Source organism: Streptomyces sp. NPDC051740 (assembly GCF_044453165.1).
Lineage (GTDB): Bacteria > Actinomycetota > Actinomycetes > Streptomycetales > Streptomycetaceae > Streptomyces > Streptomyces atrovirens.
Genome location: NZ_JBITCL010000011.1, coordinates 54,769 through 109,224 on the forward strand (window position 1 = coordinate 54,769; position 54,456 = coordinate 109,224).

Sequence of the window (54,456 nt, forward strand, 5' to 3'; positions counted from 1 at the left end):
GCGCGGCACGGGCGGGCGAGGTGGCGCGGGAACTGCACTCCCGGCTGACGGCCGCGGGTCTGGAAGCGGTGCGTCCGGACGCCGCGGTCGTCTCCGTGCGCGCCCCTTCCCCGGAGCAGGCCGTGCGATGGGCGGCCGACTGCCGGGCGGCCGGTCTGTCCGTGGGCTGCTTCCGTCCTCCTTCCGTGCCCGACGGTGTCTCACGGCTCAGACTGACCGCCCGCGCGGACCTGTCCGGGGCGGAGATCGAACGCGCTGTACGGGTGATCGGCGAGACGCGGCCATGAGTCGGCGGGACACGGCCGTGCGTCGCCCGACGACGGACCGACCGGCCGGGTCGTCAGCCGACCGCGGTCACGAACTCCGTCCAGCTGACGGGGGAGAAGAGCAGCACGGGCCCGTCCGGGGCCTTGGAGTCGCGCACGGCGAGCAGTCCGGCCAGGGGGCCGGCGGCCGGCCGGGCCGTCTCCACGCAGTTGTTCGCCCCCGTGCTGTAGCTGCTGCGCAGCCACCTCACATCGCGCAGTGCGAGGTCGGAAGGGATGGTCCGAGGCGGTACGGGCATCGTGCCTCCTTACACGCCGGCGGCTGTGCCGGCGATGAAATCCAACGAGTCCTCGGGTGAAAGGGCGTGGATCGAGAGGGCGTCGAAGGCCTCCGAGTACACCCGGAGGTCTTCTTTCCGCTCCAGGTGGAGGCTACTCGTCAAGTGGTCGAGAACCACCACGTCCAGATCAGAAGTGCGCGAAAATGAAAAGATTACGAAAGGACCGGTCATGCCGATGTGCGCGCCGGCGCTGAACGGCAGGACCTGCAACCGCACCTGGGGCAGCCGGGCCGCCTCGACCAGCCGGTTGAGCTGGCGGGTCATCACACCGGGACCGCCGACCTCCCGGCGCAGCACCGCCTCGTCCAGGACCGCGCTGAGCTCCAGCGGCGGCGTCGCCCGCAGCACGTCCTGCCGGGCCAGCCGCACCTCCACCAGCGTGTCCAGCCGCTCCTCCGGCGCGTCCTCCAGGGCCGCCTCCGTCACGGCGCGCGCGTACTCCGGTGTCTGCAGCAGCCCCGGGATCACCGTGGTCTCCAGGGTGCGCATCGCGCTCGCCTGCGACTCCAGGCTGATGAAGTCCCGGTAGGTCGGCGGCAGTACGCCCCGGTAGGCGTGCCACCAGTGGTGCCGTCCGTCGCCGTCACCGGAGCCCGACAGCACCAGCAGCAGCTCCCGCAGCTGCGGGTCGGCCACGCCGTAGACGTCGAGCAGTAACCGCACGTCGGCCGGTTTCACCCCGCTCGTACCCGTCTCGATCCGGCTCACCTTCGACTGGTGCCAGCCCGCGAGGCGGGCCGCCTCACCGCTGGTGAGTCCCGCCGAGGTGCGCAGCGCGCGCAGTTCGGCGCCCAGTTTCCGGCGGCGCACCGCGGGACCGTGCTGCATGGACTTCTCCTTACTCCTTCCGGGTCGCCCGGATACGGTCTCCCGTCGCAGAGTTCACCGTTTTGAGCGACAGATATATGCACATCTTGGTGGATCGCCGTCCTGCGCCGTGCGGGGATGGCAGTCTGGCGACGAAGCACCAGTGCGGGACCGTACTCGAACCATCCGCTCCGTGTCGGACTGCGGTCCCGTGGGAAAGGGGCGACGTCGCCATGGCAGACCATCTGGAAGCATCCGTCACTCTGCCGAGCGATCCCGCCTCGGTCTCGGCCGCCCGTGCCCATGTGGTGGGCGCGCTGGAGGAATGGGGCATGCCGGCGGACGCGGAACTGTGCGACACCGTCCGGCTGATCGTCTCCGAACTCGCCACCAACGCGGTGCAGCACACGTTCGGGCAGTCGCCCACGTTCACCGTGGACGTCGTCCTGGTCCGTGACGAGCGGGTGCACATCGGTGTCACGGACAGCCACCCGCGGTTCCCCAAGCGGCTGCCCGCGGCGGTCCAGCAGGACAACGGCCGCGGGCTGGTCATCATCCGCTGGCTGACCGCGGAGTGTGGCGGCAGGCTCAGAATCCGCCCCACGCGCGAGGGTGGCAAGACCGTTTCGGTCGAACTCCCGTGGGCCGTCCGGGCCGCCGAGGCGGTCACGGCGGCGGGACAGCAGGAGCAGTAACCGGGCGGCGGTGCCCCGGGGCACCGCCGCCCGCCGCGGTCACCTCACCCGGCCGTACGAGACGCTGCGGGTCCAGATCTTCTGCAGGCGCACCACGTCCCCGGTCTTCGGGGCGTGCCAGATCTTGCCCTTACCCGCGTAGATGCCGACGTGGTAGACGTAGCCGCCCGAATGGAAGAACACCAGGTCTCCCGCCCTGCGGTTCCCGGCGGAGATGTGGCGCGTCTTGTTGTACTGCTGGGCGGCGGTGCGCGGCAGCTTCTTGCCCGCCTTCTTGAACGAGTACAGCGTCAGACCCGAGCAGTCGAACCTGTACGGTCCCGTGGCGCCCCACTTGTAGGGCGAGCCCTTCTTGGAGGCGGCGATGTTCAGCGCCTTGGTGGCCAGGCCCGCGGCGGCCGCCTCCGAGGCGGCGCCGGGGACCACGATCGAGCCGCCCACGGCGGCCAGGGTGAGGGCCGAGGCCGTGCCGGCCCGGGCGATGAGAGACGGGACACGATTGAGCGCAGTCATGCGCAACCCTTCGTCAGCCGCCTGTGAAGGATGACCTGTCGGATTCGGGCTGGCGAAGTGGCCCGGCCGCACATGTGCGGCTTCACCCCAAGGACTGCTCGGAACTGACGTCCCGGCGGCCCGTCGTGCCTGGGTCCTCCACTCCTGCCGATCCACTCCTGTCGACCGGTCATCCGGGCGGCGGCAGGACTCGGCGTCCGCCCGGATCGCCCCGCCGCGGCGGCGGGGTCTTGTCGTCAGTCAGGGATCTTGGCTCATGGCGCGATCGAAATCCCAACGGAACGTGGGGTTTGTGTTGTTACTCACCAATCACCCGTTCGGGTGGACGCCTCCGTGTTCGGGTCCTCGCCGAGGGCCGGGGGAGTCGCGGACCAGGGGTGGAGAGCACCGTTCCGTCCGTGCGGTACGCGCGCTGCGCAACTTCGGGCGCCCGAAAACAGCAGGTTCGTCTACGCCGGACGGGGGTACGCCGTTTGGTCCGTTTCAACCCCGGCCGGAGCGTACCGCCGGCCGGGGTCCGCGGGGGTCAACTGCCGGGGGCCGGCGGCAGTGTGACCCTGGCCGTGCGCCGTTCGCCGTCCAGCACGCGCAGGGCCCGGGCCAGCGTGCCGGAGTGCAGTTCGCTCTCGCCGCGCCGGTGCATCAGGGTCAGTGCGTCGCGCAGCGCGACGGCTTTGCCGACCAGCGCCTGAGCCGCGCGCAGTCCGCGGTAGGTGTCACCGCCCAGGGCCGGGTTGACCCGGCCGAGCAGGTCGACGGCCTCGAGGTAACGGTCGATCAACTCGGCCTCCGCGCGGGTCAGCGCGGGCAGCGGCGGCAGCTCCGGTGGCAGCATCCGCGGCTCACCTCGCGCCGGAGGCGGGGGACAGGCTCCTGCGGCCGGGCACGATCCGGTCCGCCAGGCCGTACTCCACCGCCGCCTGCGCGTCGAGGACCTTGTCCCGCTCGATGTCCGCCCGGACCTGCTCCGCGGTGCGGCCCGTGTGCCGGACCAGGATCTCCTCCATCCGCGACCGGATACGGGTCAACTCCTCGGCCCGGATCGCCAGATCGCTGGTCTGTCCCTCGACCGGCTCCGGGAGGGAGGGCTGGCGGAGCACCAGACGGGAACCGGGCAGCAGCAGCCGCTTGCCCGGGGTGCCGGCGGCCAGCAGCAGCGCGGCGGCACCCTCCGCCTGGCCCAGACAGATCGTCTGCACGTCGCAGGAGACGTAGCGCAGCGTGTCGTAGATCGCCGACATGGCGTGGAAGGAGCCGCCGGGGGAGTTGACGTAGAGCGAGATGTCCTGGTCGGGGGAGTGGTGCTCCAGGTACATGAACTGCGCCATCACGTCGTTCGCGGAGGTCTCGTCGACCTCTGTCCCGAGGATGACGATCCGCTCCTCGAGCAGCTTCGAGTAGGGGTCCGTCGTCCGGTTCCCCGATGCCGTGCGTTCGGTGAACTCGGGCAGGACGTGGCGGGCGGACGGTCGGGTCATGGGAGCCCCTCCTGTCTGGTTGTCTCTGTAAAAAATGTACAGGACGTACCTGACGTTATGATGGGTTCATGGCCTACGAGATTCCGGTTACCCAAGCCAGGGCTGAGCTCGCCGACCTCATCAACCGCGTGGTGTACGGCGGTGAGCGTGTCGTCGTGACCCGGCACGGAAAGCCCCTCGTCGCCCTCGTGTCCGCCGATGACCTGCGACGACTCGAAGAACTCAAGGAGGCGCCGGAGCCCGCCGAGGAGCAGGTGATCAGCACGGTGGCCGGCGTCCGCGAGGTCGCGTCCGCTCCCCGCGAACGGCAGCGCTTCGGCATCGCGGCGGAGCACCGGGGGACGGCCGGCTCGTAAGCCCGCACGGCGGAACCGTGCACCCCCGCCGTAGCGGACGGGGGTGCACGGTTCCGCCGTGCGGCCCGGGACCGGCCGTCGAGCGGCCCGCGGTCAGCCGACGGGGACGGGTTCGCGCTCGGACGCGGACCGCGCGCTCCCCGTACGCTCCTTCAGCGCGCCGCCGACCAGTACGGCGCCCAGGCCCAGCGCGGCCCACCAGGTCAGCGTCAGGGCGGATCCGGCCGCCCCCGCGCCGTCGAAGAAGGACACCGAGCGCAGCAGTGACACACTCGCCCCCGGCGGCAGCCATTGGCCGATCGCCCCGGCCGGCTCGGGCAGCATCTCCGGCGCCGAGGACGCCCCCGAGAAGGGGTTGCCGAGCAGCATGATCACAAAGCCGCCGAGCGCGATGCCCGCCTGTCCGATCAGCGCCGCGAGTCCGGCGACCGCCGTACCCATGGCCAGCGCGGCCAGCGCGAACGTACCGGCCACCGCCCACCAGTTCCCCGGAACGGCGTCCAGCCAGCTGTGCGCCAGTGCCGCGGCCACCATGCCGACCAGGGTGGCGGAACCGGCCAGCGCGGCCACCGCGCGGGCGCCGCGCAGCCCCAGCAGCGTCACCGCGACACCGGCGCCGATCCCGGCCAGGGCCAGTGGCAGCACGCTCGTGTTCAGGACCGCGCCGCGCGGATCCCCCTCGGCGGCGGGCACCACGTCCACGGTGGTGACCCGGCTGCCGGAGGCGGCGGCCTGCTGGGCCACCGCCTGCTGCAGCAGCTGGGCCACGGCCGGGCTCGCGGCGGACGCGGTGAGCAGTTTCGGTCCCTGCCCGGTGACGACGACCGCGCCGTACACCTCGCGGTCCTCGACCGCTTCCCGGGCGGCGGCCTCGTCGGCGTAGTGGTGGAGGTCGAAGGCGCCCTTCCGGTGCTCCAGCCGCTGTTCCACCGGTGCGGTCGCGGCGGTGGGGCCGGCCACACCGAGCGGCAGGTCGTGGGGTGCCGTACGGGCCGCGGGCCAGGCGAAGGCCCAGAGCGCCAGCGCCACCAGGGCGGGGATCAGCAGCGTCACGGCGACGACGCGACGGCGCGGTGACAGTGTCGAGAGGGACATGAGGGCTCCGGCGATCTGAAAGAAGGATCGTTCGTTTTAGGTGCACCGCCACCGTCCCGCTCCGCCCGCTCCTTGTCAAGAAGGAATGTTCGTTTTAGATTGCGGTCATGGCCCGCGTATCCCAGGAACACCTCGACGCCCGCCGCCGCCAGATCCTCGACGGCGCCGCGTCCTGCTTCGCCCGCAACGGCTTCCACGCCACCTCGATGCAGGACGTGCTCAAGGAGGCGGACCTCTCCGCGGGCGCCGTCTACCGGTACTTCCGGGGAAAGGACGAGCTGATCGCCGCGATCGTGACCGATGTGCTCGACACGGTGCGCGGCATCCTCGAACAGGCCGCCCAGGAGAGTCCGCCGCCCACCCCGGACGTGCTCGTCCCGAGGTCCCTGGCCCGGATGAGGGAGGAGCGGCCGGCCGCTCTGGACGACGGCGAGTGGATGTTCCCGCGGCTGATGATCCAGGTGTGGACGGAGACCACGCGCAGTCCCGAGCTGGCGGCCGTGCTGACCGAGGGGTACGACAACGTCCGCAGGGCCTGGGGGAGGGTCGTCGAGGGCTACCAGGACGCTGGCCTGTTGTCCGCCGACGCCGACACCGACGCTGTGGCGCGGGCGATGATCGCGCTGGTGCAGGGGTTCGCCACTCAGATGGCGCTCTTCGGGGGGATTTCCGAGCGGACGCTGGGGGAGGGGCTGCGGGCGCTGATGGCTGTGGGGCCTGTCCGGGCGGACACCTGACGAGTGGTCGCCCCCGCCGCCCGTTTCCATTCCCCGCCCCCCGGGGGCTGCGACCCCGGACCCCCCTTCGGCCTGAACGGCCTCGTCCTCAAACGCCGGACGGGCTGAGAACCCGGCCTCGCCCTACCAGCCCGACGGGCTGAGGGGCGTGTCCGATTGACGGAGTGTCAATATCCGGTTATCGGATTGGCAAAGAACGGTGGCGAACCCTGTTCTCGGCTGCCTCACAGCGGAGAGGATCCCCCCTGCCCATCGCAACGACGTACGGGGAGGCTCCACTTGAGGGACAGCAGACCGAAGAGGCGGGCGGCGGCGCTCGGTTCGGCCGGAGTGTTCGTCACGGCGACACTCATAGCCGGCGCCGTCGCGGCGCCCACGGCGAGCGCGACGGCGGACACCCACCACGGCAAGGACCGCGAGGCCAGGGGCGTGGCGATCGCCGCCGCCCGGGCCGCGGAGACCGGCATCGACTGGCAGGACTGCCCCGCCGACTGGAACCTGGCCAAGCCGATCCAGTGCGGCTGGGTCTCGGTACCGGTGGACTACGCCGAGCCGTACGGCAAGCAGATCAAGCTCGCCGTCGACCGCATCGGCAACACCGGCACCGAGGGCGAACGCCAGGGCGCGCTCCTGTACAACCCGGGCGGTCCCGGCGGTTCCGGTCTGCGCTTCCCGGCCCGGGTCACCGCCAAGAACCCGGTCTGGGCCAACACGGCCGAGGCGTACGACTTCGTGGGCTTCGACCCGCGCGGCGTCGGCAAGTCCGCGCCCGTCTCCTGCGTCGACCCGCAGGAGTTCGTCAAGGCGCCCAAGATGGACCCGGTGCCCCGCTCCGAGGCCGACAAGCGGGCCCAGCGCAAGCTCGCCCGCGAGTACGCCGAGGGCTGTCACGAGCGCAGCGGCGAGATGCTGCCGCACATGACCACGCCGAACACCGCGCGCGACCTCGACGTCATCCGCGCCGCCCTCGGTGAGCGGAAGCTCAACTTCCTCGGCGTCTCCTACGGCACCTACCTCGGCGCCGTCTACGCCACCCTCTTCCCGGGCCACGTCCGCCGCATGGTCGTCGACAGCGTCGTCAACCCCTCCCGCGAGAAGATCTGGTACCAGGCCAACCTGGACCAGGACGTCGCCTTCGAGGGCCGCTGGAAGGACTGGCAGGACTGGGTCGCGAAGAACGACGCGACCTACCACCTCGGAGACACCCGCGCCGAGGTCCAGGAGCAGTGGCTCGAACTGCGCGCCACCGCCGAGAAGAGCCCCCTCGGCGGCGTCGTCGGCCCGGCCGAGCTGATCTCCTTCTTCCAGAGCGCCCCGTACTACGACTCCGCGTGGGCGCCCACGGCGGCCGTCTTCAGCCAGTACGTCGCCGGCGACACCCAGGCGCTCGTCGACGCGGCCTCCCCCGACCTCTCCGACACGGCGGGCAACGCGGCCTCGGAGAACGGCAACGCCGTCTACACGGCCGTGGAGTGCACCGACGCCAAGTGGCCCACCAATTGGCGCGAGTGGGACCGCGACAACACCCGGCTGCACCGGGACCACCCCTTCATGACCTGGGCCAACGCCTGGATGAACCTGCCCTGCGCCACCTGGCCGGTCAAGCAGCGGACGCCCGTGGACGTCAAGTCCGGCAAGGGACTGCCGCCGGTGCTGATCGTCCAGTCAGAGCGCGACGCGGCCACCCCGTACGAGGGCGCCGTCGAACTGCACCAGCGGCTCAAGGGCTCCCGCCTCATCACCGAGCGGGACGCCGGATCCCACGGCGTCACCGGCCTGGTCAACTCCTGCGTCAACGACCGGGTGGACACCTACCTGCTCACCGGCGAGCTGGACCGCTCCGACGTGACCTGCGCACCGCACGCCACACCGAAGCCGTAACACCCACGCCGTACGACACGAGGGGCGGCCGGAACGCTCCGGCCGCCCCTCACCCCTATGCGCGCAAGGCTCAGCGCAGCGGCATGCGCGGGAAGCGGCGCCTGTCCTCCGCCCTGCGCTCGGCTTCCTCCGCCTTGGCGACGGCCGCGTACTGGTCGACGTACTCCTGCTCGGACAGGGTGAGGATGGCGTACATGAGTTCGTCGGTGGCGGCGCGCAGGACCGCCTTCTCGTTCTCCATCCCCGCGTAGCGCGAGAAGTCCAGTGGCTTGCCGAAACGGATCACCACCGGGTGGATCCGGGGGATCTTCCTGCCGGGCGGCTGGGCCTCGAACGTGCCGATCATCGCGCAGGGGACCACCGGGACGCCCGCCTTGAGGGCCATCACCGCGACGCCGACCTTGCCCTTGTAGAGGCGGCCGTCGTGCGAGCGCGTGCCCTCCGGGTAGATGCCGAGCAGTTCCCCCTTCCTCAGCACCCCGAGGCCCTCCCGGATGGCGGCCTGCCCGGCCTCCTTCCCGGAGCGGTCGACGGGGATCTGTCCCGCGCTGCGGAAGAAGAACGCCGTCAGCCGGCCCTTGAGGCCGGGGCCGGTGAAGTACTCGGCCTTGGCGAGGAAGGTGATGCGCCGTTTGAGCACGGCCGGCATCAGGAAGTGGTCCGAGAACGACAGGTGGTTCCCCGCGACGATGGCGGCGCCGGACGACGGCACATGCTCCAGACCCTCTATTCGCGGCCGGAAGACCAGACGCAGCAGCGGACCCAGCAGCACGTACTTGAGCAGGTAGTAGAACAAGGACACGCTCCTCGACTCCGGCGGACGGGCGGTGCCGCCGCATCCCGGCAGGCCATCCGGCACGTCGTGGAGGGCCAGTCTAGGCGCGGGCGGTGCGGCCCGGCACCAGGTTCGACGCGACCGGAGGGCACCCCGCCGGACGGCCCGCCGAGTAGGCTCGGACGCATGCGGATCTCCGTCTCCTCCGACATGGACGAACCCGTGGCCCGCGCCCTCCTCGCCGAACTCCGCGAGCGCGGCCACGAGGTACGCGCGCACGGCGCCCTGAACCCCGGGGACGACTCGCAGTGGGCCGTCTGCTCCGAGGCGGCGGCCCGTGAGGTCGCCGTCGGCACCGCCGACCAGGCGGTGGTGTGCTGCTGGACCGGCACCGGCGCCTCGATCGCCGCGAACAAGGTGCCCGGCGTCCGGGCAGCCCTGTGCACGGACGCCTACACGGCGGACGGCGCGCGCCGCTGGAACGACGCCAACGTGCTGGCGATCGGCCTGCGGCTGACGTCCGGGCCGCTGCTGACGGAGATCCTCGACGCCTGGTTCGCCGGCGCGCCCAGCGACGACCCGGAGGACCGGCGCAACGTGGAACACACCGTACGCCTCGACCGGGAGCGCACCGGCGCCTGACCCGTACCCGCCTACAGCCGTACGACGACCGGCGCCGTGTCGTCGGTGGCGCCGCCCGGCGGCAGCGGCTCCAGCGGCACGATGTCCGCGAGCGTCGCGGGATCCCGCGTCCGGTGCCGGCGCAGGGCCTCGGCGAGCCGCAGCAGCCCCGTGCCGATGTCCTCCCGGCGTCGTTCGGTCAGCCCGTCGGTGCAGAGCACCAGGGTCGCCCCCGATTCGAACCCGGTCGCCGCCTCCGGCCGGGGCGTCGAGCGGCGGGTCGGTGGCCCGGTCGGGGAACTCCACGCGTCCGTCGCGATGGAGCAGCACGGGCGGCGGACGGCCGGCGCCGCTGTAGGTGACGGGGTGCCGGTCGAAGTCGATGAAGGCCGTCACCGCGGTCGCGGACTCGGCGCCGTCCACCACATGGGCGTAGCGGCCCACCACGGCCTCGCGGGGACGCCCGGTCCCGCCGACGAACGCCTAGTCGACGTCCGCGTACACCAGGTCCGGGGTCAGCGGCGCCACCACGCGGGACAGGGCCTGGTGGACCGCCGCGTGGTCGATCGACGCCTCCGCCATGGGCCCTCGCCTCATTCCGGCGGCGCGGTCAGTGACTGCTCCGCCCAGATGATCTTCCCGTCGGGAACGAACCGGGTGCCCCACCGCTGGGCGAGCTGCGAGACCAGCAGCAGCCCGCGCCCGCCCTCGTCCATCGCGCGGGGATGCCGCAGATGGGGTGCGGTGGCGCCGCCGTCGAACACCTCGCACACCAGCGCCCGCTCGTGGATCAGCCGCAGCCGCACGGGGCCGCCGGCGTGCCGTATGGCGTTGGTGACCAGTTCGCTGACGACCAGCTCCGTGGTGAAGACCAGGTCGTCCAGGCCCCAGCGGGCCAGCTGCCGGGTGCTGGTCCTGCGGGCCTCGGCCACGACCGCCGGGTCCGCCGGCAGGTCCCAGACCGCGATCCGTCCGGGGGCGAGACGTTTGGTACGGGCCATCAGCAGGGCCACGTCGTCGTACGGCCGGGCCGGGACCAGCATGTCCAGCACCGCGCGGCAGCTCGGTTCGAGCGCGGTCGCGGCGCCCCGCAGCGCCTGCCGCAGCCGTTCGCGGTCCGTCCCGTCGGACGAGGGCCCCCCACCGGCCAGCAGACCGTCGGTGTGCAGGGCGAGCGTGCTCCCCTCGGCCAGGTCCAGCTCCACCGCCTCGAACGGCGGGCCGCCCACACCGAGCGCCGGTCCCTGCGGGAGGTCGACGAAGGTGACCGTGCCGTCGGGTGCCACCACGGCGGGCGCGGGATGGCCGGCGGCCGCCATCGTGCACCGCCCGGTCACCGGGTCGTAGACGACGTACAGGCAGCCGGACCCGACGGACCGGCCGGGGAATTCCTCGGACTCCCCGTCGCCCTCGTCCCGCGCCAGCCGGGACGCCAGGTCGTCCAGATGGGCGAGCACCTCCTCGGGCGGCAGGTCGATCGCGGCCAGCGTCCGTACGGCGGTGCGCAGCCGCCCCATGGCCGCGGCGGCGTCGATGCCGTGCCCCGGCACCTCGCCGACGACCAGGGCGACCCGGGCGCCGGACAGCGGGATCAGGTCGTACCAGTCGCCGCCCAGCCCGGTCAGCTCGTCCGCCGGGCGGTAGCAGGCGGACACCTCCACGGCGTCCTGCGCGGGCAGCCGGCGGGGCAGCAGACTGCGCTGCAGGACCAGCGCGGCGTCCCGCTCGCGGGTGTAGCGCCGGGCGTTGTCCACGCAGACGGCGGCGCGGGAGACGAGGTCCTCGGCCAGATGGAGGTCGTCCTCGTCGAAAGGATCGTGCCGGCGGCGGAAGAACGCGGTGATGCCCAGGGTGACGCCCCGGGCCCGGACCGGGACGATCATCGCGCTCCGCAGGCCGAGCTCCAGGAAGGTGGACTCCCGGCCGCCCGGCGGCGTGGCCCACGCCAGGGCGAGCGGGTCGAGCCGTTCCTGAAGCCAGGCCCGGCCCGTGGTCAGACAGCGCACCGGCGGAGAATCCGCCAGGTACGACAGCACCGTCCCGGTCTCCATGGCCGCCCGCGGCAGGTCCTCGTACACCGACCGTTGGCCCGCCCGGCACAGCGGCACCCGGTCGGAACCGGTGGACGGGCCCGGCTGGACCTCGGCGCCGCGCAGCACTGGCTCCAGCAGGTCCACGGCGATGTAGTCCGCGAGATCGGGCACGGCCACGTCCGCCAGTTCCTGCGCGGTGCGCAGGATGTCCAGGGTGCGGCCGATGTGCTCGCCGGCCCGGTCGAGCAGGGCGAGGCGCTGACGGGCGCGGTGCCGCTCGGTGACGTCCACGACGGTGTAGTACACGCCCATCGGGCGGCCCCGGTCGTCGTCGAGGCGGGTGAACGACAGCATGTGGACGGTCTCGCGCAGCGGCGCCGAGCGGGCGCGGCCGACATGCTCGTAGTCGATCACCTGTTCGCCGGTGTCCAGTACGTGCCGCATCCGCTCCTCGACGGCCTCGGCGTCCAGCCCCGGCTGGACGTCCGCGAACCGCAGCCCCAGGCGCTGCCAGGCCGGCCCGCCGCCGAACTGTTCGAGCGCGGCGTTGGACCACACGAAGCGCAGCTCCGTGTCCACGATCGCGATGCCGATCGACGTACCGGCGACCATCTGCTCCAGCACGGCGCGGCTCATGTCCCAGCCGGGCGAGCCGGCCAGCTCCGACAGCAGGACCAGCAGCGACGAACGGCCCCCCGGCCCCACGGTCGGCGTGATCCGCACCATCACCGCGACCGGCCGCCCGTCCCGGTGCCGGGCCGTCAGCAACCCCGCCCAGTCGCCGTCCGAGCGGCACCGCTCGACCAGGTCCGGCACCCGCTCGGCGTCCTCGGGGGCCAGCAGCTCGGCGAACTTGCGGCCCACGGCCTCGGAGGCGCGGTACCCCAGCAGCCGCTCGGCACCGCCGGTCCAGCTCGACACCATGCCGTGCGGATCGAGCAACAGGGGAACGGCGTCGGCCACATCGAACCCCTGCCGGGCAACGTCCTGCTCCTTGTGTCCGCCCACGGCCGACCTCTCTGTCGCTGAGAGTGGTCTACCCCCTCTTGTCCCCATCTTCACCCTTCGGGCGGGATGAGGGCTCCCTGGGATACGCCGTCCCCCGCCGGGTCCCCGGCGGGGGACGGCGGGGGCTCAGGCCCGCCGGGCCAGGACCTTCTCCACGGTGTGCAGGGCGCTCTGCAGCTCCTCCGCCGTGACGGTCAGCGGCGGGGCCAGGCGGATGGTGGAACCATGGGTGTCCTTGACCAGGATGCCCTCCCGCATCAGGCGTTCGCTGACCTTGCGGCCGGTGCCGAGCGCCGGGTCGACGTCCACGCCCGCCCACAGACCGCGGGAGCGGAACCCGACCACGCCCTTGCCGACGAGCGACTCCAGGCCCTCGCGCAGGATGCCGCCCAGTTCCGCCGCCCGGCGCTGGAACTCGCCCGTCTCCAGCAGCTCCACCACGGCCGTACCGACCGCCGCGGCCAGCGGATTGCCGCCGAAGGTCGACCCGTGCTCACCCGGATGGAGCACCTGGAGCACCTCCCGCCGGGCCACCACCGCCGACACCGGGACGATGCCGCCGCCCAGCGCCTTGCCGAGCAGCACGACGTCCGGGACGACCGACTCGTGCTCCACGGCGAGCGTGCGGCCGGTGCGGCCGAGGCCCGACTGGATCTCGTCCGCGACGAACAGGCACCCCGCGCGGCGCGTCAGCTCCCGCACCCCGGCGAGATAGCCGTCGTCCGGGACGATCACACCCGCCTCGCCCTGGACCGGCTCGATCAGCACCGCCGCCGTCGTCTCGTCGACCGCCGCCTCCAGCGCCGCGAGATCGTTGTACGGCACCACGCGGAAGCCCGGGGTGAACGGCCCGAACCCGCTCCGCGCGACCTCGTCCGTGGAGAAGCCCACGATCGTCGTCGTACGGCCGTGGAAGTTGTCCGCCGCCACCACGATCGTCGCCCGGTCCGCCGGGACGCCCTTCACGTCGTAGGCCCACTTGCGGGCCACCTTGATCCCGCTCTCCACCGCCTCCGCGCCGGTGTTCATGGGCAGCACCATGTCGAGACCGGTCAGCGCGGCCAGCCGCTCCGCGAACTCCGCGAGCCGGTCGTTGTGGAACGCGCGCGAGGTCAGCGTGAGCCGGTCGAGCTGGCGGTGCGCCGCCTCGATCAGCGCCGGATGCCGGTGGCCGAAGTTGAGCGCCGAGTAGCCGGCCAGCATGTCGAGGTACCGCCGGCCCTCCACGTCCTCCACCCACGCGCCCTCCGCGCGGGCGACGACCACGGGCAGCGGATGGTAGTTGTGCGCGAGGACCGGCTCCTCCGCGCCGATCAGCTCGGCGGACGTACGCGCGGGGACGACAGCAGTCATGAGCGGATCTCCTGTGTGCAGCACTTGATGCCCCCGCCCGCCTTGTGGAACTCGGACAGGTCGACGGGGACGGGAACGTAGCCGCGGTCGGCGAGCCGGGCGGCGAGGGCCGTGGCCCCCGGGGAGACGAACACATGGCGCCCGTCGGAGACGGAGTTCAGCCCGAAGGCCATCGCGTCCTCACGGGTCGCGAGCACCGCGTCCGGATACAGCCGGGCGAGCACCTCACGGCTGCCCGGCGAGAACGCCTCCGGGTAGTACGCGACGTTCTCCTCGTCCAGCACGAACAGCGCCGTGTCCAGGTGGTAGAAGTACGGATCCACCAGCGTCAGGCCGATCACCGGCACCCCGAAGAACTCCTGCACCTCGCGGTGGGCCTCGGGAGCGGTGCGGAAGCCGGTGCCGGCGAGGATCCAGCGCCCGGCGGGCACCAGGTCGCCCTCGCCCTCGCACACCGACCCGGGAAGGCGCACCTCGTACCCCTCGGCCTTGAACCAGGCCTCGTACGGCACGGACTCCGGGCGCCGCTCGGGCGCCAGGAACAGGGAGCCGAAGACGCGGCCCTCCACGACGACCGCCGCGTTCGCGGCGAACACCATGTCGGGCAGGGCGGGCTCGGGCTTCACGCTCTCCACGGTATGGCCGTGGTCACGGTAGGTGTCGACCAGCGTCCGCCACTGGCGCCTGGCCAGGGCGACGTCGACGGGACGGTCGGGATGCATCCAGGGATTGATCGCGTACCGGACGGCGAAGTGTCTGGGTTCGCAGACGAGGTAGCGCCGCCGGGACGCCACACGGAAGTCGGGCACAGAGGGGTTCCTCCGCTTCCACGCGGTCTCGACAGGGGGTGAGACCACGGTAGGAAGCGGGGATACGGGCGACAAGGAACAAGAGCTGCGTGTTCACGCAGGAACACTGCGCGGTTCCACCGTTCAGCGCACGTCTGGTGCGCCGTCCGGGGCCGGCTGACTCACTCCTGCCTCAGGACTGTCCGGCAGCAGATGGGACAGCACCATCACACTGATCGTCTTCCGGATGAACGGCTCCTGGCGGATCCGCTCCAGCACCTCCTCGAAGTGCTCCACGTTCCGCGCCCGCACGTGCAGCAGCGCGTCCGCGCCGCCGGTCACCGTCATCGCCGCGGCGATCTCCGGATGGTTGCGCACCACCTCCGCCAGCCGACGGGGCGGCGCCGCCCCCTCGCAGTACACCTCGACGTACGCCTCGGTGCGCCAGCCCAGCGCCGACGGCCGCACCGTCGCCGTGAACCCGGTGATCACCCCGGACTCGCGCAGCCGGTCCACCCGGCGCTTGACCGCCGTCGACGACAGCCCGACGGCCGCGCCGATCTCGGCGAAGGACGTCCTGGCGTTCGCCATCAGCGCGGTGACGATCTTCCGGTCGAGTTCGTCGAACGACGCGGGCCTGCTGTTCATGCGGGCACTGTATCCAGCGCGAACGCCCACGTCCGGGGCATGTCCAGACGTGGGAATCACCCCTACACTCCACCTTCATGCTGCGCGCCCTCGCCGTCGACGACGAACGCCCCTCACTGGAGGAACTGCTCTACCTGCTGAACACCGACCCCCGCATCGGCAGCGCCGAGGGCGCCGGCGACGCCACCGAGGCGCTGCGCCGCATCAACCGCGCGCTGGAGTCGGGACCCGACGGGCCCGAGGCCATCGACGTCGTCTTCCTCGACATCCAGATGCCCGGCCTCGACGGCCTCGACCTGGCCCGGCTGCTCACCGGGTTCGCCCGGCCGCCGTTCATCGTGTTCGTCACCGCCCACGAGGACTTCGCCGTCCAGGCATTCGACCTCAAGGCCGCCGACTACGTCCTCAAACCCGTGCGCAAGGAACGGCTGGCCGAGGCGGTCCGCCGCGTCGTCGAACTGCGCGCCGCCGCACAGCGCGGCACCGCCGCCCCGCGCATCCCCGTGCACGAACCCGACCCCGACCACATACCCGTCGAACTCGGCGGCGTGACCCGCTTCGTCGCCGTCGACGACATCACCCACGTCGAGGCCCAGGGCGACTACGCCCGCCTGCACACCGACCGGGGCAGCCACCTCGTACGGATCCCGCTCTCCACCCTGGAGGAGCGCTGGCGCTCCCGCGGCTTCGTCCGCATCCACCGCCGCCATCTGGTCGCCCTGCGCCACATCGGCGAGCTCCGGCTCGACGCGGGCACCGTGAGCGTCCTGATCGGCTCCGAGGAACTCCAGGTCAGCCGACGGCACGCCCGTGAACTGCGGGACCTGCTGATGCGCCGGACCACGAGCTAGGCAGGGGAGGACACATGCCCCAGGACCCGACCGAACGCCGCGTGGTCGTCACCGGCCCGCCCCGCCGCGCCCGCCGCTCCTCCGGCTACTACCGCCCGCGCACCGAGATCGACGAGCAGACCACCCTCGGCCACACCTACGTCCGCTCCCTGATGCGCATCCAGCTGCGCACCGGTCTCACCGTGTTCGCCGTCCTCGTCCTGCTCATCGGCCCGCTCCCGCTGGTCTTCGCCGCCGCCCCCGACGCCCGCCGCCTGGAGTGGGCGGTGCTCGGCTTCGGGCTGTACCCCCCGCTGGTCCTGCTCGCCCGCTGGTACGTGCGCCGCGCCGAACGCAACGAACGAGACTTCGTGCGGCTCGTCGAGGGCCGCTGAGACCGGGACGCACACCGCCGTGAACTCCACCTACGCCGTTCCCGCCGTCGCCCTCGTCGTCCTCGCGACCGTCCTCGTCGGCGCCTTCGGCCTGCGCGTCTCCCGCACCACCTCCGACTTCTACGTCGCCTCCCGTACCGTCGGCCCCCGCCTCAACGCCGCCGCCATCAGCGGCGAGTACCTCTCCGCCGCCTCCTTCCTCGGCATCGCGGGACTCGTCCTCGTCCAGGGCCCGGACATGCTCTGGTACCCGGTCGGCTACACCGCCGGCTATCTGGTGCTGCTGCTGTTCGTCGCCGCCCCGCTGCGGCGCTCCGGCGCCTACACCCTGCCCGACTTCGCCGAGGCCCGGCTCGCCTCCCAGACGGTACGGCGGCTCGCGGGCGCCTTCGTCGTCGGCGTCGGCTGGCTGTACCTGCTGCCCCAGCTCCAGGGCGCGGGGCTCACCCTGACCGTCCTCACCGGGGCGCCCGACTGGCTCGGCGCGGTGATCGTCGCCGCCGTGGTCACCGTCATCGTCGGCGCGGGCGGCATGCGCAGCATCACCTTCGTCCAGGCCTTCCAGTACTGGCTGAAACTCACCGCGCTGCTCGTCCCCGCCCTCTTCCTGATCACCGCCTGGCAGAGCGACGGCGCCCCCAGCCACGCCTTCGACGAACCGGCCGCCTTCCGTGAACAGCGGGTGGTGCGCATCGACGACACGCTCGTGCTCCGGCTCACCGAGCCGCTCACCGTCACCGTGGACGGCACCGTCGACGGCCGCGAACTCGACGGCACCGAGACCGGCCTGTCCGCCGGCCCCCACCGCATCGACGGCGGCACCCGGCTCACCTTCGCCGAGGGCACCGAGGTCCCCGCCGCCGGACGCGGCGCCGACGACGCCCTGTCGCCCTCCCGCGCCGAGTCCCGCGAGGAACGCCCGCTGTACGCCACGTACGGGCTGATCCTCGCCACCTTCTTCGGCACCATGGGACTGCCCCACGTGGTGGTCCGCTTCTACACCAGCCCGCACGGTGTCGCCGCCCGCCGCACCACCGTCGCGGTCCTCGGCCTGGTCGGCGCCTTCTACCTCCTCCCGCCGGTCTACGGCGCCCTCGGCCGGCTCTACGCGCCCGAGCTCACCCTCACCGGCGACGCGGACGCCGCCGTCCTGCTCCTGCCCGGCCGCATGATCGGCGGAACGGGCGGCGACCTCCTCGGCGCGCTGGTCGCCGGGGGCGCCTTCGCCGCGTTCCTGTCGACGGCCTCCGGGCTCACCATGGCCGTCGCCGGCGTGCTCACCCAGGACGTGCTCCCCACGCGCGGCGTACGGCACTTCCGGCTCGGCACCGTGCTCGCCATGGCCGTACCGCTCGGGGTGAGCCTCCTGGTCGGCGGGCTGCCGGTGGCCGACGCCGTGGGGCTCGCCTTCGCCGTGTCGGCCTCGTCGTTCTGCCCGCTGCTCGTCCTCGGCATCTGGTGGCGCCGGCTGACCCCGCCCGGCGCGGCGGCCGGGATGCTGGTGGGCGGCGGCTCCGCGTTCCTCGCCGTCGCCGCGACCATGGCCGGCTACCCGGGCACGGGGCCCTGGCACGCCCTGCTCGCCTGGCCCGCGCTGTGGTCGGTGCCGCTGGGCTTCCTCACCATGGTCCTGGTGTCCCTGGCCACCCCCGGCCGGGTGCCGCCCGGTACGGCGGCGGTCCTGGCCCGCTTCCACCTGCCGGAGGAACTCCGCACGGAGGTGTCCGCATGAGCGGTTTCCTCGCCGGTCTGCTCGTCGCCGTCCTGCCCCTGCTGGCCGCCGGGTTCTGGATCGGCCGGCGCACCGCCCGCCCCGCCGGCCTCGCCGGGCTCGGCACCCCCGTCGAGCACGCCACCTTCGAGACCCTGCACACCGCCTCCCTGGCCACGCCCCCGCTGCGGGCCGGCCTGACGGAGGAGACCGCCGGCAAGTCCGCCCGCAAACTGCGCTCCCTGCTCGGCACTGACGCCCTCTGCCTCACCGACCGCGACCAGGTCCTCGTCTGGGACGGCGTCGGCGCCCACCACCGCGCCGAGATCATGGAACGCCTCACCGGCCCCCTCGACACCGGCCGCGGCGAGGCCTTCCCGCTCACCTGCGACACCCCCGACTGCTCGGTGCGCTGGGCGGTCGTCGCCCCGCTCACCGTCGACGACCGGGTGCACGGCGCGCTCGTCGCCTGCGCCCCCCGCGAGTCCGCGGTCCTGGTCCGGGCCGCCGGGGAGGTCGCCCGCTGGGTCTCCGTCCAGCTCGAACTCGCCGACCTCGACCAGTCCCGCACCCGCCTCATCGAGGCCGAGATCAGGGCCCTGCGCGCCCAGATCTCCCCGCACTTCATCTTCAACTCGCTCGCCGTGATCGCCTCGTTCGTGCGCACCGACCCCGAACGTGCCCGCGAACTGCTCCTGGAGTTCGCCGACTTCACCCGCTACTCGTTCCGCCGGCACGGCGACTTCACCACCCTCGCCGACGAACTCCACGCCATCGACCACTACTTGGCGCTGGTGCGGGCGCGCTTCGGCGACCGCCTCTCCGTCACCCTGCAGATCGCCCCCGAGGTGCTGCCGGTCGCGCTGCCCTTCCTCTGCCTCCAGCCGCTGGTGGAGAACGCCGTCAAGCACGGACTGGAGGGCAAGGCCGACACGTGCCGCATCCAGATCACCGCGCAGGACGCCGGCGCCGAGGCCCTCGTCGTCATCGAGGACGACGGCGCCGGGATGGACCCCGGCCTGCTCCGCCGCATCCTCGCCCGTGAGGTCAGCCCCACCGGAGGCATCGGACTGTCCAACGTCGACGACCGGCTCCGCCAGGTCTACGGCGACGACCACGGCCTCGTCATCGAGACCGCCGTCGGCGCGGGCATGAAGATCACCGTCCGGCTGCCGAAGTACCAGCCGGGCGTGCACCTGACGGGGCGGCTGACCCCCAAGTGAGGCCGGCCGCCCCGGGGCCCCTCAGGTGCCGCGGGTGGCCACCATTCCCAAGGTGATCAGCCCCAGGACGACCCAGCCGAACCACAGCCAGCCGTTGCTGCCGAGCGCCACCGTGTACGCCGTCACGGCGACCAGACCGCCGACGGTGAGCACCCCCATGGTCTTCGTCGACGTGGAACCGTTCGTGGAACCGGGCATCGCAACACCCTCCTCATGGTTCGGCTCCCTCCATGGTGCCCCCGTTCTGCCTCCTTACGGTGCACACGACGACATGTGTGCCCGATTTCCAGGGCCCCTCACTGGTCCACGACCCCGCTTCGTGGAGCGACGGGTCGAAGCCGTAGTCACGCGGAGGCACCGCGCGCGCACACGCCGTGTCCGACTCGGTGCGCGCCTCGGCGAGCGTGACGTCCTTGCCCAGCCGGGTGAACCCCAGCACCTGCTCGTCGTACGCCCCGTCGCACGACACCAGCCGCGCCTCCCGGCGGGACCGCACGTCCAGGCAGTCCCGCCGCTGCATCGTCGCCGTGTCGGCGAACGCCGTCCCGGGGCGGCGACGGCCCCCGAGCGGCCCGTACACCGGCCCGTGCGCCCCCAGCACCAGACAGGCGGTACGCCCCCCGGCCGCCTCGAACCCGTCCGCCGTCGGTACGACGGCCAGGCCGCGTACGTCGGCCAGCCGGCCGCGCAGCTCCCGCGTCCGCTCCTCGCAGCGGGCCGGGCCCCGCTCCCGCGCCTCCTCGTCCGAGGCGGCCTCGACGAACGCCACGACCTGCCCGTCGGGCGCCTGGTCCGCGCAGGTCGGGTCGAGGGCCAGCCGGGGCGTGCCGGTGAACGGGGAGCCACCGGGCCAGTCGGCCAGCACACAGTCGCCCTCCTTCAGCGGCTCGGCCAGCCCGACCGCCTCCCCGTACGGCACCACCGTCCCGCCTCCGCCGCTCCCCCGGTCGGCCAGCGCGTACCAGGCACCGCCCAGCGCCAGCACCAGGCCCAGCCCGCCGGCGAGCACCGCGCGCAGCGCGTGCGGGCGGGGGCGACGGCGGGTGCCGGTGGCGGCGGGGCCCCGTGCGCCCTCCTCGGGCGCCGGGTGGGCGGCGGCGTCCCAGGGCGGCTGGGAGCCGAGATCCGTCCGTGTCCGCGCGTAGGCCTCCGTCTGGGGCGTCACGATCCGCGTCAGCTCGGCCTCCGCCTCCCGCGCCGTCGACCGCAGGTCCGGGTCCTTGGCGAGCAGCCCCCGCAGCACCGGCTCCAGCGCGCCCGCCCGCACCGGTGGAGGCGGGTCCTCCATGACCACGGCGGTGACCGAGGCCAGCGGGGACTCCCGCGCGAAGGGGCCGCGCCCCTCCACCGCGTGGTAGAGCGTGCAGCCCAGCGAGAACAGGTCGGCCGCGGGGGTGGGCGGACCACCGGTGGCCCGCTCCGGTGCCAGGTAGCCCGCCGTGCCGACCAGCGCGGACGCCATCGTGTACCGCGTCTCCCCGGTGTCGGGCTGCACCGAGATGCCGTAGTCGGTGAGCAGCACCCGCCCGTACGGCGATCCGGTGCGGTCCGGGGCCAGCAGGATGTTCGCCGGCTTCACGTCCCGGTGCATCACGCCCCGCTCGTGCCCGGCGGTCAGCGCGTCCAGCACGGCCAGCCCGATCCGGGCGCACTCGGCGGGGGCGGGCGGACCGCTCCGGGCGAGCAGTTCCCGCAGATCGACGGCGCCCGCCACGTACTCCATGACGATCCACGGCAGCCCCTCGTGCTCCAGCACGTCGTGCACGGTCACCACATGGGGGTGACCGCGCAGACCGGCCGCGTGGCGGGCCTCGGCGCGCGCCCGGGCGACCCGGGCCTCCCGCTCCTGGCCGGGCTCGGCAGGGTCGCCGAACACGATCTCCTTCAGCGCGACCTCGCACGCGAGTCTCTGGTCGTGGGCGAGCCAGACGTGCCCCATGCCGCCGCTGCCCAGCCGGTGCAGCAGCAGATAGCGGCCGGCGATGACCCGGCCCACTCCCGACGTCGGTGATGAGGGCATCCGGTCACTCCCGGGTCCGGCGGGGGCGCTCGGCGGGGGCGCTCGTGGTGGGTGCTCCGGGAGCGACGGACACGCTCGTGGCCGGGGCGCTGCTCGCGGATTCGCCGGTGGGCGGTGGGGGAGTGGCGCGGGGAGGCGCGGAGGCGGTCCCGGGGGGTTCCGGAGGTGCGGGGCGCGTGGAAGGCGGTGGGCCGGACACGGTGCCCGGCGGGGGCGGCGGTGTCGAGTCGGCCGGTGGGGACGCGGCTTCCGGCGTCCCGCTCGGCGACGCCGGCCGCTCGGACTTCGACGGACCGGAGGACGGCGCGGACGGCGCGGACGGCGCGGACGGCGCGGACGGAGAGGACGGAGAGGACGGAGAGGACGGTGATGCGGGACTCGTCGTCGGCCGCGACGACTCCGGGTCCGGGGGAGTGGTGCCGCCACCGGACGGACCCGTGTCCTCCACCACGCTCAGCGTGACGTGCGTCCCGAACCGCAGCTCGGCTCCGGCGGCCGGATCGGACGCCGTGACCCGCGCGCCGTCCGGCGGCGGTTCCTTCCCGCCGTACGCGACCGCCAGCCCCCGCCCGGCCAGTCGCCGGCTCGCCTCACCGAACGTGGTCCCGACGAGGGACGGCACCGCCTGCCGCTTCCTCGTGTCGAAGGCGGTGTCCCCCTCGCCCGTCGTCCCCACGGGCCGCTCGATGCCCCGGTCGGGATCCTCCACGTCGACGAGGACGATCCGCTCCAGTTCGCGGGACGCGGGCCGTACGACCACGACCTCGGAACGGTCGTACCCCTTCCACTTCTCGTTCCGGTCGTCGAACGAGACGGAAATCCTGTTCTTGTCCCCCTCGAAGGGCCGCAGCGGATTTCCGCACGAGCACTTCACCGCCGGCATCCCCTGATCGTCGACCAGAATCGCGATTCCCGCCTGAAGCAGCGCGTTGAAGGGAACAGCCTTTCCCTTTTTGTAGTCGTGGTTCCTCACCAGAGTGTCGTGACGCAGGAGAACAGGGGTGAGCCCGTCGAGATACTCCGGTATCTCATCCGTACGGAGATCCAGCGCCCCGGCCCACGCCCGCGCCTTGCGGTCGTTGCGCGGCTCGGCGAGATACCGCTTCACCTGCTCGACGTCGCAGATCGCCGCCTCGCCGGTGCCCCCGTACAGGCCAGGCGTGTCCCCCTGCTGCAGACCGCCGTGAGCGGGCCGCGACCGTACGTCGGCGTCCCGTCCGAGTCCGCTGCCCTCGTCGAAGAACGGCGCGAGGGAAGCGGCCCCCGCGGCCACCGCCTTCACATCGAACAAAGGTGTGCCGGAATCGCACCCACTGGCGACAAGAAGTAATAACGACAGGACGGCGATCTTCCGAATCACCGCTTTTCCCGCCCTGTGCGTGAACGCGCGAAGTGCCATCACCGCTCCCCCTTGCGGTTCCCCCGACGCATTCATGCTACCGGTGGAAAACCCCCGTTCAAGGGGATCGGGAAAACGGTGAATTCAGTTTCCGCGTGCGTTCAGTGAGGCCAGATAGGCGTTGTACGCCTCGAGTTCCTTGTCCCCGTCCCGGTCGGCGGCGCGGTCCTTGCGCTTCGCCTGCCGCTGGTCCGAGGCGTACCACTGGAACAGCAGCGCGAGCAGCACCAGTACGGAGGGGACCTCGCTGAAGGCCCAGGCGATGCCGCCGGCCGCGTTCTGGTCGGACAGGGCATCGATGGCGAGCGAGCCGGGCGGGTTCTCGAAGGTGGTGACCATCGGCGTCGACGCCATCATCAGCGCGATGCCGAAGAACGCGTGGAACGGCATGCCCGCGAACAGCTCCAGCATCCGCATCAGATACCCCGGCCGGTGCGGCCCCGGGTCCACGCCCATGATCGGCCAGAAGAAGACCAGGCCGACGGCGAGGAAGTGCACCATCATCGCGATGTGCCCCACCTCGGAGCCCATCAGGAAGTCGAACAGCGGGGTGAAGTACAGCGCGTACAGGCTCGCGATGAACATCGGGATGGTGAACACCGGGTGGGTGACGACCCGCATGTAGCGGCTGTGCAGCAGCATCAGCAGCAGCTCGCGCGGCCCCTTGCGGCCCCGCCCGGCCGGCGGCAGCGCGCGCAGGGCGAGGGTGACCGGGGCACCGAGCAGGATCAGGATCGGCGACACCATGCTGATCACCATGTGCTGCACCATGTGCACGCTGAACATGACCATGCCGTAGTCGTTCAGCTTGGTGCACATCATGAGCCCGATGCTCAGCACACCGGCGACGAACGCGACGGTCCGTCCCACCGGCCACTTGTCACCACGCCGTACGAGCCGGACCACACCCCAGCCGTACAGGGCCAGCCCCAGCAGGCAGGCGATGAGGAAGAAGGGGTCCGCCGACCAGCCGAGCCCTCGCCCCAGCGTGAACGGCGGCAGATCCATGGTCATACCGTGCCCGCCGTGATCCATCCACCGGCTCCTGTTTCGTGCAGGTTGTACGCAATCCGTCCGCACCAGAGTAGAACCGCCCCCGGCGATCATCGTCACCGGGGGCGGCAAGCGCCCTAAAGGGGCGCGGGACTGTATCGATGTGCGGCTCCGCCGCGTGGGCGCGATCGACCACCGACGGCCCGCAGCCCGCGATTCACCTCACGGACCGAGCTGAACCCGGTACCTCAGAGAACACACTCCGCTTCCGCGTACCGCGACTCCGGCACGGTCTTCAGCGTCTCCACCGCCTCGGCGAGAGAAACCATCACGATGTCGGTCCCGCGCAGCGCGGTCATCCGCCCGAACTCTCCCCGATGCACCGCCTCCACCGCATGCCACCCGAACCGCGTCGCCAGCACCCGGTCGTACGCCGTGGGCGTCCCCCCGCGCTGCACATGCCCGAGGATCACCGGCCGCGCCTCCTTGCCGAGCCGTGACTCCAGCTCCAGGGAGAGCTGCCGTGCGATGCCGGCGAACCGCTCATGGCCGTAGACGTCCTTGCCGCCCTCGTCGAAGTCCATGGTCCCGGCCTTCGGCTTGGCCCCCTCCGCGGCGACGACGATCGCGAACCGCTTGCCGGCCGAGAACCGGGCGCCGACCTTCGCGGTCAGCTCGTCGATGTCGAAGGGCCGTTCGGGTACGACGACGGCGTGCGCGCCGGCCGCCATGCCGGAGTGGAGCGCGATCCAGCCCGTGTGCCGGCCCATGACCTCGACGATCAGCACCCGCTGGTGCGACTCGGCGGTGGTCTTCAGCCGGTCCAGGGCCTCGGTCGCCACGCCGACGGCCGTGTCGAAGCCGAAGGTGACGTCGGTGACGGCGATGTCGTTGTCGATGGTCTTCGGCACGCCCACTATCGGCAGGCCGTTGTCCGACAGCAGCCGGGCCGCCTTCAGCGTGCCCTCGCCGCCGATCGGGATGATCGCGTCGAGGCCGAGCTCCCGGACGTGCCCCTTGGCCCGCTCCACGCCGTCCCGCAGGTGCTCGGGGCGGACCCGGGAGGAGCCGAGGATGGTGCCGCCGCGGGCGAGGATGCCGCTCACGGCGTCGAGGTCGAGCTTGAGGTAGTCGCATTCCAGGAGGCCCTTCCAGCCGTCCCGGAAGCCGATGACCTCGTCGCCGTGGTCGACGACGGCACGGTGCACGACGGACCGGATGACGGCGTTCAGGCCGGGGCAGTCGCCGCCGGACGTGAGGACACCAATGCGCATAGCCCGAAACAACCTTCTCGAAGTGGGCCGGGACCGGACCGCGTTGTCCGGCTCGATCTCCGCCACCCTAGCCGCTCCGGGGGGCGGGGCCGCACCTGGCGTCCGCCTGCTGGACGACCCCGCTCACCTGTGCGGACCAGCCGTCAGACGGGCCGGTCGCACCGGAGTGCCAGGGGGTCGTCCGCAGGCGGACGGAGACTCACGCGGGCTGCTGCGCCGCCGCGATGCGCTCGTTCCGCAGCGCCTCGTACCAGCGGTCGTCGGTCGGCGGCAGCGCGTTGACGTCGAGCGCCAGCTTCAGCAGCAGGTCCGCGATCTGCGGGTTGCGGGCCAGCACCGGGCCGTGCATGTACGTACCGAAGACGGTCTCGTTGAACGCGCCCTCCGTGCCGTCCCCGGTGCCGTTGCCGTTGCCGAAGCGCACCTGGGCGAGCGGGCGGGCCGAGGGGCCCAGGTGGGTGACGCCCTGGTGGTTCTCGAACCCGGTCAGCGGGGGCAGACCCAGCTGCGGGTTGACGTCCCCCAGCACGTCGCCCACGCACCGGGCGCCCTCACCGCGTACCGAGACCACGTCGAGCAGGCCGAGACCGGGCTCGCGCTGGCCGAGGTCGTTGATGAACTCGTGGCCGAGGATCTGGTAGCCGGCGCAGACCGAGAAGACGATCGCGCCGTTGCCCACCGCCCGCTGCAGACCGCCGTCCCGGCGCAGCCGCTCGGCGGCCAGCCGCTGCGGACGGTCCTCGCCGCCGCCGATCAGGTAGATGTCGCCGGAGGTCGGGATCGGCTGGTCGCTGCGCACGTCGAGCCGCGCCACGTCCAGGCCGCGCTGCCGCGCCCGGCGCTCCACGACGAGGACGTTGCCCTGGTCGCCGTAGGTGCTGAGCAGGTCCGGGTAGATCCACACGACCCGCAGCTGGTTGTCGCTCACTTCAAGTCCCCTGGGGTGTCGTTGGTCAGTTGCCGACGCGGCGGCGCAGGTCCTGGAACGCGGTGTAGTTGGCGATGACCTCGATCCGGCCCGGCGGGCACAGCTGCACCGCCTGGTCGAGGTTCTCGCAGACCTGGAACTGCTGGTTCGCGACCTCCAGGCGCACCGCGAGGTCCAGCTTCCGGTCGCCGATGACGCAGATCGGGTGGCCGGTCAGCCGGGTGTAGTCGACGTCCCACAACCAGGAGGTGTCGGTGCCGTCGGCACCGCGCGCGTTCACCGAGAGGATCACCGGGGTCGGCGGCGGGTCGATCAGCGAGAAGGTCTCCAGCCAGCCCGCGGGGTTCTTGGCGAGCAGCAACCGCAGATCACGGCCCTCGAACTGGACCACGTCGTAGCGGCCGGCCACGGCCTGCACCTGGTACATGCGCTCCAGGGCGACCTGCGGCGGCACCCCGAAGACGGCGGCGACGGCCGCGGAGCTCGCGGCGTTGGCCTTGTTGGCGCGGCCCGGGAGCTGGAGGTGGATCGGCCAGGCGGAGCCGTGCGGGTCGAGCACGTGGTCGCCGGAGAGCGCCCAGCTCGGCGTCGGCCGGCGGAAGCCGCACTCGCTGCAGAACCAGTCGTCGCCCGGACGCTGCATCACACCGCCGCAGGACGGGCAGGACCAGGCGTCGTCCTTCCACATCTGGCCGGCGGCGACCCAGATCACGTTGGGGGAGGAGGACGCGGCCCACACCACCAGCGGGTCGTCGGCGTTGGCGACGATCACGGCCTTGGAGCCGGCCAGGCCCTCGCGCCAGTTCTCCGCGAGCATCCGCGTCTCGGCGGCGCGGTCGAGCTGGTCGCGGGAGAGGTTGAGCAGTGCGATGCACTTGGGGTCGGTGTCCCGGGCGACGCCCGCGAGGTACTTCTCGTCGACCTCGATGACGCCGAACCTGGCATCCGAGCCGCCGGCCAGCGCCGAGGTGATGCCGGCCGGCATGTTGGCGCCGAGCGCGTTGGAGACGACCGGGCCGGCGGCCTTGAGGGCCTCGGCGATGAGCCGGGTGGTGGTGGTCTTGCCGTTGGTCGCCGAGACCAGGGTCACGTCCAGGTGCTGTGCGAGCCGGGCGAGGAGATCGGGGTCGAGCTTGAGTGCCACCCGGCCGCCGATCACCGAACCGCTGCCGCGCCCGGCGGCGCGGGATGCCGCCGCGACCGCCTTGCCCGCGGTCACGGCCAGCTTGGCCCGCGGCGTGAGCGGGTCCGAGTTGCCTGCCATCAGTTCTCGATCCTCCTTGCGTACGCGCCGCGTCTGTGCCTGACGGCCACGTGGTGAGACCTCAGCCTATCGAGATCCGTTCGCACTCCAGAACCGCGGCACCATCGTGAGACGGGCGTTGCTGGGAGGACCGTACTCTGACGGTCATGCGACAAGGCTCCATCCCCGGCGTCCACGGACGTGTACGGCCCCTCACCCTGCTCGGCGACCCGGTGCTGCACGCGCCCTGCCGGGAGGTCACCGACTTCGGTCCGGAACTCGCACGCCTGGTGGACGACTTGTTCGCCACGATGTACGCGGCGCAGGGTGTGGGCCTGGCCGCCAACCAGATCGGCGAGCCGCTGCGGGTGTTCGTCTACGACTGCCCGGACGACGAGGACGTCCGCCACCTGGGCCATGTGGTGAACCCGCGGCTGGTGGAGACGGACGGGGTGGTGGTGCGCGGCCCCGAGGGCTGTCTGTCCCTGCCCGGTCTGGAGGCGGGGACGGAGCGGTACGACCACGCGGTCGTCGAGGGCTTCACGGTGACCGGCGAACCGGTCACCGTCCACGGCACGGGTTTCTTCGCCCGGTGTCTGCAGCACGAGTGCGACCACCTGGAGGGCCGGATCTACGCCGACCACCTGACGGGCCGGCGCCACCGGAAACTGATGCGGCAGGTGGCCCGGGCTTCCTGGCGCCGGGCGGACTGAACCCCCCGGGGACGCGGGGCCGCGTCGAGGTGCGGATCCGCCGCGTGGGCGCGACCGGCCGTACACGATCCGCACGCGACCTGTGAAGATCAGAACCCCGGACCTCCCACCTTGTCCCCCGCCGCCGCGAGACGCCCCCACAGCAGGTCGGCCAGACTCCGCACCAACTCCGCCCGAGAGCAGGGCCGTTCGCCCAGCCACCAGTCGCCGGCCGCGTGCATCATGCCGACGATGCCGTGCCCCCACACCCGGGCCAGCCGCTGGCCGTCCGGCCCGAGGTCCAGCCGTTCCCCGATGACCTGGGCCAGCTCCTCGCCCATCCGGCGCAGCAGCGGCGCCGAGTGCTTGCCGACGTCGAAGCCCTGGTCGCTCTGCGACTCCTCGGCCGGGTGCATCAGGAACCGGTACACCTGGGGCCGTGCCTCGATCGCCGAGAGGTAGGTGTCCAGGGTGGCCTCGACCCGTTCGCGCCGGTCCGCCGGGGCGTCCAAGGCGGCCCGCAGCGAGTCCAGCAGCGCGTCGGTGTGCCGTTTGGCCAGGGCGGCGTAGAGTCCTCCCTTGTCACCGAAGTGCCGGTAGAGGATCGGCTTGGTGATGCCGGCCTCGGCGGCGATCGCGTTCATGGAGGCCCCCGGGCCGTCGCGCAGCACCACCCGGTCGGCGGCCTCCAGCAGCTCGCGCCGGCGTCGGTCGGCGGACCGCTGCTGATCGGTCCGCTGTGTGGTGTTCATGAGCTCTCCCCACCCGTGCTGATTCGGTGACGCCTGCGCAAACTAACACTGAAGGCGATCCGGTCATCGAACGGGATGCCGACCGGTCCGAGGGAGTTGACTTTTCCTACCCACCGGTAACAGACTCGAGGTTACCGCAAGTAACACGCATGTGCGCCGCTGGAGGGGACATGGCCGAGTTCACCATGGAGCTCAACGACGAACAGAAGGAGGTCCGGGACTGGCTGCACGGCTTCGCCGCCGATGTGATCCGCCCCGCGGCCGCCGAATGGGACGAGCGTGAGGAGACTCCCTGGCCGGTCATCCAGGAGGCCGCCAAGGTCGGCATCTACTCCCTGGACTTCTACGCCCAGCAGTACTTCGACGCGACCGGCCTCGGCATCCCGATGGCCATGGAGGAGCTCTTCTGGGGCGACGCCGGCATCGCCCTGTCGATCGTCGGCACCGGCCTGGCCGCCGTCGGCGTCCTCGCCAACGGCACCGAGGAGCAGATCGGCACCTGGATCCCCCAGATGTACGGCGACGCCAACGACGTCAAGGTCGCCGCGTTCTGCTCCTCCGAGCCCGACGCCGGCTCCGACGTGGCCTCGATGCGCACCCGCGCGGTGTACGACGAGGCCAAGGACGAGTGGGTGATCAACGGCACCAAGACCTGGGCGACCAACGGCGGCATCGCCAACGTCCACGTCGTGGTCGCGGTCGTCGACCCGGACCTCGGCTCCAAGGGGCACGCCTCCTTCATCATCCCGCCCGGCACCCCCGGCTGCTCCCAGGGCCAGAAGTTCAAGAAGCACGGCATCCGCGCCTCGCACACCGCCGAGGTCATCCTGGACGACGTGCGCGTCCCCGGCTCCTGCCTGCTCGGCGGCAAGGAGAAGCTGGACGAGCGCCTCGCCCGCGCCCGCGAGAAGGCGAAGCAGGGCGGCGAGCGCGTGAAGAACGCCGCGATGGCCACCTTCGAGGCGTCCCGCCCCGCCGTCGGCGCCATGGCGGTGGGCACCGCCCGCGCGGCGTACGAGGTCGCCCTCGACTACGCGACCACGCGCGAGCAGTTCGGCCGCCCGATCATCGACAACCAGGGCGTCGCCTTCCAGCTCGCCGACATGCGCACCCGGATCGACGCCGCCCGCCTGCTGGTGTGGCGCGCCTCCTGGATGGCGATCAACGGCAAGCCGTTCACGGCCGCCGAGGGCTCGATGTCCAAGCTGTTCGCGAGCGAGACGGCCAAGAAGGTCACCGCCCAGGCCATACAGATCCTCGGCGGCAACGGCTACACCCGCGAGTACCCGGTGGAGCGCATGCACCGCGACGCCGCGATCTACACCATCTTCGAGGGCACGAGCGAGATCCAGCGCCTGGTGATCGCCCGTACCCTGTCGGGCATGCCCATCCGCTGAGACCGGCCGCACGGACGACCCGGCGGTGCGGACGGCACCGCCGGGTTACCCCTGCCCCGCTCCCGGGAAAGGCTCGTGCGTGACCGACGCGACGGAGGACGCGATGACCCGCACCGCCCGCGACCTGACGGAGAGCTTCACCCGCGACCTGGCCCCGGACCCGCGCGCCAACCCCCTCGTGCCGCTGATCGCCCGCGGCGAGGCGGACCGGGAGGTCCTGGCCGCGCTCGCCCTGGAGCAGCGCCTGGTGATCCCCGCGGACCGCCGCGCGTTCCTGCACCTGGCGGACAGGTCCGCGGCCGAACCGGACTCCGCCGCGTTCTTCACCGCCCTCGCGGAGGGCGAGGCGCTCGCCGGGGAGCACCTGGAACCGTTCGCGGCCGCCTGCGGTGTCGACGCGTCCCGGGCGGACGCCCACGCGCCCCTGCCGGGGTGCCAGGCCTACCCGGCTTACGTCGCCTGGCTGGCCCTCAACGCCGCACCGGCCGACGCCGTCCTGGCCGTGACGGCCAACTTCTCCGCCTGGGGCGGCTACTGCGCCACGATCGCCGAGGCCCTGCGCACCCACTACGGCTTCTCCGACGAGGCCTGCGCCTTCTTCGACTTCTTCGCCGCACCGGCCCCGGACCTCGACCGCACGGCCCGGGCGGCGGTCCGGGCCGCCCTGGACGCGGGCAGCCTGGACGAGCACCGCGCACGCCGTCACGGGCGTCTCCTGCAGAGCTACGAGGCCATGTTCTGGGAGACACTGCGGTCCGCGGCCCGGCCGGTCAGGCGGGAGTGAGTTCCTTCCAGACCTGGGCGTCTGTGCCGTTGCACTCGTGGATCTGGACCTGGACGCCGTCTGCGAAGTCCGCGTAGGGCACGTCCAGGCACTTGCCGGACCGGGGGTTGACGAAGCCGACCGGGACGGTCCGGCCGTAGCGCCACTGCTGGGCGCCGGTGCCGTTGCACGTGTAGATCTGCACCTTGGTGCCGTTGGCGGTCCCCCCGTCGGCCACGTCCAGGCACTTGCCCGAGTTCGGGTTCACCAGGGTGCCCTCGGGCGTGGTCCTCCAGGTCTGGCCCAGGGAGCCGTTGCAGTCCCACAACTGCACCCTCGTGGCGTCCTCCCTGCCGGCGCCGCTCACGTCCAGGCAGTGCCGGCCGTCGTCGGGGCTGTAGGCGAACTCCGTGGGCGCGGGTTCCGGGCCGGTCACGGTGAACGTGCACCAGGCGGACCAGTCGGACGGGCCGTCGGCGCCCTCGGCGCGGATCCGCCACTGGTAGTCGCCCGGACCGAACGTGCTGGTGGGAATCTGCAGGGCCCACACGTAGCCGGCCCCCGTGTCGGTCCGGAAGGTGCGGAACGGCTGCTCGCCGAGGCGTGCGAACTCCATCGTCCCGTCCAGGCCGGGTTGGGGTTCCAGGCCCTTGACCGAGGCGGCGAACAACGGTGCGGAACCGTTGGCGGTGCTGAACGTCGGCGGGGTCGCGGCGCCGCACTGCTGGAAGCCCGCGTAGGCACCGGTGGAGATCCGCAACGCCTCGGGGACGTCGGGGGTGGCGGCCCACGCGGTGGCGGGAAGGCCGAGGCTCAGGCAGGCGGCTGCCAGCCCCGTGGCCGCGGCGGCCGCGGAACGATTCCGTCTTATGGCTGCTCCATCGCACGATCGATCACTCGTCGCTCAGGAGTCCACACCACCGGACGTCCCCCGTCAGCCTTTCCGGTGCCGGTGTAAGGGTTACGTCACATCCCCCGTTCCCGCGCCGGCCGGCCGGGCGGGCCGCCGGCGGGCGGGACCTACGGCGCGCCCCCACTGCTGTGGGCGATGCACGCCACGTCGATCCGATCGGCCAGCTTCGCGAGCTCGATGGTCAACGCGGCCACCGTGTCCTCATCGAGCCCGTCCTCCCCCGCCTCGACAAGCCGAACCCACCGCCCACCCACCGTACGCAGCAGCTTGCTGACATCGGCGGCGGAAACCTGCAGGGTCCCGCGGTCGTCGACGATCAGAGGCAGAGTCACTTCGCGGTTCACAGTCGGGATCGTAGCCGTGCGGACATCACGCACCCTGCCAAACCGTGGTGATGTTGCAGAACTCGCGGATTCCGTGCCCGGACAGCTCACGCCCGTACCCCGACCGCTTGAGCCCGCCGAACGGGAACGCCGGATGGGACGCCGTCATCCCGTTCACATACACACTGCCGGCCTCCAGATCCCGTACGAACCGGTCGACCTCGGCCTCGTCGCGGGTCCAGACGTTGGAGCTCAGCCCGAAGTCGGTGTCGTTGGCGATCAGGACCGCCTCGTCGACGTCCGCCGCGCGGTACAGCGTGGCGACCGGACCGAAGGCCTCCTCGCGGTGGATGCGCATCTCCCGGCCGATGCCGGCCAGGACGGTCGGCGGGTAGAACCAGCCGGGCCCGTCGGGGCGCTCGCCGCCGCACAGCACGGTGGCGCCCGCGCGTACGGCGTCGTCGACCAGTTCCTCCAGGTCACTGCGGCCCTTCTCACTGGAGAGGGGGCCGACGTCGGTCTCCTCGTCCATCGGGTCGCCGACCTTCAGCGCCTTCATGCCCGCGACGAAGCGTTCGGTGAAGGCGTCGTAGACGTCCGTGTGCACGATGAACCGCTTGGCGGCGATGCAGGACTGCCCCGTGTTCTGCGTCCGCGCGGTGACCGCGATCTCGGCGGCCCGGTCCAGGTCGGCGGAGGGCATGACCACGTACGGGTCGCTGCCGCCCAGCTCCAGCACCGTCTTCTTGATCATCTCCCCGGCGGTGGAGGCGACCGCGCGGCCCGCCGGCTCGCTGCCGGTGAGGGTGGCCGCCTTCACCCGTTCGTCCCGCAGGATGTCGTCGACCGCGGCGGAGCCGATGAGCAGGGTCTGGAAACAGCCCTCGGTGAAGCCCGCGCGGTGGAACAGGTCCTCCAGGTACAGGGCGGTCTGCGGCACGTTCGAGGCATGCTTGAGCAGGCCCACGTTGCCCGCCATCAGCGCGGGCGCGGCGAACCGCACCACCTGCCACAGCGGGAAGTTCCACGGCATCACGGCGAGCACCGGGCCGAGCGGCCGGTAGCGCACCAGGACCCGGGAGGCGCCGGAGTCCTTCACGTCGGAGGCGTCGGGTTCCTCGTCGGCGAGGAGTTCCGCCGCGTGGTCGGCGTACCAGTGCATCGCCTTGGCGCACTTGGCGGCTTCCGCGCGGGCCTGTTTGACCGGCTTGCCCATCTCCGTGGTGATCACCCGGCCGATGGTCTCCCGGTCCTCGTCGAGGATCTCGGCGGCCCGGTGCATCAGACGGGCACGCTCCTCGAAGGCCGTCGTCCGGTACGTCCGGAACGTGGCCTCCGCGAGCTGGATCCGGTGCCCGATCTCCTCCTCGTCCATGGGGTGGTACGTCTTGACCGTCTCGCCGTTCGCCGGGTTCACCGTGGCGATGTGCATCGCTGACCTCCCTGGGGCGGGCTGTGCTTTCCGACCTTCCCGCGCGGTGGTGGGCGGTGCAACGCGGGAGGTCTCCTCAGGGCGAGTGCTCCGCCAGGCGGTCGAGAAACGCGGTCTGCGCGCCGACGATCACCTCACGGGCCCGGTCCAGGGGGAACCACGCCACCCGGTCCAGCTCCGGGAACTCCTGGATCCGTCCCGACCTCGGCGGCCACTCCATCGCGAACGTGCCGGGGACGACCGCCGCCGGATCGAGGTCCGCCTCCACCGCCCAGGCCGTGACGGTCTTCCCGCCGGACTGCCGGACCTCCCCGAGCGGCAGCGCCTCCCCCTCCGGGGGCGGCAGCCCCAGCTCCTCCCGGAACTCGCGGCGCGCCGCCTCCCAGGCCGGCTCGCCGGGGTCGTACTCGCCCTTGGGGACCGTCCACGCCCCGCTGTCCCGCCGGGCGAAGAACGGGCCACCCATATGACCGAGCAACACCTCAAGGCCCTGACTGGTGTGTCGGAACAACAGCAGTCCGGCGCTCCGGGCGCCCCTCACGGCCGTACCCCGGGGTGTGCGGCGAGCAGGGTCTCGACCGTGTCGGCCTCCTCGGGGCGCTTGTCCTCGCGGTAGCGGATCACGCGGGCGAAGCGGAGGGTGACGCCGGCCGGGTAGCGGGTGGAGCGCTGGAGGCCGTCGTAGGCGATCTCCACGACGAGTTCGGGGCGCACCGTCACGACGTATCCGCTCTCCTCGACCGCCAGCTCCCGCAGCCGTTCGGTCTGCCAGGCCAGCATCGCGTCGGTCAGGCCCTTGAAGGTCTTGCCGAGCATGGCGAAGCCGCCGTCGGCGGTGCGGGCGCCCAGGTGCAGATTGGAGAGCTTCCCGGTGCGGCGGCCGTGGCCCCACTCGGCGGCCAGCACCACCAGGTCGAGCGTGTGGACGGGCTTGACCTTCAGCCAGGACGCGCCGCGCCGGCCCGCGCTGTAGGGGGCGTCCAGGCCCTTGACCACGACGCCCTCGTGGCCGCGTTCCAGCGTCTCGGCGAGGAACCCCTCCGCCGCGCCCAGGTCCCCGGGCCCCGGCACGAGGGTGCGCCGCACCCGCAGGGGCTCCGGGACCAGCCGGGCCAGTTCCGCGTGGCGCTCGGTGAACGGCAGGTCCAGCAGATCGCGGCCGTCGACGGAGAGCGCGTCGAAGAAGACGGGGGAGACGGGGACCTCCCGGGCGGCCGTGGCCACGTCCACCCGGGAGCCGACCCGTCCTGCGGTCTCCTGGAACGAGCGGGGGCGGCCGTCCTCGTCGAAGGAGATGACCTCCCCGTCCAGGATGAACCGCTCGCCCCGCAACTCCCGCGCCGCCGCCGTCACTTCCGGCAGTCGGTCGGTGATGTCGTCGAGGGCGCGGGTGTGCACGCGCACGGTGTCCCCGTCGCGGTGGACCTGGACGCGGATGCCGTCCAGCTTCTCCTCCACCGCGCAGGCCCCCAGCTTCTCCACCGCCTCCGCGACCGAGGAGGCGCTGTGCGCCAGCATCGGCAGCACCGGTCGGCCCACGGTCAGCCGGAACCGCTCCAGCGCCCCGGGGCCGTCCGCCAGCAGCGCCCCGGCCACCGACTGGAGCGAGCCGGCCAGCATCACCGCCCGCCGCACATCGGCCGGCGGCGCCCCCGTCGCCCGCGCCAGCCCCTCCACCGCCACCGCGTCCAGGGCGCCCTGCCGGACTTCCCCGGTGAGCAGCCCGGACAGGAACCGCTGCTCGTCCTCGGTGGACGCGCCCAGCAGCTCGCCGACCAGCCGGGCCCGCTCGGCCTGCGCCCCCGGACCGGACACCTCGCCGAGCGTGGTGAGCAGCGCGTCGACCTCGCGCACCGTCAGCGACGGCTCGGCGGCGGGGGCGACCGGACGGCCCAGCACCTTCCAGCCGACCCCGATACGGCCCTGCGGCAGCCGGCCGGCCAGGTACGGGATGACGACCGGCACGTCGTCCGCCTCCGCCTCCCGGAACAGCTCGGCGAGCAGGACGATCTTCCGGGACCGCGCCGAAGCGGCGGCGACCTCCTGGGACACACGGGCCAGCCGGGACAGCAGCATGCAGTCATAGTGCTCCGGAGGCGGGCGCTCCACACCCCCGCCGTCCGGCGCCTACCCGTTCACCGCGGCGTCCAGGTCGGTCATCAGCAGGTCCCCGACGATCGCGGCCGCCGCGCGGTAACCGCCGCTCGCCGCGTGCACCACCTGCTCGGAGAAGCCGATCGCGTTGCCCGCCGCCCAGACCCCGGGCACCGTGGTCAGACCGGTCGAGTCGAACACCGGGTACGTGCCGAACGGGGTCTCGTTCATCTCGGCGCCCAGCGCCTCCAGCAAAGACGTCTGCGGCACCGGGCGCGGCCCGACGAAGAGCACGGAGCGGGCGTGGGTGGTGCCGTCGGCCAGCCGCACCCCGGTGAGCCGGTCGTCCTCAACCACCAGCTCCGCGACCGTGCCGGGCACCACCTCGACCCCGGCGGCGGCCAGCCGGCGCAGGTCCAGGTCGGACAGTTCCTCCTCGGCGACCTCGTGCAGGAAGAAGGTGACGTCCTTCGACCACTGGGACACCATCAGCGCCTGGTGCACGCTCGTCGCGCTCGACGCGAGCACGCCGAACGGCTCGTCGCGCACCTCCCAGCCGTGGCAGAACGGGCAGTGCAGCACGTCCCGCCCGAACCGCTCGGCGACCCCGGGGACCGCCGGCATCTCGTCCCTCAGCCCGGTGGCGACGACCAGCCGCCGGGCCCGTACGGCCGGTCCCGCGTCGAGTACGACGGTGAAGTCCGCCCCGTCCTTGGTGACGTCCGTGACCCGGTCCCGGACGAGCTCCACGCCGTAGCGCGCGATCTCCTCCCGGCCCAGCGCCAGGAACTCGGCCGGTGCCATCCCGTCCCGGGACAGATAGCCCTGCATGTGCGACGAGGGCGCGTTGCGCGGCTCGCCCGCGTCGACGACCAGGGTGCGGTGCCGGGCCCGGCCGAGCACCAGCGCGGCGGAGAGTCCCGCCGCCCCGCCTCCGACGACGACCACGTCGTACGTCCCGCTTCCGAATGTCTCGTTCATCGTGACCACCTCCACCTCGACAGTCGCCCGATCACTGCCGCATTGACAAACGACTTTGCCGAACCTGCAATACCGGTATGACTACGGACGACGTTCTCGCGGAAGTGGGCCCCCGGCTGCGGCGGATCAGGAAGGAGCGGGAGGTGACCCTCGCGGCGCTGTCCGAGGCGACCGGCATCTCCGTGAGTACCCTTTCCCGGCTGGAGTCCGGCCTGCGTAAACCCAGTCTGGAACTGCTGCTGCCGATAGCGCAGGCCCACCAGGTGCCGCTGGACGAACTGGTCGGCGCGCCGCCGGTCGGCGATCCGCGCATCCGGGCCTCCGAGCCGATCCGGCGCTACGGCCGTACCTTCTGGCCGCTCACCCGGCAGCCCGGCGGGCTCCAGGCGTACAAGGTGCTCGAACCGAAGCGGAAGCTCGAGCCCGAACCGCGTACCCACGAGGGCTATGAGTGGCTGTACGTGATGTCGGGGAAGCTGCGGCTGGTGCTCGGCGAACACGACGTCGTGCTGGTGGCGGGGGAGGCGGCCGAGTTCGACACGCGGGTGCCGCACTGGTTCGGGTCGACGGGGGAGGGGCCCGTGGAGTTCCTCAGCCTGTTCGGTGCGCAGGGGGAGCGGATGCATGTCCGGGCGCGGCCCAAGCGGGGGTGACGGACGGGACCGTTCCCTTTCCGGTGTCCCTTTCCGGTGTCTCTTCCCAGCGGACAAGCGACCGCTTAGTATGCGGTGGACCCGGTCAGGCGAACACGACGTTCACGCTCCCGTGGAGGCCCCGCATGCAGGCATGGCAAGTGCACGAGCTCGGCGAGCCGGGCGAGGTGATGCGCCTCGCGGAAGTGGCGCGGCCGGCGCCCGGTGACGGGCAGGTCCTGCTGAAGGTGCGTGCCGCCAACATCAACTTCCCGGACGCGCTGATGTGCCGGGGCCAGTACCAGGTCAGGCCGCCGCTGCCGTTCACCCCGGGCGTGGAGATCTGCGGCGAGACCGAGGACGGGCGCCGCGTGATCGCCAACCCCGCGCTGCCCTGCGGCGGCTTCGCCGAGTACGCCGTCGCGGACGCCGCCGCGCTGCTGCCCGCACCGGACGCACTGGACGACGCCGAGGCCGCCGCCCTGCACATCGGCTACCAGACCGGCTGGTTCGGCCTGCACCGGCGGGCCCGTCTGGAGGCCGGTGAGACCCTGCTCGTCCACGCTGCCGCGGGAGGCGTCGGCAGCGCGGCCGTGCAGCTCGGCAAGGCGGCGGGCGCCACCGTCATCGGCGTGGTCGGCGGTGCCGCGAAGGCGTCCGTCGCCCGTGAGCTGGGCTGCGACGTGGTGGTCGACCGGCGAGAGCAGGACGTCGTCGCCGCCGTGAAGGAGGCCACCGGCGGCCGGGGCGCCGACGTGATCTACGACCCCGTGGGCGGCCAGGCCTACGCCCAGTCCGCCAAGGCCGTCGCCTTCGAGGGCCGGATCGTCGTCGTCGGCTTCGCGAGCGGGTCCGTCCCCAGCCCCGCCCTGAACCACGCCCTCGTCAAGAACTACGCGATCCTCGGCCTGCACTGGGGCCTGTACAACACCAAGGACCCCGAGCTGGTCCAGCACTGCCACGAGCGGCTCACCGGACTCGCCGCGCGGGGCGCGGTCAAGCCGCTGGTGAGCGAGCGCGTGCCGCTCGCCGGTGCCGCCGACGCCGTGCAGCGGGTCGCCGACGGTGTCACCACCGGGCGCGTCGCCGTGCTGCCCTCGCTGGAGAACGGAGCCGCCGCATGACCGACGCCGCCGAACTGCGCCGCCGTACTCAGGAGTTCCTGTCCGCGTACCCACCGGCCGGCACCGGCCGCCTCGACTTCCTGCGTGCCCGCTTCGACGCCGGACTCGCCTGGGTGCACTTCCCCGAAGGGCTCGGCGGACTCGGTCTCCCGCGCTCGCTCCAGGCCGTCGTGGACGCCGGACTGGAGGCCGCCGGAGCGCCCGACAACGACCCGCGCCGCATCGGCATCGGCCTGGGCATGGCCGCGCCGACGATCCTCCAGTACGGCACGGAGGAACAGAAGCGGCGCTTCCTGAAGCCCCTGTGGACCGGCGAGGAGGTCTGGTGCCAGCTCTTCAGCGAGCCCGGCGCGGGATCCGACCTGGCCGCCCTCGGCACCCGTGCCGTCCGGGAGGGCGAGGACTGGGTGGTCAACGGGCAGAAGGTGTGGACGTCCAGCGCCCACCTCGCCCGCTGGGCCATCCTCATCGCCCGCACCGACCCGGACGTGCCCAAACACCGGGGCATCACCTACTTCGTGTGCGACATGACCGACCCCGGCGTCGAGGTGCGGCCACTGCGCCAGATCACCGGCGAGGCCGAGTTCAACGAGGTCTTCCTCACCGGCGTCCGCATCCCCGACGCCCACCGCCTCGGCGAGGTCGGCGACGGCTGGCGGGTCGCGCAGACCACCCTGAACAACGAACGCGTCGCCATCGGCGGCATGCGGCTGCCCCGCGAGGGCGGCATGATCGGCCCGGTCGCGAAGACCTGGCGCGAACGGCCGGAACTGCGCACCCACGACCTGCACCAGCGGCTGCTGAAACTCTGGGTCGAGGCGGAGGTCGCCCGGCTCACCGGCGAACGCCTGCGCCAGCAGCTCGTCGCCGGACAGCCCGGCCCCGAGGGCGCCGGCATGAAACTGGCCTTCGCCCGCCTCAACCAGGAGATCAGCGGCCTGGAGGTGGAACTCAGGGGCGAGGAGGGCCTGCTGTACGACGACTGGACCATGCGCCGCCCCGAACTGGTCGACTTCACCGGCCGCGACGCCGGCTACCGCTACCTCCGCTCCAAGGGCAACAGCATCGAGGGCGGGACCAGCGAGGTCCTGCTGAACATCGTCGCCGAGCGCGTCCTGGGCCTGCCCGCCGAGCCGCGCACCGACAAGGACGTCGCATGGAAGGACCTGTCCCGATGAGCGATCTCCTGTACTCGGAGGAGGAAGAGGCGCTGCGCGCCGCCGTCCGGGACCTGCTCACCGACCACTGCGACGCGGCGGGCGTGATCGCCCGTACCGAGTCGGACGCCCCGCACGACCTGTCCCTGTGGAAGGCGCTCGCCGACGGCATGGGCCTCGCCGGTCTGCTGGTCCCCGAGGACCGGGGCGGCCAGGGCGCCACCCACCGCGAAGCCGCCGTCGTGCTGGAGGAGTTGGGACGCGCGGTCGCCCCCGTGCCGTATCTGACCAGCGCCGTGGTGGCCACCGAGGCGCTGCTGGCGTGCGAGGACGCCGGCGACCTGCTCGCCGAGCTGGCGTCCGGGCGCCGTATCGGCGCCCTCACCGTCGGCCTGCACACCGCTCCCGGCGCCGCGTTCACCACCGTACGGCTGGAGAACGGCGCACTGCACGGGGAGCTGACCGGCATCGCGGACGCCGCCGTCGCCGACGTACTGCTCGTACCGGCGGACGACGGCGGGCTGTACGCGGTGGAGGCCGGCGCGGTCACCGTCACCCCGCAGGTCTCCCTGGACCTGACCCGTCCGGTGGCCCGGGTGACCCTGGACGGCGCGCCCGGACGCAGGCTGGGCGACGCGGGAACCGCCGTGCCCCGCGCCCTGCGGGCCGGCGCCGGACTGCTCGCCTCGGAACAACTCGGCTCCGCCGACTGGTCGCTGACGGAGACCGTCCGCTACTTGAAGGACCGCAAGCAGTTCAACCGACCCGTCGGCGGCTTCCAGGCGCTCAAGCACCGGCTCGCCCAGCTGTGGCTGGAGGTCGTCAACCTCCGCGCCGCCGCCCGCAACGCCGCCGACGCGCTCACGACCGGCGAGGACACCGGCGTGGCGGTCACCGTCGCCCAGGCCTACGCCGCGTCCGTCGCGGTCCGGGCCGCGGAGGAGGCCCTGCAACTGCACGGCGGCATCGGCATGACCTGGGAACACCCGGTGCACCTCCACCTCAAGCGCGCCAAGGCCGACTCGATCGCCTACGGCACGGCGGGCGCCCACCGCGAGGCGCTGGCGGAACTGGTCGGTCTGAGAGCACCCTGACCGGTCGAACGACGGAAGAAGCCCGTCCCTTCGGGGGCGGGCTTCTTCCGTGCGCCCCGCTCCGGTGAGGTGAACGACCGACGGCGGATCGGCCAACTCCCCGCACCACCCTGCTCTTGGGCCACCCGAGGACCTCATACTCTCCCTGGTCCCGTACGGCCCTTCCAGGGAGGCAGAGCATGGCCCTCACCACCCGTCGCAGAGCCCTCACCACCCTCGGCGTCGCCCTCGCCGGTACCGTCGCCCTTCCCGCGACGCAGGCACTGGCCGGCGAACAGAAGCACCGGCCGCGCCCGTTGTGGCAGGCCCACGCCCACAACGACTACGAGCACCCCCGTCCCCTCCTCGACGCCCTCGACCACCGCTTCGGCAGCGTCGAGGCCGACGTCTACCTGGTCGGCGACCAACTCCTCGTCGCCCACGACCCCGAGGACCTCGACCCGTCCCGCACCCTCGAATCCCTCTACCTCGACCCGCTCGCCGCCCGGGTCCGCGCCCACCACGGCTCGGTCTACCGCGGGCACCGCAGGCCGCTCCAGCTGCTGATCGACATCAAGACCGAGGGCGCGTCCACCTACCTCGAACTCGACCGCCGTCTGCGCCGCCACCGGCACCTGTTCACCACCTGCGCCCACGGCAGGGTGCTGCCCGGACCGGTCACCGCCGTCATCTCCGGCGACCGCGCGGCCCGCGCGCCCATGGAGGCCCAACGGGTGCGCCACGCCTTCTACGACGGTCGGCTCGCCGACCTCGGCGGCACCGCACCGGCCTCCTTCGTCCCGCTGATCTCCGACAACTGGACGCTCAACTTCACCTGGCGGGGCGTCGGCGCCTTCCCCGACGCCGAGCGCCGGAAACTGCGCGACATCGTGGGCACCGCCCACGCGCGCGGACAGCGGGTGCGGTTCTGGGCCACCCCCGACCTGCCGGGCCCCGCCCGCGACGCGCTCTGGGGCGAACTGGTGGCGGCGGACGTCGACCACCTCAACACCGACGACCTCACGGGGCTCGAATCCTTCCTCGACACCTGCCGGAGGGCGTGACACCACACGTTCGGAGGACAGGTCAGCCGCCCGGACGAACCTTCCGTTACGCCACACTTGCGGCCGAACGCCGCGAAACGGATGTGGCGGAGGAGGTTGACGATGGCCATTTCCATCTCTGTGGTGCTGCTGCTCTCGGTCCTTGCGGTGATCTTCCTGCGCAACGGGGGGCTGAAGATCTCCCACGCGCTGGTCTGTCTGCTGCTCGGTTTCTACCTGGCCAGCACGAGCATCGCGCCCACGATCCACAGCGGCCTCACGGCGACCGCCGACATCGTCGGCGGTCTGCGGCCGTGAGGTCACCGCGCGGAGCGTGGTTCAGCGGTCGGACACCGCGTCGCGCGGCAGCACGGTGACGCGGTGGAAGTTGCACCCCGCCGGTGTCGGCGGTGCGGACGGGGGCCTGCTCTGGTGCGCCTTGAGAGCGACGCTCACCAGGCTGAGCAGCAGGTCCACGTCCGTGGCGCAGTCCAGATGCACCGTCACCCAGTCGGAACTCGGGACCACTTGTATCGCGCTCGACCCGCCCAGGTCGTAGTGGAAGCGCTGGATGGCGCGACGGGTGAGGTGGAGGTCCACGTCCCGCGCGGAGTGGAAGTGGACGATCTCGTCACGGGCGGTGCGGAGGGCCTGCCCCGTACCGCAACCGGCCGGACAGTCCGTGAGATCGGGCCAGGTGAGCAGTCGCTCCATGGCTCGCTGCGCCGGTGTCATGCCCTCATCGTTGCCTGCTCAACGTCCGGACACCAGGAGTTGGGTGATTCGTAATCGAGTGGTGAGGTGGTGAGGCCGCCGGAACCCCGGTGAGAACCTGACACGCGATCATGTCATGGCAGTCGATGAGCTCGTGACCTGGTACGGCGTTCCCGTCCTCGTGTGCGACCGGGACGGCCGGAAGGCGATCGCCGGCGGCAGCGACACCCCGCGCGACTTCGCGCGGAACCCGAGGAGAGGCTCACGCGCGTGGCCCGCGTGGTCCGGGCACGCGTGTCAGGCCCGTTCGGCCACCGCCGCCGGGTCGTCCAGGACTCCCCGCACCACCGAGTGCGCCGCGCCCAGCAGCGGGCCCTCGGGGCCCAGCGGGGACACGGAGACGGGACAGGCCGGCCCCGCGGTACGGCGGGCCAGCTCGGAGCGGAGCGACGGCAGCAGCCAGGGCGCGAGCCCCGACAGGGCTCCGCCCAGCACCACGCTCTCGGGGTCCAGCAGATTGACCGCCCCGGTCAGGGCGATCCCGAGCGCCGTTCCCGCGTCCTCCAGGGCGCGTCGTACGTTCGCGTCGCCCTGCTCGGCGCGGCCCGCGAGGAGGCCGACGCGGTCCTCGCCCGGCTCCAGCCCGGCCGCGCGCAGCACCGCCTCCTCACCGGCGTACTGCTCCAGACAGCCCCGTCCGCCGCAGGCGCACTCCGGTCCGTCCGGCCGTACCGGTACATGGCCCAGCTCGCCCGCGAAGCCGCGGTTTCCGTGCAGCAGCCGCCCGTCCACGACGACCGCGGCACCGATACCGATCTCGGCGGACACATGGAGGAAGTCGCGCGGGGTGTCCTCGCCGAGCCACAGTTCGGCCAGTGCGCCGAAGTTGGCCTCGTTGGCCACGGTGAGCGGCAGGCCCGCCGGAAGCAGGTCGCCGAGGTCCGTGTCGAGCCAGCCGAGGTTCGGGGCGCGTACGACGGTCCGGGCGTCGCGCGCCACCAGTCCCGGTACGGCCACGGCGAGCCCCGCCGGCCACAGGCCCTCGCCCTCCGCCTCGGCGACGACCCGCTCCGTCAGCTCGGTGAGTTCCCCGAGCACCGGCCCGGGGGAGCGGCCCCGGTTCGGGACGTGCCGCACCGCCCGCGACCGGACCCGGCCGCGCAGGTCGACCGCGCAGACCGCGAGATGGTCGACGCCGACCTCGGCGCCGATCCCCGCCGGGCCGCGCCCGCTGACGGCGAGCGCCGAACCGGGACGGCCCACACGTCCGGGCCGCTCCGGGCCCAGCTCCTCCAGCAGGCCCGAGCGGATGAGCTCGTCGACCAGCGTGGACACCGCCGCGCGGGTCAGGCCGATGCGGGAGGCGACGGCGGCCCGGGACAGCGGGCCCTCGGCGCTGACGGTGTGCATCACCCGCGAGAGGTTGCGGCGGCGCATGCCCTGCTGGGTGTCGGGCAGCGCGCGCCCCGGACCGGCCGGGCGGGCCTTGTGCAGCGGTGCGCTCATTCCTCCGTCGTTCCTCGGTCTCTGCGGTCGTCGTCGACCTGTCGGCCGACACCGGTCGGTCCGTGCCCGCCGGCTGGTGTCGTCGGGTCGGTGCCGGTCGGCTGGTGTCGTCGGGTCGGTGCCGGTCGGCTGGTGTCGACCGACAGGTCGACGACGGTCGGTCCGTGCCGGCGGGCCGGTGCCTGCCGGCACGTGCCGGTGGGTTCGTGCCCGCGGGTTCGTGCCGGTCGGTCCGTGCCCGCCGGTCGGTGTCGGCAGGCGGGTGCCTGCCGGCCCGTGCCGGTGGGTAGGCGTCCGTCGGTCCGTGCCGGCGGGCCGGTGCCTGCCCGTCGGTGCCGGGCCGGTGGTGTCGTCAGTCGGTGTCCGTGCCGCGGTCCAGCAGCGGGGCCGCGTCGGAGAGTACCCCGGCCAGCCTGGCCAGCGTCTCCTCGTCCCGCTCCACGGCCTCCAGCACCGGGCCCGCCGCCGTGTCCCAGCGCCGGGCGACCGCGGCCGGGTCCTCCCCGGTGAGCAGCCCGGCCGCCTGCGCCGCCGCACCGAGCGCGACCAGCTCCTTCGCCTGCGGCACCTGCACGGCCCGCCCCGACAGCCGCCGTACGGTCTGCTGCCAGGCCGCGCCCCGGGCGCCGCCGCCGATCAGCAGCAGGGGCGCCGACGGGTCGGCGTCCTCGTCGAGGACGAGGTCCAGCGCGGCCAGCAGGGAGTACACGGCACCGTCGTACGCGGCCTGGAGCAGCTGCCCGCCGGTGGTGTCGTGGCGCAGCCCGTGCAGCAGACCGGAGGAGTTGGGGAGGTTCGGGGTGCGCTCGCCGTCCAGGAAGGGCAGCAGCGTGATGCCGCGCCCGGGTTCGACGGCCTCGCGGTCCAGGTTCAGCAGCGCCGCTACCCGGTCCACGGCCAGCGTGCAGTTGAGCGTGCAGGCCAGCGGCAGCCAGTCGCCGCGCGCGTCGGCGAACCCCGCCACCGTGCCGGTCGGATCGGCCGGCCTGCGCTGCGTCACCGCGTACACGGTGCCCGAGGTGCCGAGGCTCATCACCGGCGTGCCGGGACGCACCCCCAGGCCCAGCGCGGCGGCGGCGTTGTCACCGGTGCCGCACGCCACCAGGGTCCCCTTGGAGAACGGCAGGTCGTGGCCGTCGCGCACGGTCCCGGCGACCTCACCGGGACGCACCACGCGGGGCAGCAGCGCCGGGTCGAGCCCCACGTGCGCGAGGATCTCCTCGTCGTACGCCTCCGTCCCCGAAGCCCACCAGCCGGTGCCGGAGGCGTCGCCGCGGTCGGTCGTGCCCTGTCCGGTGAGCCGCTCGGTGAGGTAGTCGTGGGGGAGCCGGACCGCCTTGGTGGCGCGCACCGCGTCCGGCTCGTGCTCCGCCAGCCAGGCCCACTTGGTGACCGTGAAGGAGGCGGCCGGCACGCTTCCGGTGCGCTCGGCCCAGAACTTCGCGCCGCCCAGCTCCTCGATCAGCCGGCGGCCCTGCGGCGCGGAACGCACGTCGTTCCACAGCAGCGCCGGGCGGACCGGCTCTCCGTGCCCGTCCAGGGTGACCAGGCCGTGCTGCTGCCCGCCGATCGACACCGCTGCGGCCTCGTGCGCCGCCTCGCCGCACTGGCGCAGCGCCTCGGACAGGGCGTCCCACCACTGGCGCGGATCGCTCTCCCGGCCCGCGCCGGAGGTCACCGTGTGCGGTGCCTGGCCGCTCGCGACGACCCGGCCGGTGGCCACGTCGACGACCAGCGCCTTGGTGGACTGGGTGGATGTGTCCACGCCGACGACGAGCGGACCCTCGGCTGCTGACATCGGTCTCTCCCTCTTCCGCGCCCTGGCGGGGTGTGTCTCTTCCCAGAAATGTTCCTGCATACTAATTTGTAAAGCGCCATGACGAAATAGTCTCAGCGAGCGAGGAGCCGCGGCATGAACTACCAGCCCACCCCCGAGGACAAGTTCACCTTCGGACTGTGGACCGTCGGCTGGCAGGGACGGGACCCCTTCGGTGACGCCACGCGGCGTGCCCTCGACCCGGTCGAGTCGGTGCGGCGCCTGGCCGAGCTGGGCGCCCACGGCGTCACGTTCCACGACGACGACCTCATCCCCTTCGGCTCGAGCGACAGCGAGCGCGAGGAGCACGTCAAGCGGTTCCGGCAGGCGCTGGACGACACCGGCATGAAGGTGCCGATGGCCACCACCAACCTGTTCACCCACCCGGTGTTCAAGGACGGCGGCTTCACCGCCAACGACCGCGACGTGCGCCGCTACGCGCTCCGCAAGACCATCCGCAACATCGACCTCGCGGCCGAGCTCGGCGCCGAGACCTACGTGGCCTGGGGCGGCCGTGAGGGCGCCGAGTCCGGTGGCGCCAAGGACGTGCGGGACGCCCTCGACCGCATGAAGGAGGCCTTCGACCTGCTCGGCGAGTACGTCACCTCCCAGGGCTACGACATCCGCTTCGCCATCGAGCCCAAGCCGAACGAGCCGCGCGGCGACATCCTGCTCCCCACCATCGGCCACGCCCTGGCGTTCATCGAGCGTCTGGAGCGCCCGGAGCTGTACGGCGTCAACCCGGAGGTCGGCCATGAGCAGATGGCCGGGCTGAACTTCCCGCACGGCATCGCGCAGGCGCTGTGGGCGGGCAAGCTCTTCCACATCGACCTCAACGGCCAGTCCGGCATCAAGTACGACCAGGACCTCCGCTTCGGCGCGGGCGACCTGCGCGCCGCGTTCTGGCTGGTCGACCTGCTGGAGTCGGCCGGGTACGAGGGCCCGCGGCACTTCGACTTCAAGCCGCCGCGGACCGAGGACTTCGACGGCGTGTGGGCCTCGGCGGCCGGCTGCATGCGCAACTACCTGATCCTCAAGGAGCGCGCGGCGGCCTTCCGCGCGGACCCGGAGGTGCAGGAGGCGCTGCGCGCGGCCCGTCTGGACCAGCTGGCCCAGCCCACGGCGGCAGACGGCCTCCAGGCCCTGCTCGACGACCGGTCCGCCTTCGAGGACTTCGACGTCGACGAGGCCGCCGCGCGGGGCATGGCCTTCGAGCGCCTCGACCAGCTGGCGATGGACCACCTGCTGGGCGCCCGGGGCTGAACCCCGACCGCGAGGGCGTGCCCGCCCCACCCCTGCCACGGGACGGGCACGCCCTCGCGCACGCATCCGGGACGACCGCGCCCCGCGCGATGGTGGGACGACCGCGCCCCCGCGTGTGGTTCGCTCCCGGTTGTGGCCGACGCGACGACCGCGCGGAATCACGCGCGCGGTGGCACGTATCCGGGCCGGCCTCCCGGCGGCGACGTCCCGCGCGGGATGGCGCGGCCCGAGCCGGCCCGGTACGCATCCCGCAGGCGCGCCCTCGCGCGGTACGACCGTGTGGCGCACGCGAGTGCTACGGGTCGGGCCCGCCGCGAGGACGGTGCTGTTCCGGGCGCGCGTTCCGCCTGGGGTACGCCGTCAGCATGGCGCCCGTGCCCTGAGTCCGTATCAACTTCCGCGCGGTGTCCTCGCGCGGACCCCGTATTCGCGGCGACCATGGTGTGTATGGCCATGCCACCCGTACCGCCCCGGCCGCCGGACGGCGGCAGTTTCGGACCACCCGCGAACGACGGCGCGCCGCCGCCCCGCCCTCCCGGCGGGCGCAGGCTCGTGCTCCTTCTGCTCGCCGTCGTCGTCGCCATCGCGGCCGTCTCCCTCGTCGTACTGATGGCCACGGGTGACGACGACTCGCCGGACAAGGAGCCCACCGAGAGCAGCACGGGCACCGGCGGCTCACCCGCTCCGTCGCTGGGCATCCCCTCCGAGCTGCCCAGCGGTCTCCCGAGCCGCCTCCCCTCCGGTTTCCCCACGGAGCTGCCGTCCGAGCTCCCGAGCGAGCTGCCGAGCGGCCTGGAGTCGCTCCTGCCGTCCCTGGGCGACGTGGAACTGCCCTGACGACACCGCACGAGACACGGTCACTCCCCGGAGAGGCCCTCGGCCGAGGCCGTCACCGGACCCCTGCGGGAACTCCTGCCGGGGCCCGGCGACCGTGTTCCTCGCGGTATGGCTACTGGGGCCGGTCGTGGCTTTGGTGTGGTGACGGTTTCGCCGGCGGCTGACTTTCAGGTGCGCGCTCCGCCGTGGCCAGGGCCGTCGCCGGGTCCGGGGAGGAATCCCCTGCCGGGATCCACCGGCCGCGTTCCTTGCGGTACGGCCACCAGCGGCCCTCGCGGCCCAGGCGCAGCTGGACGGGTGCGCCGGCCACCGTCCACCGGTTGGCCCGGGCCCGGAGCACCGGCCGTTCGTCCTCGTCCCACGCCGAGTCGAGGGCGGCACGCGCGCGTGCCAGCCGTTCGCCGTCTACGGTCCACTCCTCGTCGAGCACGGCCAGAGCCGCCGTACCGCCGTGCTGCCAGGCCCGTACCGCCACGGCCAGCCCTTCCCGGCCGCGCCCCGATCCCTCGGCGAGCCGCTCCGTCACCGTGCGGTCCGGCTCCCCGGCGGCCAGCCGCACCGCGTCCCGCGCGACGGCCGGTTCCGGTTCCACGGGCTGCCGTTCGTGCCCGTCCTGGAGCGCCCGGGCCAGCAGCCGGTGGGCCTGTACGGCGGTCCGGGCGGCCAGGAACTCCAGCGCGGGCGGATCGATCCCGGCCACGGGCTCCGCCTCCGCGTCCAGCGACGGCGGGACCCCCGGCTCCGCGGGGAGCGCGGGGGCGGCCGGCAGCGACGGCAGGATGCCACCGGCCGCGTACGCCTCGGCCGCGTCCACGCCTTCCGGCCCCTGGGCGGGCCGCCCGGCGGACGCGTCGCCCCGGGCCTGGAGCGCGTCCAGCAGGGCGCGTTCACCCCGCCCCCGCATCAGCAGCAGGACGAACGGGTCCTGGTCCAGGAGCCGGGCCACCTGATAGCACAGCGCCGCCGTGTGACCGCAGTGGTCCCAGGCGCCGCAGTCGCACTCCGGCTCCAGATCGCCCAGACCCGGCAGCAGTTCGACACCGGCCAGCTCCGCGTCCTCGACCAGGTGCGTCGGCATCTCGCGGTCGAGCAGCGCCGCCACATGCCCGGCCCGCTCCACGGTCATGGCCAGGAACCGGTCCCACTGCTCCCCGGACAGCTCCTGCAGCAGCACGTCCGCGCGGTGGGCCGTACGGTCCCGGTCCTGTACGACCGCCGTGACGCGCCCCGGCCGTACGGACACCGCGCCGACCGCGCCCGCGCGTGCCAGCCCGCGGCCCGCCTTGAGCTGCCCGGAGTCCAGCGCCGTACCCTCCAGCGCCGTGAGCCAGGCCAGGCCCCACCAGCTCTGCGCGAAACCGCGCCCCCGCGCGGGCGGCAGCGCGGCGAAGGTGCGCTCCGCGCCGGCCTCGTCACCGTCGTACCGGGTCATCGCGGTCCCCCTCGCAGTTCGACCAGCTCCGCCAGCTCGGCGTCGGTCAGTTCGGTGAGCGCCGCCTCACCGGAGCCGAGCACCGCGTCGGCCAGCTCACGCTTGCGCTCCAGCAGCCCGGCGATGCGGTCCTCGATGGTCCCCTCGGCGATGATGCGGTGCACCTGCACCGGCCGGGTCTGGCCGATGCGGTACGCGCGGTCCGTCGCCTGCGCCTCGACGGCGGGGTTCCACCAGCGGTCGTAGTGCACGACGTGCTCCGCGCGGGTGAGGTTCAGCCCGGTGCCCGCCGCCTTCAGCGACAGCAGGAAGACCGGGACCTCGCCGTCCTGGAAGCGGCGCACCATCGCCTCACGCTCGGCGACCGGCGTGCCGCCGTGCAGGAACTGCGTCGGCACACCCCGCGCGGCCAGATGCCGTTCCAGCAGCCGCGCCATCCGCACGTACTGCGTGAACACCAGGACGCCGGTCCGCTCGGTGAGGACCGTGTCGAGGAGTTCGTCCAGCAGCTCCAGCTTCCCGGACCTCCCGGCGACCACCGGCCGCTCCTCCTTGAGGAACTGCGCCGGATGGTTGCAGATCTGCTTCAGGCCGGTCAGCAGCTTCACGATCAGCCCGCGCCGCGCCATGCTGCCGGCGCCCGCGATCTCGGCCATCGCCTCGCGCACCACGGCCTCGTACAGCGCCGTCTGCTCCTGGGTGAGCGACACCGCGTGATCGGTCTCCGTCTTGGGCGGCAGCTCGGGCGCGATCCCGGGGTCCGACTTGCGGCGGCGCAGCAGGAACGGCCGTACCAGACGGGCCAGCCGTTCCGCCGCGGCCGGGTCCTGGCCGCCCTCGACGGCGTCCGCGTACCGCCGTCGGAAGGTGCCGAGCCGGCCCAGCAGGCCGGGAGTCGTCCAGTCGAGGATCGCCCACAGTTCCGACAGGTTGTTCTCCACCGGTGTGCCGGTGAGCGCCACGCGCGCGCGTGCGCCGATGGAACGCAGCTGACGGGCCGTCGAGGAGTACGGGTTCTTCACGTGCTGGGCCTCGTCGGTGACGGCCATGCCCCAGGGGACCCCGGCGAGCCGGGAGGCGTCCAGCCGCATGGTGCCGTACGTGGTGAGCACGAACTCGCCGTCGGCCAGGTCGTCCAGCGTCCGCCGCGCGCCGTGGAAGCGGCGCACCGGGGTGCCGGGCGCGAACCGCTCGATCTCCCGCTGCCAGTTGCCCATCAGGGAGGTCGGGCAGACCACGAGAGTGGGGCCCGCGGACTCCGGATCGGTCTGGCGGTGCAGATGCAGGGCGATCAGGGTGATGGTCTTGCCGAGCCCCATGTCGTCGGCGAGACAGCAGCCCAGGCCCAGGGAGGTCGTCCGGGCCAGCCAGTCCAGGCCGCGCCGCTGGTAGTCCCGCAGCGTGGCGGCGAGCGCGGCGGGCTGCTCGACGGGCTCCTGCGTCCCGGGCTCCGCGAGGCGGTCCCGCAGGGCCGCCAGCCACCCGGTGGGCCGGACCTCGATCCGGCCGCCGTCGACCTCCACGGAGCCCGTCAGGGCCGCGCCGAGCGCGTCGACCGGCGTGATCTTGCGGTCCTGGCGCGCACGGGCGCGGGCCAGTTCCCGCGGGTCGATCAGGACCCACTGGTCGCGCAGCCGTACGAGGGGGCGGTTCGCCTCGGCCAGCCGGTCCAGTTCCTCGCGCGTGAGCCGCCGGTCGCCCAGGGCGAACCACCAGTCGAAGGCGAGCAGCGCGTCGGCGGACAGGAACGACGGCCCGTCCGCGACCCCGGCCCTTCCGGGCCCCGGCTCGTCGTCGGCGGGACCGACCTCCGCGCGGGTGGTGAGTTCGCGGACCAGTTCCCTGGGCCAGTGCACGTCGACGCCCGCACCGGCGAGCACCCGGCCGCCGTCGCCGAGGAGTTCGGCGATCTCCTCCTCCGCGAGGTCCACCGCGTCCGGCACGGTCGCCGACAACAGGGGGGTGAGCGGCGCCCAGGCCCGCGCCGCGCGGCGGAGCGCGAGCAGGGCGTCCATCCGCGCGCGGGAGTCGAAGGCCGCGTCGAAGGCCCCGGCCCACACCTCACCGGCGTCCGCGACGAGCGCGGGGTCGCTCACGCCGTGCATCTGGAGGACGGCCCGGAACGACACGTCCGCGGTGTCGGCCGCGTCGGTGAGCCCGCGCGCCTCGATCCGCAGGGACAGCCGTACGCCGGCGTCGTGGCCGGCGGCGATGTCGGCGGCCCAGGTCCGCAGTGCGGGCAGCCGTTGCGGCTCAGGTACCGCGAAGGCGGCGGTGCCGGTCGCGAGGTGGGCGGCGGGGGAGCGGGGGAGGGTGTCGGCGACCGCGTCGAGGAAGGCGCGCAGCAGCCGTTCGGGGTCGGGCAGCCGCGGCGGCCCGGTGCCGTCCAGCGGCGTCGCGTGCGCCTCCGGCGGCATCGCGGCGGCGAGCCGGCGGATCGCCTCGACGTCCTCCGCGTCCAGCGGGCCGACGCGCCAGGCGTCGTGGTCGGCGGGGGAGAGGCCGGGCAGCAGCAGCCCGCGCGCCACCAGGTGCAGGGCGTGCACGGTGGCGGCGCCCCAGAACCGGGTGGCCCGGTGTCCCGCACCACCGGCCCGCGCACGCGTGAGGAACGGGAGCGCGTCACGCACCGGCAGTACGGTGGCGGGCACACGCACCGCCTCGGTCCCGTCGTCGCCGGGCATCACGACGGTCAGGTCCTCGGCCGACGCCGCGTCCGTGTCCACGGCCGGGGGAGGCGAGCCGTCGGGTCGCCAGAACGCGACCCGGCCGGTGCGGGCGGGGTCACCCGGTACGAATACGGCCGGACAGCCGGCCAGGTCGGAGTGCGCGGAGTGTGCGGAGGAGGGCGCCGGGGGGGTCGTCTGCGCGGCGATGACAGGATTCCTCAAATTTGACTAGTGAAGCCGGAGTCGCCGAGGGTACAGCATGGGTGGCGCAGACCGGGTATGCCTGCGCTGTGAGACGGGTCACCGTGGAGGCCTGTCGTGGGCCTCCCGCCCGGGAGGCCCACGACAGGCTCTCGAAAACCTTAGGGGTCGCTCCTCAGGGACGTCTCAGGGTCGGGGTCCGGAACTGCCGCGGGCGCGGGCCCGTTTTCACGGCAGAGAGCGGCAATGGCCGCGAAGGAGGCGACACTCATGTCGAAGAACGCCAAGATCGCCGCGGGGGGTGTGGCGACCGGACTGATCCTGCTCATCTGGCTGCCCTGGTGGGCCGCGCTCCTGATAGTCCTGGGAGTCCCGGCCGCCGCGTACCTCGCCCTGGACCCCGCACAGCGGCGCAGGCTGCGCCGCGTCTCGCGCAAGGAGCTGGGCCGCTGAGGCGCTACGGCGTCACCGCCTCACCGGAGCCCAGCGCGCAGGAGTCGACCACGTCGCCGTCCGCGGGCCTGCCGATCGTGCGGTCGGCGGGCGGCGCGACTCCGCGCTCCACCCATGCCACCAGGGCGTCGAACGCCGAGCGGTAGCAGGGCAGGATCGGTCGCAGCCGGTCCGGACGAGTGTCGTACAGCCCGTCGACATGCGTCCCGCCCAGCACCGTGTAGTAGCGGTGCATCCGCCCGCGTCCGCTCGCCTCGACCATGTCGTCGTACACATCGGAGTCGACGGACTTGGGCAGCAACGCGTCCAGATCGCCGTGCAGGGTGATCATCGGCCGCCCGATCCGCCCGGTGAGCGCCACACGTTCCACGGCACGGTGCACGGACGCGGGACGCGAGGCGTAGTCGTAGGCGGCGTCGGACGGGCACGGCGCGAGGATCCGCTCCGTCGTCGACCCGGCGGAGGGGCCGGGACAGCCCGGGTCGTAGTCCGGGTCGAACTCGGCGCGGTAGATCTTCTGCGTGAGTCCCCAGTAGGCCTTCTCGTGGTACGGCCACAGGAATTCGGACCCGCGTGCGAAGCCCGCGGCGTACATGTCCTCGTCGGTCGCCCTGCCGTACGTCCGGGCCACCGCCACCGGAAGGGAGAGCAGCGGGTGAGGTCCCTCGGCGGCCCACAGAGTGCCCTCCCAGTCCACCCCGCCGTCGTACAGCTCCGGGTGGTTCTCCAGCTGCCAGCGGGTGAGGTAGCCGCCGTTGGAGACGCCGGTCATGTACGTGCGGTGCGGGGCGTGCCCGTAGCGCTGGGCCACCGCGCGCCGGGCGGCGCGGGTGAGCTGTGCGGTGCGCGCGTTCCACTCGGCGACCGCGTCACCGGGCCGCCTGCCGTCACGGTGGAAGTCGACGCCGCTGTTGCCCTTGTCGGTCGCCGCGTAGGCGTAGCCCCGCGCCAGTACCTGGTCGGAGATCGCCTTGTCGGTCGCGTACTGCTTGCGGTTGCCGGGCGCCCCGGTGACGACCAGCCCGCCGTTCCAGCGGTCGGGCAGCCGGATCACGAACTGGGCGTCGTGCCGCCAGCCGTGGGTGTTGTTGAAGTGGGACGAGTCCGGGAAGTAGCCGTCGATCTGCACTCCGGGCACGCCGGACGGCGACCGGGTGGCCGCGGCGGTCAGCCCCGCCTGGTCGGCCATGTCGGTGTACGGCGTACCGGCCAGCCCCGCCGTGGTCAGATCGGCGAGACAGGCACTGCGCTGATGGGCGGCGCCCGGCACACGCACCCGTTCCTGGCGCGCGCAGTGACCGTCCCCGGCCGCGCCGGCCGGAGTCGGGGCGGTGAGGGCGGCCGCGGCGAGGACGGCGACGAGCAAGGGAACGCCACGGGAGGGGCGCATGACGGCCTCCGGAAGGACGAGCAGCGGAAGGGGGACATGGGGTCGATCGCGGAACTGCCCCATGGTGAGGGCCCGCCCTCGCCGTCATCGATGGGTCGGCGCCCTATGGAACGGCGTCCACACGTGGGGTTTCAACACACGCTGACGTCCGTCACCCCTGGCCCTTTCCGAAACCGCGTGTGCTCAGAGCGGCCGTACGGCCATCCGGTCGAGCGCTTCGAGCAGGCCCGGCAGCTCCGGGCCCCGGCCCACCGGCAGGACCTCGCCGGGTTCGTCGTCGAGCAGGACGAACGCGATGTCGTCGGTCCGGGCCACCAGCGACCAGCCGGGGCCGTCGGCACGCAGGGTGCGCGCGCCTCCCGGGGCGAAGGACGAGCGGACCCGGCCG

The 54,456-nt window shown here is 72.8% G+C and carries 54 protein-coding genes, 1 pseudogene and 1 riboswitch (2 of these 56 cut by a window edge); of the genes and pseudogenes, 22 read left to right on the forward strand and 33 right to left on the reverse strand.

The window, feature by feature from the left end; genetic code table 11:
* On the forward strand, nt 1–287 hold the 3' end of the coding sequence (locus ACIA6T_RS19755) for an 8-amino-7-oxononanoate synthase (protein ID WP_399447767.1). The gene continues 841 nt to the left of window position 1, outside the view; only the last 287 of its 1,128 coding nucleotides appear in the window; the start codon falls outside the window, past its left edge; the stop codon is at nt 285–287.
* Between the two features lie 53 nt (nt 288–340).
* Here ACIA6T_RS19755 and ACIA6T_RS19760 read toward each other — a convergent pair whose 3' ends face one another.
* Both ACIA6T_RS19760 and ACIA6T_RS19765 read right to left on the reverse strand, forming a co-directional pair.
* Nucleotides 341–565 (reverse strand): DUF397 domain-containing protein, encoded by a 225-nt coding sequence (locus tag ACIA6T_RS19760; protein ID WP_399447768.1) that lies wholly within the window; start codon nt 563–565, stop codon nt 341–343.
* Nucleotides 566–574: 9 nt separating this feature from the next.
* Nucleotides 575–1,435, reverse strand: coding sequence for a helix-turn-helix domain-containing protein (locus ACIA6T_RS19765; RefSeq protein ID WP_399447769.1), 861 nt, complete (start codon nt 1,433–1,435; stop codon nt 575–577).
* Nucleotides 1,436–1,647: 212 nt separating this feature from the next.
* Between ACIA6T_RS19765 and ACIA6T_RS19770 the strand changes: the two genes are divergently transcribed.
* Nucleotides 1,648–2,109 (forward strand): ATP-binding protein, encoded by a 462-nt coding sequence (locus ACIA6T_RS19770; RefSeq protein WP_399447770.1) that lies wholly within the window; start codon nt 1,648–1,650, stop codon nt 2,107–2,109.
* Nucleotides 2,110–2,148: 39 nt separating this feature from the next.
* Here the strand turns inward: ACIA6T_RS19770 and ACIA6T_RS19775 are convergent, their stop codons facing one another.
* From ACIA6T_RS19775 to ACIA6T_RS19785, 3 genes are all read right to left on the reverse strand, one after another.
* The gene (locus ACIA6T_RS19775; protein WP_399447771.1) at nt 2,149–2,622 is read right to left on the reverse strand and encodes a C40 family peptidase; all 474 of its coding nucleotides are present in this window, start codon (nt 2,620–2,622) and stop codon (nt 2,149–2,151) included.
* Between the two features lie 3 nt (nt 2,623–2,625).
* Nucleotides 2,626–2,828: riboswitch (cyclic di-AMP (ydaO/yuaA leader) on the reverse strand.
* A 320-nt stretch (nt 2,829–3,148) separates the two neighbouring features.
* Complete coding sequence (locus ACIA6T_RS19780) at nt 3,149–3,457, reverse strand: hypothetical protein (protein WP_030865466.1); 309 nt, start codon at nt 3,455–3,457, stop codon at nt 3,149–3,151.
* 7 nt (nt 3,458–3,464) lie between these two features.
* A complete protein-coding gene (locus ACIA6T_RS19785) occupies nt 3,465–4,100 on the reverse strand; it encodes an ATP-dependent Clp protease proteolytic subunit (protein WP_399447772.1) in 636 nt (211 codons plus the stop codon).
* A gap of 68 nt (nt 4,101–4,168) precedes the next feature.
* Here ACIA6T_RS19785 and ACIA6T_RS19790 point away from each other — a divergent pair, with 68 nt between their 5' ends.
* Nucleotides 4,169–4,456 (forward strand): type II toxin-antitoxin system Phd/YefM family antitoxin, encoded by a 288-nt coding sequence (locus ACIA6T_RS19790; RefSeq protein ID WP_399447773.1) that lies wholly within the window; start codon nt 4,169–4,171, stop codon nt 4,454–4,456.
* 93 nt (nt 4,457–4,549) lie between these two features.
* Here ACIA6T_RS19790 and ACIA6T_RS19795 read toward each other — a convergent pair whose 3' ends face one another.
* The gene (locus tag ACIA6T_RS19795) at nt 4,550–5,551 is read right to left on the reverse strand and encodes an ABC transporter permease (RefSeq protein WP_399447774.1); all 1,002 of its coding nucleotides are present in this window, start codon (nt 5,549–5,551) and stop codon (nt 4,550–4,552) included.
* A 107-nt stretch (nt 5,552–5,658) separates the two neighbouring features.
* Between ACIA6T_RS19795 and ACIA6T_RS19800 the strand changes: the two genes are divergently transcribed.
* Together ACIA6T_RS19800 and ACIA6T_RS19805 are read left to right on the forward strand one after the other, a co-directional pair.
* Complete coding sequence (locus ACIA6T_RS19800) at nt 5,659–6,288, forward strand: TetR/AcrR family transcriptional regulator (protein ID WP_399447775.1); 630 nt, start codon at nt 5,659–5,661, stop codon at nt 6,286–6,288.
* A 279-nt stretch (nt 6,289–6,567) separates the two neighbouring features.
* Nucleotides 6,568–8,169: an alpha/beta hydrolase gene (locus ACIA6T_RS19805; RefSeq protein WP_399447776.1), complete on the forward strand. Its 1,602-nt coding sequence runs from the start codon at nt 6,568–6,570 to the stop codon at nt 8,167–8,169.
* A 70-nt stretch (nt 8,170–8,239) separates the two neighbouring features.
* Here ACIA6T_RS19805 and ACIA6T_RS19810 read toward each other — a convergent pair whose 3' ends face one another.
* The gene (locus ACIA6T_RS19810; RefSeq protein WP_399447777.1) at nt 8,240–8,965 is read right to left on the reverse strand and encodes a lysophospholipid acyltransferase family protein; all 726 of its coding nucleotides are present in this window, start codon (nt 8,963–8,965) and stop codon (nt 8,240–8,242) included.
* A gap of 165 nt (nt 8,966–9,130) precedes the next feature.
* On the opposite strand from ACIA6T_RS19810, the gene ACIA6T_RS19815 reads away from it, so the two are divergent.
* Nucleotides 9,131–9,586, forward strand: coding sequence for an RpiB/LacA/LacB family sugar-phosphate isomerase (locus ACIA6T_RS19815; protein ID WP_399447778.1), 456 nt, complete (start codon nt 9,131–9,133; stop codon nt 9,584–9,586).
* A gap of 11 nt (nt 9,587–9,597) precedes the next feature.
* On the opposite strand, the pseudogene ACIA6T_RS19820 reads toward ACIA6T_RS19815, so the two are convergent.
* The 5 genes and pseudogenes from ACIA6T_RS19820 to ACIA6T_RS19840 form a co-directional block, all read right to left on the reverse strand.
* Nucleotides 9,598–10,012, reverse strand: a pseudogene (locus ACIA6T_RS19820) (PP2C family protein-serine/threonine phosphatase); the annotation flags it as partial.
* A gap of 146 nt (nt 10,013–10,158) precedes the next feature.
* Nucleotides 10,159–12,606 (reverse strand): SpoIIE family protein phosphatase, encoded by a 2,448-nt coding sequence (locus ACIA6T_RS19825; protein ID WP_399447779.1) that lies wholly within the window; start codon nt 12,604–12,606, stop codon nt 10,159–10,161.
* 126 nt (nt 12,607–12,732) lie between these two features.
* Nucleotides 12,733–13,959 (reverse strand): ornithine--oxo-acid transaminase, encoded by a 1,227-nt coding sequence (gene rocD / locus ACIA6T_RS19830; protein WP_399447780.1) that lies wholly within the window; start codon nt 13,957–13,959, stop codon nt 12,733–12,735.
* Nucleotides 13,956–14,768: a dimethylargininase gene (ddaH, locus tag ACIA6T_RS19835; protein ID WP_399447781.1), complete on the reverse strand. Its 813-nt coding sequence runs from the start codon at nt 14,766–14,768 to the stop codon at nt 13,956–13,958. The genes rocD and ddaH overlap by 4 nt, the downstream gene beginning before the upstream one ends.
* Before the next feature lie 123 nt (nt 14,769–14,891).
* A complete protein-coding gene (locus ACIA6T_RS19840) occupies nt 14,892–15,395 on the reverse strand; it encodes an Lrp/AsnC family transcriptional regulator (protein WP_399447782.1) in 504 nt (167 codons plus the stop codon).
* A gap of 77 nt (nt 15,396–15,472) precedes the next feature.
* On the opposite strand from ACIA6T_RS19840, the gene ACIA6T_RS19845 reads away from it, so the two are divergent.
* From ACIA6T_RS19845 to ACIA6T_RS19860, 4 genes are read left to right on the forward strand one after another with little or no spacing between them, the layout of a single operon-like run.
* Entirely contained in the window at nt 15,473–16,246 is a 774-nt protein-coding gene (locus ACIA6T_RS19845; protein ID WP_399447783.1) for a LytR/AlgR family response regulator transcription factor, read from the forward strand.
* Nucleotides 16,247–16,260: 14 nt separating this feature from the next.
* A complete protein-coding gene (locus ACIA6T_RS19850) occupies nt 16,261–16,620 on the forward strand; it encodes a hypothetical protein (RefSeq protein WP_399447784.1) in 360 nt (119 codons plus the stop codon).
* Between the two features lie 19 nt (nt 16,621–16,639).
* On the forward strand, nt 16,640–18,352 hold the full coding sequence (locus tag ACIA6T_RS19855; protein WP_399447786.1) for a cation acetate symporter: 1,713 nt from the start codon (nt 16,640–16,642) through the stop codon (nt 18,350–18,352).
* Nucleotides 18,349–19,554, forward strand: a complete 1,206-nt coding sequence (locus ACIA6T_RS19860; protein ID WP_399447787.1) for a sensor histidine kinase — start codon at nt 18,349–18,351, stop codon at nt 19,552–19,554. The genes ACIA6T_RS19855 and ACIA6T_RS19860 overlap by 4 nt, the downstream gene beginning before the upstream one ends.
* A gap of 21 nt (nt 19,555–19,575) precedes the next feature.
* Here ACIA6T_RS19860 and ACIA6T_RS19865 read toward each other — a convergent pair whose 3' ends face one another.
* The 7 genes from ACIA6T_RS19865 to ACIA6T_RS19895 form a co-directional block, all read right to left on the reverse strand.
* A complete protein-coding gene (locus ACIA6T_RS19865; protein ID WP_399447788.1) occupies nt 19,576–19,752 on the reverse strand; it encodes a hypothetical protein in 177 nt (58 codons plus the stop codon).
* A 13-nt stretch (nt 19,753–19,765) separates the two neighbouring features.
* Nucleotides 19,766–21,574 (reverse strand): protein kinase, encoded by a 1,809-nt coding sequence (locus tag ACIA6T_RS19870; protein ID WP_399447789.1) that lies wholly within the window; start codon nt 21,572–21,574, stop codon nt 19,766–19,768.
* A 4-nt stretch (nt 21,575–21,578) separates the two neighbouring features.
* Complete coding sequence (locus ACIA6T_RS19875; RefSeq protein WP_399447926.1) at nt 21,579–22,856, reverse strand: DUF6777 domain-containing protein; 1,278 nt, start codon at nt 22,854–22,856, stop codon at nt 21,579–21,581.
* 201 nt (nt 22,857–23,057) lie between these two features.
* Entirely contained in the window at nt 23,058–24,008 is a 951-nt protein-coding gene (locus tag ACIA6T_RS19880; protein ID WP_399447790.1) for a cytochrome c oxidase assembly protein, read from the reverse strand.
* A 206-nt stretch (nt 24,009–24,214) separates the two neighbouring features.
* A complete protein-coding gene (locus ACIA6T_RS19885; RefSeq protein ID WP_385045274.1) occupies nt 24,215–25,240 on the reverse strand; it encodes a 6-phosphofructokinase in 1,026 nt (341 codons plus the stop codon).
* A gap of 199 nt (nt 25,241–25,439) precedes the next feature.
* On the reverse strand, nt 25,440–26,168 hold the full coding sequence (locus ACIA6T_RS19890; RefSeq protein ID WP_385045271.1) for a type 1 glutamine amidotransferase: 729 nt from the start codon (nt 26,166–26,168) through the stop codon (nt 25,440–25,442).
* A 25-nt stretch (nt 26,169–26,193) separates the two neighbouring features.
* Complete coding sequence (locus tag ACIA6T_RS19895; RefSeq protein ID WP_030865523.1) at nt 26,194–27,432, reverse strand: MurT ligase domain-containing protein; 1,239 nt, start codon at nt 27,430–27,432, stop codon at nt 26,194–26,196.
* Nucleotides 27,433–27,578: 146 nt separating this feature from the next.
* Between ACIA6T_RS19895 and def the strand changes: the two genes are divergently transcribed.
* Nucleotides 27,579–28,124: a peptide deformylase gene (gene def / locus ACIA6T_RS19900; RefSeq protein WP_399447791.1), complete on the forward strand. Its 546-nt coding sequence runs from the start codon at nt 27,579–27,581 to the stop codon at nt 28,122–28,124.
* An 89-nt stretch (nt 28,125–28,213) separates the two neighbouring features.
* Here def and ACIA6T_RS19905 read toward each other — a convergent pair whose 3' ends face one another.
* Complete coding sequence (locus ACIA6T_RS19905) at nt 28,214–28,855, reverse strand: TetR family transcriptional regulator (RefSeq protein WP_073934699.1); 642 nt, start codon at nt 28,853–28,855, stop codon at nt 28,214–28,216.
* A gap of 170 nt (nt 28,856–29,025) precedes the next feature.
* Between ACIA6T_RS19905 and ACIA6T_RS19910 the strand changes: the two genes are divergently transcribed.
* Both ACIA6T_RS19910 and ACIA6T_RS19915 read left to right on the forward strand, forming a co-directional pair.
* A complete protein-coding gene (locus ACIA6T_RS19910) occupies nt 29,026–30,252 on the forward strand; it encodes an acyl-CoA dehydrogenase family protein (protein ID WP_073934700.1) in 1,227 nt (408 codons plus the stop codon).
* Nucleotides 30,253–30,355: 103 nt separating this feature from the next.
* On the forward strand, nt 30,356–31,036 hold the full coding sequence (locus ACIA6T_RS19915; protein ID WP_399447927.1) for a transcriptional regulator: 681 nt from the start codon (nt 30,356–30,358) through the stop codon (nt 31,034–31,036).
* Here the strand turns inward: ACIA6T_RS19915 and ACIA6T_RS19920 are convergent.
* The 6 genes from ACIA6T_RS19920 to ACIA6T_RS19945 form a co-directional block, all read right to left on the reverse strand.
* Nucleotides 31,023–31,775 carry an RICIN domain-containing protein gene (locus tag ACIA6T_RS19920; protein ID WP_399447792.1) on the reverse strand — a complete coding sequence of 251 codons (753 nt, stop codon included), beginning with the start codon at nt 31,773–31,775 and terminating at the stop codon, nt 31,023–31,025. The two genes, ACIA6T_RS19915 and ACIA6T_RS19920, sit on opposite strands and share 14 nt — an antisense overlap.
* A gap of 260 nt (nt 31,776–32,035) precedes the next feature.
* The gene (locus ACIA6T_RS19925; RefSeq protein WP_399447793.1) at nt 32,036–32,272 is read right to left on the reverse strand and encodes a DUF6213 family protein; all 237 of its coding nucleotides are present in this window, start codon (nt 32,270–32,272) and stop codon (nt 32,036–32,038) included.
* A 25-nt stretch (nt 32,273–32,297) separates the two neighbouring features.
* On the reverse strand, nt 32,298–33,683 hold the full coding sequence (locus ACIA6T_RS19930) for an NADP-dependent succinic semialdehyde dehydrogenase (protein ID WP_399447794.1): 1,386 nt from the start codon (nt 33,681–33,683) through the stop codon (nt 32,298–32,300).
* Nucleotides 33,684–33,759: 76 nt separating this feature from the next.
* On the reverse strand, nt 33,760–34,224 hold the full coding sequence (locus tag ACIA6T_RS19935; protein ID WP_399447795.1) for an NUDIX domain-containing protein: 465 nt from the start codon (nt 34,222–34,224) through the stop codon (nt 33,760–33,762).
* Complete coding sequence (locus ACIA6T_RS19940; protein WP_399447796.1) at nt 34,221–35,759, reverse strand: ATP-dependent DNA ligase; 1,539 nt, start codon at nt 35,757–35,759, stop codon at nt 34,221–34,223. Before ACIA6T_RS19940 ends, ACIA6T_RS19935 begins: the two co-directional genes overlap by 4 nt.
* 51 nt (nt 35,760–35,810) lie before the next feature.
* On the reverse strand, nt 35,811–36,758 hold the full coding sequence (locus ACIA6T_RS19945) for an NAD(P)/FAD-dependent oxidoreductase (RefSeq protein WP_399447797.1): 948 nt from the start codon (nt 36,756–36,758) through the stop codon (nt 35,811–35,813).
* Nucleotides 36,759–36,835: 77 nt separating this feature from the next.
* On the opposite strand from ACIA6T_RS19945, the gene ACIA6T_RS19950 reads away from it, so the two are divergent.
* From ACIA6T_RS19950 to ACIA6T_RS19975, 6 genes are all read left to right on the forward strand, one after another.
* Nucleotides 36,836–37,411, forward strand: a complete 576-nt coding sequence (locus ACIA6T_RS19950; RefSeq protein ID WP_385045247.1) for a helix-turn-helix domain-containing protein — start codon at nt 36,836–36,838, stop codon at nt 37,409–37,411.
* 125 nt (nt 37,412–37,536) lie between these two features.
* Nucleotides 37,537–38,514, forward strand: coding sequence for an NADPH:quinone oxidoreductase family protein (locus ACIA6T_RS19955; RefSeq protein ID WP_399447799.1), 978 nt, complete (start codon nt 37,537–37,539; stop codon nt 38,512–38,514).
* Nucleotides 38,511–39,692: an acyl-CoA dehydrogenase family protein gene (locus tag ACIA6T_RS19960; RefSeq protein ID WP_399447800.1), complete on the forward strand. Its 1,182-nt coding sequence runs from the start codon at nt 38,511–38,513 to the stop codon at nt 39,690–39,692. Before ACIA6T_RS19955 ends, ACIA6T_RS19960 begins: the two co-directional genes overlap by 4 nt.
* Nucleotides 39,689–40,765, forward strand: a complete 1,077-nt coding sequence (locus tag ACIA6T_RS19965; RefSeq protein ID WP_399447801.1) for an acyl-CoA dehydrogenase family protein — start codon at nt 39,689–39,691, stop codon at nt 40,763–40,765. The genes ACIA6T_RS19960 and ACIA6T_RS19965 overlap by 4 nt, the downstream gene beginning before the upstream one ends.
* Before the next feature lie 179 nt (nt 40,766–40,944).
* Complete coding sequence (locus tag ACIA6T_RS19970) at nt 40,945–41,808, forward strand: phosphatidylinositol-specific phospholipase C/glycerophosphodiester phosphodiesterase family protein (protein ID WP_399447802.1); 864 nt, start codon at nt 40,945–40,947, stop codon at nt 41,806–41,808.
* A gap of 102 nt (nt 41,809–41,910) precedes the next feature.
* Entirely contained in the window at nt 41,911–42,105 is a 195-nt protein-coding gene (locus ACIA6T_RS19975) for a hypothetical protein (RefSeq protein WP_073934709.1), read from the forward strand.
* 21 nt (nt 42,106–42,126) lie between these two features.
* Here ACIA6T_RS19975 and ACIA6T_RS19980 read toward each other — a convergent pair whose 3' ends face one another.
* The 3 genes from ACIA6T_RS19980 to xylB all read right to left on the reverse strand — a co-directional run bounded on the left by ACIA6T_RS19980 (nt 42,127) and on the right by xylB (nt 45,805).
* Nucleotides 42,127–42,522 carry a luciferase family protein gene (locus ACIA6T_RS19980; protein ID WP_399447803.1) on the reverse strand — a complete coding sequence of 132 codons (396 nt, stop codon included), beginning with the start codon at nt 42,520–42,522 and terminating at the stop codon, nt 42,127–42,129.
* Between the two features lie 276 nt (nt 42,523–42,798).
* Complete coding sequence (locus tag ACIA6T_RS19985; RefSeq protein ID WP_399447804.1) at nt 42,799–44,007, reverse strand: ROK family protein; 1,209 nt, start codon at nt 44,005–44,007, stop codon at nt 42,799–42,801.
* 352 nt (nt 44,008–44,359) lie between these two features.
* Complete coding sequence (gene xylB / locus ACIA6T_RS19990; RefSeq protein WP_399447805.1) at nt 44,360–45,805, reverse strand: xylulokinase; 1,446 nt, start codon at nt 45,803–45,805, stop codon at nt 44,360–44,362.
* Between the two features lie 114 nt (nt 45,806–45,919).
* Here xylB and xylA point away from each other — a divergent pair, with 114 nt between their 5' ends.
* A complete protein-coding gene (gene xylA, locus ACIA6T_RS19995; protein WP_399447806.1) occupies nt 45,920–47,086 on the forward strand; it encodes a xylose isomerase in 1,167 nt (388 codons plus the stop codon).
* Nucleotides 47,087–47,533: 447 nt separating this feature from the next.
* The gene (locus tag ACIA6T_RS20000; protein ID WP_399447807.1) at nt 47,534–47,923 is read left to right on the forward strand and encodes a hypothetical protein; all 390 of its coding nucleotides are present in this window, start codon (nt 47,534–47,536) and stop codon (nt 47,921–47,923) included.
* 112 nt (nt 47,924–48,035) lie between these two features.
* On the opposite strand, the gene ACIA6T_RS20005 is transcribed toward ACIA6T_RS20000, so the two are convergent.
* A complete protein-coding gene (locus ACIA6T_RS20005) occupies nt 48,036–49,355 on the reverse strand; it encodes an SWF or SNF family helicase (RefSeq protein ID WP_399447808.1) in 1,320 nt (439 codons plus the stop codon).
* On the reverse strand, nt 49,352–52,039 hold the full coding sequence (locus ACIA6T_RS20010) for a DEAD/DEAH box helicase (RefSeq protein ID WP_399447928.1): 2,688 nt from the start codon (nt 52,037–52,039) through the stop codon (nt 49,352–49,354). The genes ACIA6T_RS20005 and ACIA6T_RS20010 overlap by 4 nt, the downstream gene beginning before the upstream one ends.
* Nucleotides 52,040–52,495: 456 nt before the next feature.
* On the opposite strand from ACIA6T_RS20010, the gene ACIA6T_RS20015 reads away from it, so the two are divergent.
* Nucleotides 52,496–52,678: a hypothetical protein gene (locus ACIA6T_RS20015; RefSeq protein WP_399447809.1), complete on the forward strand. Its 183-nt coding sequence runs from the start codon at nt 52,496–52,498 to the stop codon at nt 52,676–52,678.
* Nucleotides 52,679–52,682: 4 nt separating this feature from the next.
* On the opposite strand, the gene ACIA6T_RS20020 is transcribed toward ACIA6T_RS20015, so the two are convergent.
* Together ACIA6T_RS20020 and ACIA6T_RS20025 are read right to left on the reverse strand one after the other, a co-directional pair.
* Nucleotides 52,683–54,068, reverse strand: a complete 1,386-nt coding sequence (locus tag ACIA6T_RS20020; protein WP_399447810.1) for a tannase/feruloyl esterase family alpha/beta hydrolase — start codon at nt 54,066–54,068, stop codon at nt 52,683–52,685.
* 183 nt (nt 54,069–54,251) lie between these two features.
* Nucleotides 54,252–54,456 carry the end of a hypothetical protein gene (locus ACIA6T_RS20025; RefSeq protein WP_399447811.1) on the reverse strand. It continues 668 nt past the right edge of the window, so 205 of the gene's 873 nt are visible here — the last part of the coding sequence; its start codon lies off the right edge, out of view; its stop codon occupies nt 54,252–54,254.

What these genes read in the sequence shown, in the direction of transcription:
- ACIA6T_RS19790 (WP_399447773.1), top strand. Translation starts at nt 4,169, where the DNA reads ATGGCCTACGAGATTCCGGTTACCCAAGCCAGGGCTGAGCTCGCCGAC.
- ACIA6T_RS19980 (WP_399447803.1), bottom strand. Translation starts at nt 42,522, where the DNA reads ATGACACCGGCGCAGCGAGCCATGGAGCGACTGCTCACCTGGCCCGAT.
- ACIA6T_RS19775 (WP_399447771.1), bottom strand. Translation starts at nt 2,622, where the DNA reads ATGACTGCGCTCAATCGTGTCCCGTCTCTCATCGCCCGGGCCGGCACG.
- ACIA6T_RS19965 (WP_399447801.1), top strand. Translation starts at nt 39,689, where the DNA reads ATGAGCGATCTCCTGTACTCGGAGGAGGAAGAGGCGCTGCGCGCCGCC.
- ACIA6T_RS19795 (WP_399447774.1), bottom strand. Translation starts at nt 5,551, where the DNA reads ATGTCCCTCTCGACACTGTCACCGCGCCGTCGCGTCGTCGCCGTGACG.
- ACIA6T_RS19785 (WP_399447772.1), bottom strand. Translation starts at nt 4,100, where the DNA reads ATGACCCGACCGTCCGCCCGCCACGTCCTGCCCGAGTTCACCGAACGC.
- ACIA6T_RS19915 (WP_399447927.1), top strand. Translation starts at nt 30,356, where the DNA reads ATGACCCGCACCGCCCGCGACCTGACGGAGAGCTTCACCCGCGACCTG.
- ACIA6T_RS19800 (WP_399447775.1), top strand. Translation starts at nt 5,659, where the DNA reads ATGGCCCGCGTATCCCAGGAACACCTCGACGCCCGCCGCCGCCAGATC.
- ACIA6T_RS19960 (WP_399447800.1), top strand. Translation starts at nt 38,511, where the DNA reads ATGACCGACGCCGCCGAACTGCGCCGCCGTACTCAGGAGTTCCTGTCC.
- ACIA6T_RS19905 (WP_073934699.1), bottom strand. Translation starts at nt 28,855, where the DNA reads ATGAACACCACACAGCGGACCGATCAGCAGCGGTCCGCCGACCGACGC.
- ACIA6T_RS19970 (WP_399447802.1), top strand. Translation starts at nt 40,945, where the DNA reads ATGGCCCTCACCACCCGTCGCAGAGCCCTCACCACCCTCGGCGTCGCC.
- ACIA6T_RS19865 (WP_399447788.1), bottom strand. Translation starts at nt 19,752, where the DNA reads ATGCCCGGTTCCACGAACGGTTCCACGTCGACGAAGACCATGGGGGTG.
- ACIA6T_RS20015 (WP_399447809.1), top strand. Translation starts at nt 52,496, where the DNA reads ATGTCGAAGAACGCCAAGATCGCCGCGGGGGGTGTGGCGACCGGACTG.
- ACIA6T_RS19780 (WP_030865466.1), bottom strand. Translation starts at nt 3,457, where the DNA reads ATGCTGCCACCGGAGCTGCCGCCGCTGCCCGCGCTGACCCGCGCGGAG.
- ACIA6T_RS19895 (WP_030865523.1), bottom strand. Translation starts at nt 27,432, where the DNA reads ATGGCAGGCAACTCGGACCCGCTCACGCCGCGGGCCAAGCTGGCCGTG.
- ACIA6T_RS19975 (WP_073934709.1), top strand. Translation starts at nt 41,911, where the DNA reads ATGGCCATTTCCATCTCTGTGGTGCTGCTGCTCTCGGTCCTTGCGGTG.
- ACIA6T_RS19760 (WP_399447768.1), bottom strand. Translation starts at nt 565, where the DNA reads ATGCCCGTACCGCCTCGGACCATCCCTTCCGACCTCGCACTGCGCGAT.
- ACIA6T_RS19940 (WP_399447796.1), bottom strand. Translation starts at nt 35,759, where the DNA reads ATGCTGCTGTCCCGGCTGGCCCGTGTGTCCCAGGAGGTCGCCGCCGCT.
- ACIA6T_RS19815 (WP_399447778.1), top strand. Translation starts at nt 9,131, where the DNA reads ATGCGGATCTCCGTCTCCTCCGACATGGACGAACCCGTGGCCCGCGCC.
- ACIA6T_RS19870 (WP_399447789.1), bottom strand. Translation starts at nt 21,574, where the DNA reads ATGCCCTCATCACCGACGTCGGGAGTGGGCCGGGTCATCGCCGGCCGC.
- ACIA6T_RS20000 (WP_399447807.1), top strand. Translation starts at nt 47,534, where the DNA reads ATGGCCATGCCACCCGTACCGCCCCGGCCGCCGGACGGCGGCAGTTTC.
- ACIA6T_RS19765 (WP_399447769.1), bottom strand. Translation starts at nt 1,435, where the DNA reads ATGCAGCACGGTCCCGCGGTGCGCCGCCGGAAACTGGGCGCCGAACTG.
- ACIA6T_RS19955 (WP_399447799.1), top strand. Translation starts at nt 37,537, where the DNA reads ATGCAGGCATGGCAAGTGCACGAGCTCGGCGAGCCGGGCGAGGTGATG.
- ACIA6T_RS20005 (WP_399447808.1), bottom strand. Translation starts at nt 49,355, where the DNA reads ATGACCCGGTACGACGGTGACGAGGCCGGCGCGGAGCGCACCTTCGCC.
- ACIA6T_RS19880 (WP_399447790.1), bottom strand. Translation starts at nt 24,008, where the DNA reads ATGGATCACGGCGGGCACGGTATGACCATGGATCTGCCGCCGTTCACG.
- xylB (WP_399447805.1), bottom strand. Translation starts at nt 45,805, where the DNA reads ATGTCAGCAGCCGAGGGTCCGCTCGTCGTCGGCGTGGACACATCCACC.
- ACIA6T_RS19850 (WP_399447784.1), top strand. Translation starts at nt 16,261, where the DNA reads ATGCCCCAGGACCCGACCGAACGCCGCGTGGTCGTCACCGGCCCGCCC.
- ACIA6T_RS20010 (WP_399447928.1), bottom strand. Translation starts at nt 52,039, where the DNA reads ATGCCCGGCGACGACGGGACCGAGGCGGTGCGTGTGCCCGCCACCGTA.
- ACIA6T_RS20020 (WP_399447810.1), bottom strand. Translation starts at nt 54,068, where the DNA reads ATGCGCCCCTCCCGTGGCGTTCCCTTGCTCGTCGCCGTCCTCGCCGCG.
- ACIA6T_RS19845 (WP_399447783.1), top strand. Translation starts at nt 15,473, where the DNA reads ATGCTGCGCGCCCTCGCCGTCGACGACGAACGCCCCTCACTGGAGGAA.
- ACIA6T_RS19950 (WP_385045247.1), top strand. Translation starts at nt 36,836, where the DNA reads ATGACTACGGACGACGTTCTCGCGGAAGTGGGCCCCCGGCTGCGGCGG.
- def (WP_399447791.1), top strand. Translation starts at nt 27,579, where the DNA reads ATGCGACAAGGCTCCATCCCCGGCGTCCACGGACGTGTACGGCCCCTC.
- ACIA6T_RS19860 (WP_399447787.1), top strand. Translation starts at nt 18,349, where the DNA reads ATGAGCGGTTTCCTCGCCGGTCTGCTCGTCGCCGTCCTGCCCCTGCTG.
- ACIA6T_RS19930 (WP_399447794.1), bottom strand. Translation starts at nt 33,683, where the DNA reads ATGCACATCGCCACGGTGAACCCGGCGAACGGCGAGACGGTCAAGACG.
- xylA (WP_399447806.1), top strand. Translation starts at nt 45,920, where the DNA reads ATGAACTACCAGCCCACCCCCGAGGACAAGTTCACCTTCGGACTGTGG.
- ACIA6T_RS19840 (WP_399447782.1), bottom strand. Translation starts at nt 15,395, where the DNA reads ATGAACAGCAGGCCCGCGTCGTTCGACGAACTCGACCGGAAGATCGTC.
- ACIA6T_RS19910 (WP_073934700.1), top strand. Translation starts at nt 29,026, where the DNA reads ATGGCCGAGTTCACCATGGAGCTCAACGACGAACAGAAGGAGGTCCGG.
- rocD (WP_399447780.1), bottom strand. Translation starts at nt 13,959, where the DNA reads ATGACTGCTGTCGTCCCCGCGCGTACGTCCGCCGAGCTGATCGGCGCG.
- ACIA6T_RS19770 (WP_399447770.1), top strand. Translation starts at nt 1,648, where the DNA reads ATGGCAGACCATCTGGAAGCATCCGTCACTCTGCCGAGCGATCCCGCC.
- ACIA6T_RS19945 (WP_399447797.1), bottom strand. Translation starts at nt 36,758, where the DNA reads ATGAACGAGACATTCGGAAGCGGGACGTACGACGTGGTCGTCGTCGGA.
- ACIA6T_RS19885 (WP_385045274.1), bottom strand. Translation starts at nt 25,240, where the DNA reads ATGCGCATTGGTGTCCTCACGTCCGGCGGCGACTGCCCCGGCCTGAAC.
- ACIA6T_RS19985 (WP_399447804.1), bottom strand. Translation starts at nt 44,007, where the DNA reads ATGAGCGCACCGCTGCACAAGGCCCGCCCGGCCGGTCCGGGGCGCGCG.